41 protein-coding genes are annotated in these 46742 nt (G+C 60.9%); 21 read left to right on the forward strand and 20 right to left on the reverse strand.

Annotated elements, in window-relative coordinates; translation table 11 throughout:
* Window positions 1-217: 217 nt before the first annotated feature.
* On the reverse strand, window positions 218-502 hold the full coding sequence (locus tag M6689_RS13560; RefSeq protein ID WP_298272746.1) for a hypothetical protein: 285 nt from the start codon (window positions 500-502) through the stop codon (window positions 218-220).
* 1142 nt (window positions 503-1644) lie between these two features.
* On the opposite strand from M6689_RS13560, the gene M6689_RS13565 reads away from it, so the two are divergent.
* Window positions 1645-2049: a hypothetical protein gene (locus M6689_RS13565; RefSeq protein WP_298272749.1), complete on the forward strand. Its 405-nt coding sequence runs from the start codon at window positions 1645-1647 to the stop codon at window positions 2047-2049.
* Between the two features lie 476 nt (window positions 2050-2525).
* On the opposite strand, the gene M6689_RS13570 is transcribed toward M6689_RS13565, so the two are convergent.
* The 15 genes from M6689_RS13570 to M6689_RS13640 form a co-directional block, all read right to left on the reverse strand.
* The gene (locus M6689_RS13570; RefSeq protein ID WP_298272752.1) at window positions 2526-3314 is read right to left on the reverse strand and encodes a hypothetical protein; all 789 of its coding nucleotides are present in this window, start codon (window positions 3312-3314) and stop codon (window positions 2526-2528) included.
* A gap of 431 nt (window positions 3315-3745) precedes the next feature.
* Window positions 3746-3970, reverse strand: a complete 225-nt coding sequence (locus M6689_RS13575; RefSeq protein ID WP_298272754.1) for a hypothetical protein — start codon at window positions 3968-3970, stop codon at window positions 3746-3748.
* Between the two features lie 105 nt (window positions 3971-4075).
* The gene (locus M6689_RS13580) at window positions 4076-4372 is read right to left on the reverse strand and encodes a hypothetical protein (protein WP_298272756.1); all 297 of its coding nucleotides are present in this window, start codon (window positions 4370-4372) and stop codon (window positions 4076-4078) included.
* Window positions 4362-4637 carry a hypothetical protein gene (locus tag M6689_RS13585; RefSeq protein ID WP_298272759.1) on the reverse strand — a complete coding sequence of 92 codons (276 nt, stop codon included), beginning with the start codon at window positions 4635-4637 and terminating at the stop codon, window positions 4362-4364. Before M6689_RS13585 ends, M6689_RS13580 begins: the two co-directional genes overlap by 11 nt.
* 60 nt (window positions 4638-4697) lie before the next feature.
* Window positions 4698-4913: a hypothetical protein gene (locus tag M6689_RS13590; RefSeq protein ID WP_298272760.1), complete on the reverse strand. Its 216-nt coding sequence runs from the start codon at window positions 4911-4913 to the stop codon at window positions 4698-4700.
* 259 nt (window positions 4914-5172) lie between these two features.
* Complete coding sequence (locus M6689_RS13595) at window positions 5173-7344, reverse strand: AAA family ATPase (protein WP_298272762.1); 2172 nt, start codon at window positions 7342-7344, stop codon at window positions 5173-5175.
* Window positions 7344-7514 (reverse strand): hypothetical protein, encoded by a 171-nt coding sequence (locus tag M6689_RS13600; protein WP_298272765.1) that lies wholly within the window; start codon window positions 7512-7514, stop codon window positions 7344-7346. Before M6689_RS13600 ends, M6689_RS13595 begins: the two co-directional genes overlap by 1 nt.
* A gap of 51 nt (window positions 7515-7565) precedes the next feature.
* Window positions 7566-7790, reverse strand: coding sequence for a helix-turn-helix domain-containing protein (locus M6689_RS13605; RefSeq protein ID WP_298272766.1), 225 nt, complete (start codon window positions 7788-7790; stop codon window positions 7566-7568).
* 486 nt (window positions 7791-8276) lie between these two features.
* Window positions 8277-9569, reverse strand: coding sequence for a tyrosine-type recombinase/integrase (locus M6689_RS13610; RefSeq protein WP_298272768.1), 1293 nt, complete (start codon window positions 9567-9569; stop codon window positions 8277-8279).
* Window positions 9570-9757: 188 nt separating this feature from the next.
* The gene (locus tag M6689_RS13615) at window positions 9758-12568 is read right to left on the reverse strand and encodes a GPMC system transcriptional regulator (RefSeq protein WP_298272770.1); all 2811 of its coding nucleotides are present in this window, start codon (window positions 12566-12568) and stop codon (window positions 9758-9760) included.
* 146 nt (window positions 12569-12714) lie between these two features.
* Window positions 12715-13221, reverse strand: a complete 507-nt coding sequence (locus M6689_RS13620) for a GNAT family N-acetyltransferase (protein WP_298272772.1) — start codon at window positions 13219-13221, stop codon at window positions 12715-12717.
* Window positions 13209-13490 carry a DUF1778 domain-containing protein gene (locus M6689_RS13625; protein ID WP_298272773.1) on the reverse strand — a complete coding sequence of 94 codons (282 nt, stop codon included), beginning with the start codon at window positions 13488-13490 and terminating at the stop codon, window positions 13209-13211. The genes M6689_RS13620 and M6689_RS13625 overlap by 13 nt, the downstream gene beginning before the upstream one ends.
* A gap of 272 nt (window positions 13491-13762) precedes the next feature.
* A complete protein-coding gene (locus tag M6689_RS13630) occupies window positions 13763-14977 on the reverse strand; it encodes an ATP-binding protein (RefSeq protein WP_298272775.1) in 1215 nt (404 codons plus the stop codon).
* A 454-nt stretch (window positions 14978-15431) separates the two neighbouring features.
* A complete protein-coding gene (locus tag M6689_RS13635) occupies window positions 15432-17276 on the reverse strand; it encodes a TIGR04442 family protein (protein ID WP_298272778.1) in 1845 nt (614 codons plus the stop codon).
* 66 nt (window positions 17277-17342) lie between these two features.
* Window positions 17343-18098 (reverse strand): GPMC system MBL fold metallohydrolase, encoded by a 756-nt coding sequence (locus M6689_RS13640; RefSeq protein ID WP_298272782.1) that lies wholly within the window; start codon window positions 18096-18098, stop codon window positions 17343-17345.
* Between the two features lie 125 nt (window positions 18099-18223).
* Here M6689_RS13640 and M6689_RS13645 point away from each other — a divergent pair, with 125 nt between their 5' ends.
* Window positions 18224-19252 carry a GPMC system family 4 glycosyltransferase gene (locus M6689_RS13645; protein ID WP_298272784.1) on the forward strand — a complete coding sequence of 343 codons (1029 nt, stop codon included), beginning with the start codon at window positions 18224-18226 and terminating at the stop codon, window positions 19250-19252.
* 13 nt (window positions 19253-19265) lie between these two features.
* Here the strand turns inward: M6689_RS13645 and M6689_RS13650 are convergent, their stop codons facing one another.
* Complete coding sequence (locus tag M6689_RS13650; protein WP_298272787.1) at window positions 19266-19658, reverse strand: response regulator; 393 nt, start codon at window positions 19656-19658, stop codon at window positions 19266-19268.
* 188 nt (window positions 19659-19846) lie between these two features.
* On the opposite strand from M6689_RS13650, the gene M6689_RS13655 reads away from it, so the two are divergent.
* Window positions 19847-21871, forward strand: coding sequence for a PAS domain S-box protein (locus M6689_RS13655; protein ID WP_298272790.1), 2025 nt, complete (start codon window positions 19847-19849; stop codon window positions 21869-21871).
* 87 nt (window positions 21872-21958) lie between these two features.
* Here the strand turns inward: M6689_RS13655 and M6689_RS13660 are convergent, their stop codons facing one another.
* Together M6689_RS13660 and M6689_RS13665 are read right to left on the reverse strand one after the other, a co-directional pair.
* Entirely contained in the window at window positions 21959-22849 is an 891-nt protein-coding gene (locus M6689_RS13660; RefSeq protein ID WP_298272793.1) for a phosphoribosylaminoimidazolesuccinocarboxamide synthase, read from the reverse strand.
* A 100-nt stretch (window positions 22850-22949) separates the two neighbouring features.
* Window positions 22950-24536, reverse strand: coding sequence for a peptidylprolyl isomerase (locus M6689_RS13665; RefSeq protein ID WP_298272795.1), 1587 nt, complete (start codon window positions 24534-24536; stop codon window positions 22950-22952).
* Window positions 24537-24736: 200 nt separating this feature from the next.
* Here M6689_RS13665 and M6689_RS13670 point away from each other — a divergent pair, with 200 nt between their 5' ends.
* The 12 genes from M6689_RS13670 (at window position 24737) to rodA (ending at window position 36536) form a co-directional block, all read left to right on the forward strand.
* Window positions 24737-25780, forward strand: coding sequence for a rod shape-determining protein (locus M6689_RS13670; RefSeq protein WP_298272797.1), 1044 nt, complete (start codon window positions 24737-24739; stop codon window positions 25778-25780).
* Window positions 25781-25935: 155 nt separating this feature from the next.
* The gene (locus M6689_RS13675; protein WP_298272800.1) at window positions 25936-27003 is read left to right on the forward strand and encodes a glycosyltransferase; all 1068 of its coding nucleotides are present in this window, start codon (window positions 25936-25938) and stop codon (window positions 27001-27003) included.
* A gap of 68 nt (window positions 27004-27071) precedes the next feature.
* On the forward strand, window positions 27072-27641 hold the full coding sequence (locus M6689_RS13680; protein WP_298272803.1) for a D-sedoheptulose 7-phosphate isomerase: 570 nt from the start codon (window positions 27072-27074) through the stop codon (window positions 27639-27641).
* Window positions 27638-28588: a hypothetical protein gene (locus M6689_RS13685; protein ID WP_298272805.1), complete on the forward strand. Its 951-nt coding sequence runs from the start codon at window positions 27638-27640 to the stop codon at window positions 28586-28588. Before M6689_RS13680 ends, M6689_RS13685 begins: the two co-directional genes overlap by 4 nt.
* An 18-nt stretch (window positions 28589-28606) precedes the next feature.
* On the forward strand, window positions 28607-30073 hold the full coding sequence (rfaE1, locus tag M6689_RS13690) for a D-glycero-beta-D-manno-heptose-7-phosphate kinase (RefSeq protein WP_298272808.1): 1467 nt from the start codon (window positions 28607-28609) through the stop codon (window positions 30071-30073).
* A gap of 11 nt (window positions 30074-30084) precedes the next feature.
* Complete coding sequence (gene gmhB, locus M6689_RS13695) at window positions 30085-30696, forward strand: D-glycero-beta-D-manno-heptose 1,7-bisphosphate 7-phosphatase (protein ID WP_298272810.1); 612 nt, start codon at window positions 30085-30087, stop codon at window positions 30694-30696.
* A gap of 80 nt (window positions 30697-30776) precedes the next feature.
* A complete protein-coding gene (gene rfbA, locus M6689_RS13700; protein WP_298272811.1) occupies window positions 30777-31670 on the forward strand; it encodes a glucose-1-phosphate thymidylyltransferase RfbA in 894 nt (297 codons plus the stop codon).
* Window positions 31670-32158 (forward strand): dTDP-4-dehydrorhamnose 3,5-epimerase family protein, encoded by a 489-nt coding sequence (locus M6689_RS13705; RefSeq protein ID WP_298272812.1) that lies wholly within the window; start codon window positions 31670-31672, stop codon window positions 32156-32158. Before rfbA ends, M6689_RS13705 begins: the two co-directional genes overlap by 1 nt.
* 52 nt (window positions 32159-32210) lie before the next feature.
* The gene (mreC, locus tag M6689_RS13710; RefSeq protein ID WP_298272815.1) at window positions 32211-33035 is read left to right on the forward strand and encodes a rod shape-determining protein MreC; all 825 of its coding nucleotides are present in this window, start codon (window positions 32211-32213) and stop codon (window positions 33033-33035) included.
* Window positions 33028-33513 carry a rod shape-determining protein MreD gene (gene mreD / locus M6689_RS13715; RefSeq protein ID WP_298272818.1) on the forward strand — a complete coding sequence of 162 codons (486 nt, stop codon included), beginning with the start codon at window positions 33028-33030 and terminating at the stop codon, window positions 33511-33513. The genes mreC and mreD overlap by 8 nt, the downstream gene beginning before the upstream one ends.
* Entirely contained in the window at window positions 33510-35432 is a 1923-nt protein-coding gene (mrdA, locus tag M6689_RS13720) for a penicillin-binding protein 2 (protein WP_298272820.1), read from the forward strand. The genes mreD and mrdA overlap by 4 nt, the downstream gene beginning before the upstream one ends.
* A 3-nt stretch (window positions 35433-35435) precedes the next feature.
* A complete protein-coding gene (rodA, locus tag M6689_RS13725) occupies window positions 35436-36536 on the forward strand; it encodes a rod shape-determining protein RodA (RefSeq protein ID WP_298272822.1) in 1101 nt (366 codons plus the stop codon).
* Between the two features lie 117 nt (window positions 36537-36653).
* Here rodA and M6689_RS13730 read toward each other — a convergent pair whose 3' ends face one another.
* Window positions 36654-36806, reverse strand: coding sequence for a hypothetical protein (locus M6689_RS13730; protein ID WP_298272825.1), 153 nt, complete (start codon window positions 36804-36806; stop codon window positions 36654-36656).
* 386 nt (window positions 36807-37192) lie between these two features.
* On the opposite strand from M6689_RS13730, the gene amrS reads away from it, so the two are divergent.
* The 6 genes from amrS to M6689_RS13760 all read left to right on the forward strand — a co-directional run.
* The gene (gene amrS / locus M6689_RS13735; RefSeq protein ID WP_298272828.1) at window positions 37193-38209 is read left to right on the forward strand and encodes an AmmeMemoRadiSam system radical SAM enzyme; all 1017 of its coding nucleotides are present in this window, start codon (window positions 37193-37195) and stop codon (window positions 38207-38209) included.
* Window positions 38210-39013: 804 nt separating this feature from the next.
* On the forward strand, window positions 39014-40483 hold the full coding sequence (locus M6689_RS13740; RefSeq protein WP_298272830.1) for an IPT/TIG domain-containing protein: 1470 nt from the start codon (window positions 39014-39016) through the stop codon (window positions 40481-40483).
* A 91-nt stretch (window positions 40484-40574) separates the two neighbouring features.
* Complete coding sequence (locus M6689_RS13745) at window positions 40575-42086, forward strand: S8 family peptidase (protein ID WP_298272832.1); 1512 nt, start codon at window positions 40575-40577, stop codon at window positions 42084-42086.
* 21 nt (window positions 42087-42107) lie between these two features.
* Window positions 42108-43100, forward strand: a complete 993-nt coding sequence (locus M6689_RS13750) for a peptidylprolyl isomerase (RefSeq protein ID WP_298272834.1) — start codon at window positions 42108-42110, stop codon at window positions 43098-43100.
* Between the two features lie 13 nt (window positions 43101-43113).
* Window positions 43114-44301 (forward strand): cytochrome C, encoded by a 1188-nt coding sequence (locus tag M6689_RS13755; protein WP_298272835.1) that lies wholly within the window; start codon window positions 43114-43116, stop codon window positions 44299-44301.
* Between the two features lie 60 nt (window positions 44302-44361).
* Window positions 44362-46742, forward strand: a 2381-nt coding sequence (locus tag M6689_RS13760) for a putative Ig domain-containing protein (protein WP_298272838.1), incomplete at its 3' end; no start/stop codon positions are given.

The raw sequence follows: 46742 nt of genomic DNA on the forward strand, positions 1-46742 counted from the left end.
GTGTGAGCGATTCTTCTTCCTGAAAAAATTTCCCAAGAAAAATTCTCAAGCAAAAATTTTGCAACAACCGAAGCGGCCGCCGGGACGATGTTCCAGACGACAAGGGCACTTCTCTACCTGCTCAGCCTGGCTCTTGGCATCGGCCAGCCTCTCCTTCTTCAAGGCCTCGATAGTAGTTCCACCCATACCTTCCCTTGTCTTGACCTGAGAAAACGCCTCAGTGGTACCGTTTACGAAGCCTGAGAGTGAAAAGCGAGAGACGCCGCCTTCGCCATGAAGAGGACAGCCAGGGCGCTGACGGTCGCCGCGCCCCCCCCTTGCTCCCCATGATGGCGAACTGTGTGGTCATGGCTGCCTCCCCCGGAGACGAGTATCCGGCGGCGGGCAGGAACGTCGGGCCGAGAGGAGCGCCACGGCACGCGAGCCCGGCGCGGGAGGGGGCCAGGGCCGCCAGCGCCCGCCGGCGCGCCTCGTCCCGCAGCTTTTCGGCCGAGGCCGACATCCTCTCGCCGAGTTGCCGGCAGGACTTCCGGCGGATCTCCCTGAGCCTTGCCGGCGGGATGAGGAGCTGCGGGAAGTCCGGCGACCTAAGCGGCTCGCCGGCAAGAGGGGGCTCTGGGTTACACGGAAGCCCGTCGACTTCACTCGCTCCAGGTGCCGCGTGATGCGGCAGGGGCGGGAGGATACAGCGTGAACCGCGGGGGATCGTGACGAGGTGCTCGTCGAGGACTTATCCGTGCGGCGATGTCGACGCGGCTACACCCTGGCGGGGTGCTGGTAGCGGAAGGTGGCGAATCCCATCACATGCGTGAAAACTGCGACAAATCGAGAAGGTTCCAAGTGGAATGGCAGGCTCTTTTTGCTGGTTTTCTCTGCCATGGGATGCCCGTTTGCTTCGGGAGATTCCCGGGACCCACTGCGCCATCGCGTCCAATAGGGCAACGTCACATGGTACCAGTAGCAACGCGGGTTCATGGAGGATCAGGCAAGGTGAAAGCGATTGCATGGGGAAGAGGAATAGGGAGCGGAGGGGGGGCGCTCGTTTGCAGGCTTCAACGTCGAGTGCAGCCGCATGAAAGGGGGAGGTCTCGCCCGACATGGTCCACTCACTGGGGGCAACCTCAGCTGATCAACTTTCGGAGCTGCTCAGACTGGTGTGCCGTCGGAGACCGTTCTCTTCTCCGAGGCATCGCACACGGAAGAAGGATAACGACACCTCCCCCGGGCCGCCGTCGCGAACAGCCCATATACCTCCACGTCCACCCGGCAAGTAAAGCTGATGGCGCAGACGGCCCTGGCACGATCTCCGACAGGGTGGCAGCGTAAGAACGGTGCCCTCCTGAAGCGCTGCTGCCATTCAGAGTTGCTGAATACCTATACAGTTTAACTGATTGATTTTAAAGGAAAAGTTGTCTTGACTGGTGGTGTCGCTGAGGCTATCTTCGGCATGTCCAAGTTTTCGTCAGGAACTGCCACCCGCGAATCAGAATTGCACAGGAGGGGGGAGCGTTCAGATAGGCTATCGATTGGCCTGAGTGTCTTCGTGTCGTGAGGCATGGAGGTGGCGATCCTGACGAAGCCACGGACAACACTCAGGCCTTTTTCATTGAAATTAAGGTCCAAAATACGTCAGGAGGTTCCAGCATGAAGGATACCGAAGCCACGTTACTGGTGCTGAAAAGCTACGTCAGGAAATGTGAGGAGATAATCGATGAACACAAGCACAAGCGCCCATTCCAGACCGGAGACAACTGGGGTTACGACGATCGATATCGCGTCATTCCCGTCGATCAATGCGCATGGATGGAAAACACTCTGAGCGCTATTCGAGAATGCGTCGAAGATCTTGGCAAGTCACTCTCCCCGGAGGATGCAGATATGACGATTTCAGGTCTTATCGGTTTACTCGAAGATAAGCTGGCGGAACATGGAGACATGAAAGTTTTCTGCGGCGACATGGAAGAGCTCTTTGTGAAGGTTGTAGAGGCTGAGGACAATAAACATTACGGTGACAAGTACCTATATCTCGGCAATGGTTCCGTCGGGTAGCGGCACAGAGGGGGCCGCCCGCTTTCATCCGTGAGGCTGATATGAAGCGCAAAAGGAAACGTGCGGAATGTGGTGATGCGGATTCTGCCAAGCTCCAGGGTGGGGAGAGAGCTCCGGTGACCTTGACATGCAAAGAGGCTGCGAAGCGTCACCAGGGAGTGACAGCCAAGAAGTTCCAAAAGATGTGTCTGCAGGGGGAGTGGTTGCGGAGCCATTACCGCGGAGGTAGGATCCCTGCGCAGGAGATGCAGAAAGCGCTTTTCGCAAAGAAGGTGGGACGCGACTGGCATATTCCGAAGAGCGAGCTCGACAGGATGTTCATGGCGCCGCTTACTTAGTGTCCGTCCGGACACTACTTAACTGTCCCGACATGAGGGGCCCGACGGAAAGCGCGAAAGAGAGAAGGCCGGTTCCAAGTAAGTTCCGGCCTTCTGCTTTTACATGGAAGGTGATTGGCTTCTGGCTGCCGACATCAGTTAGTTCAGAAGGCTGAAGTTCTGCCCGTACCGCTGCACCCCGCCGCCGGTCGGCTTGGCGGATACCCCTCCCGTTGCAGTTCCTCCTCCGCCGGTCTTCCCACCGTAGAGGTAGAGGAGCCCCCCGGCAAGGTTGCTGCCGGCATTGACGTAGCTGGCGCTCCTCGCCTGCTTTGCTTCCCACTCAGCCAGCCGGTTGGCGTTCTTCGCGCTGTAATAACCCAGCGTCCCGGCGTAGTTCTGGGCCGCAGTGCTGGCTGCGCTCTGGTTGATCTGCGCCGTGGTGATTTTGTCGGCACGGGCGCCGCTGTCGATCTGGTCGAGCATCCCCGCCCAGAACTGCCGGTCGTTGTTCGCCAGAGACTCCTTTGCCATGGTTGCCTGGTTGGCGATGTCGGTATCGGTCGCCAGCTTGTCCTTTGCCAGCTCGCTCTTCGTGTCGACGTAAGCCCGGCTGCCGAACATCCCCGTGGCGTTGGCCTGCTCATCGGTCCCGCGCTCAAGCTTCTGGAAACGCGGGTCGACATCGGCGTGCATGGAGTCGGAGAAGCTCTTGGCGTAGGCATCATAGGCCGCAACCCGATCCTCGGGAGTCTTGTTCAGGTTGTCGAGCATCTGGGTGCGGAGCTCGGCCAGCGTTGCCTTGTCGGCGGCGCGCTTCTCCTTGCGTTGTTGCCATGCGGCGAGCTCTTTTTCATAATCGGCCAATTTGCCGAAATCACCATCTCCTTTCTTTATGAGCTCTTGAAGCCGGTCATACGACGTCACCGACTTATTCCACATAGCCATTGTTTCGTCGATCAGCTTTCTATCATTCGGATTGTTATCATAGTCCATCACATACCCATTGATGGCGTTGACATATTTTCCATCTTCATTGCGGGTATAAGGTGCACCAACTGCCACCTGCTTGCCATCAAGACCATATATCGGCGTTTTCCTCGGGTCATTCACAACGAGCAGTTCACCGGTGTCAGGATCTATTGCATCAACCCGCGGCCGCTCCGGTTCCAAGTCTCCGGAATACGTGTCCCATGAATTTGTCTTGGAATTAAACACCTGCCGGCTCATGATGTTGCCGTCCTCGTCATACTGGGTGTAATTCGGAGGCGGGGGCGGGGCCTGATAACTGGGCGCGCCCGGCGCAGTCGCCATGCCGTAGGCGGCGAGCCCTACCCCTGCCACTGCTGCCACAGTTCCTATCACTGCAAGAGACATGATCATGCCCTCCCTTCACATGGATTTTCGTAGTAGTTTTTGTATTGCATTTTCACTGGAAACCCTCCCTGTGCGTGAGCCACGTTCAGGATCTGCCTCAGCGGCTCGAGTAGCTCCATTGGTGTGGAGACTGGTTTGCCGCCGAGACAGACCCCCCCCGGGGAGACCAGAATCAGGTCGAAGCTTTCCCCGCCGTAGTATCTCAGCAGCCACATGCTGTCGTTCATCGTCCCTCCTTTCCCTGGTATAAGAGCCTTGGCCGAGAATCCAGTCCGCCTGCTGGGCCGTCTCCGGGAATCCATAGGGAACATGGGTCGGGAAGTCTCGGGGTACTACTCCGACTCGCGTCGGAACTCATCGAAGGTCTCCATGTGCTTGCTACGGTAGACGGACAACGCCGCTTCGAGGGCCTGTGCGTCTTGGGCGAGATAGGCCCGCTTTGCCTCTTCCACCGTGGCCTTGAGCTCGAGGATTCTTCCGGGGACATTCTCTCGGAGCCAGTCAAGGCACCCGGCGGGGTATGCCTCTTGAACCTGGTCGAGCTCTTTCCTGATTGCGGCCTGCCAGTATGCAGCGTCGAAAGACCCGCCACAACGAGGACAACCTGGACGGGCAGGATCAAGCTGCATTGTCGATCGTCTCTTTGCTGTGCATCTCCTGCCTGAACTTCATGGCCATGGCTTCATGATCGAAGTCGGCTTTCCCGAAGGCGCCGCAGTAGCCGCGGTCAAGAAGTGGTAAGTCACGGTCAAGGCCGCTGCGCTGGCGAAGTCCGCCGTTGTGCTCGACGGCGAGCGGCGGGAGGTGATGCCAGGCCATGCAGTTATCGCCGGCGCAGTCCTCCCGGGTAAGCGGACACTGGTGACGTTTTGCATCCGAGGTGGGAACGATCATCTGCTTTCTCTCCTTTCGATGTGAGCTAGTCAGTTGCCTTTGCCGGTGGGTTCTATGACCTTAACGGTCCATCCACTCATAGCGAGGTTGAGGTGTGATCCTGTACATCTCGGCGCCGACATGGTCCTTGATAATCTCTCGAAGGTAGACACCTGGATCCTGATTCTTGGTAGACGCCAAATGCTGGATGTTGTCGAACGTTTGATTGGAAAGAACAATGTCGATCTTCTGGTCGAGACGTAGGAGTCTTAAAATAACTTTCTCGGCATGGTCCACGGTTCACTCCTTTCCGGTTGGGGCACTCTGTGGCCAAGGTATATGTCCCCCCATTACTGGGGGCATATATCTACCCTTTAGGGTAGTAATGGTCAGTAATGCAGTAATGCCCTATAAAATCAGCTGGTTATCCATTGCTGACCTTGTGTTAGCAACGTTAGTAACGCAGTTTGCAACTTGTTGTTTTTGTTCAGCTTTACCATTGCTGGCCCCGTACCATTACTAACAGTAATCAGTAACGTCAGTAATGCCCCCCCCCTCATTTCCGCACCCCTGACCCTGCCTCAAAGGTGCCGTGACCCAGCGCAAAGGGACCGGTCGGGACATCCAGCCACTTGACTGTTGTGCCGCGCGCAAGACAGGTGACAACCTTTCCGGCGTCAAGGAGGCCTTGCGCCAAGGACTCAAGCCGCTCCCGGCCTATCCCCTGGAGTGCTTCCGGTAACTCATGGCGGCGCTGGCCTACCCCGTTCACCCCTGTTCTGGTGAAGGGGCGACCGTTCACTGCTGCCGTGGCGATGGCCGCGACGAGGATCTCGTCGGCTTCGTCCCGTTTCGTTACGCGAGACTTGATTTCAAGGGTCCGGTCGACCAGTAGCCCGAAGTCATTCCGGACATACTTTGTCACGGTCCTGTCAGCCGGGCCATTTGACTTCACGATTCCGCCATTGACTACGCGGTTGGCCATGTAATCAACCTTGAGGGCTTTGCAGACGGCACGACCGTCCTTTTCGGGTACAGGCCACAAGGCATAGGCAAACCGGCAGCCGTCCACAAGTGCACTCGCTCCGCGGATCGCCTCCCGCGCTTCGGCGAGGTTGTTGATCTCGCCCGTTTTCTTCATGTGATGTGCGCCGATGGTTGCCGCGCCTGTACGTGATGCGAGCCGGCATAAGAGCGTCGCGGCAAACTGCCCGTTCTCGTTTTTGTTCAGGTCAACGGGGAAAAGGGGTTGCACGGGGTCAAGACAGATCAGGGCGGGTTTCAGCTTTTCCAGATCATCGGCCATACGGTGAAAGTTGTCTGTCTCTTGAAGACTGCCGTACCTGTTGGCATCCAGAAAGCGAGGCACCCCGCCGGCGTTGGGGAGTGGAACGACGATCAGGCGCCCGGGATAGTTGAACCGCCTCCCGGCAGGGTCAAGGGCGGCAATACGTCTGTGGATCGTGGCCGCATCGTCCTCGGCGGCGATAATCACGACCGGGCCTTCCAGCTCAACCAATCCGCCGAACGCTTCGCTTTTCAGGATCCCACAACCGTAAGCGACCTTGACGCCAAGATCGAGAAACAGGAAACCTTTCCCTGTATCTCCCATGGCGGCAACAATCCCTGGCTTCCCCATGGGAAAGCGACCTGAGACGATCATTGTTTCAGGCCCTGGCTCGCCTTGCGTGTAGTTCTCAACTGCCCAGTCACCCAGTGCTAACAGCGTGACGCTTTCTGCTTTCTCCTCGGCAAGGGATGGTATGGGAGAGGCCGCACCTAAAATGCAGGCCATGACAGATCCTGGGCCTGCCAAGCGCGCCAGGTCGTTGAAGTCGGTGTCTTTCGCCCCGCGGCCTTCAGGGAATGATGGAACAGCCAAGAAGCCGCCCACTGCCTGAGCCGCTTCGGTGGCCTTCGTTATGCCGGGGTTCCCTTCGGTGGCGTGATCATCATCGGCGCAGATAATCAACGCGGCTTCCGGTCGCATTTCCCGCAAAGCCAGCGCAACAGGCTTCAGGTTGCCGGCGTTGAAGGCGACGGCAACGGGGTAGCCGGTGGCTTCGTGGAGCGTAGCGCCGGTCGCGTATCCCTCGGCGATGAGGATAGGTCCGGCTGTCGGGTCGCCGATCCCGTGGAAGTGTCCAGTTATGACCGTCCCTGTCTTGAACTTCTTGGCGCCAGCCGGGTCGATGAACTGTAAGCCGTGGAGGATTTCAGCGGTGTCGCGTACCGGCACCATCAAAGAGTCATGCATGACCCGGAGACCGTGGGCGTCAACTTCCTTCAACTGGAGATATGGATGTCGTTGGTCGGCCGGCTGCGCCTTCTCCCAAAGCTCCGAGGATCGCCGTCGGCATTCAGCCCGTTCCAGTTCTCTCTTTCGTTCTGCCTCTTCGCGGGCTTTCTTAACCTTCTCAGCGAATGCGCTCCTTTCCTCTGGCGATACTGTCTGCCGCGCCTGCCAAGTTTCGGAAATTCCTTGCCGCCAGCAACCAAAGACGCCGCCTTCGCCATCATCGAAGAGCTTGCACCATCCGGATTCGTCCCCGCGCTTGTCACTTGTGGCGAACCTTACCAGCTTCTCAGCGACTATCTTTCCGGCATCAGGCGCGTGGCCAAGATGCTGCCTGATGTGGTCTGCAAAGGCATATGGGCCGGTTGCAACATCGATGCGTGGAGAATGCGAGGGTTGAACGGCAGCGGCATTGAAGTTGATACCCGCCATTACCGCACCTCCCGCGCCAGGATAATCACGGCGTTGAAGGTGTCGCGGTCGAAGGTTCCAATCAGTTGATTTGCAAGGGGTTCTGTGGTAGGACGATGACAGTTGATAACCTTCCTGCCGTTCCCTCCCACAAAGCCCCGCCCCCAGCGGGGTTTCGTGTTTCCGGTCATTGATTTCCCCCTTGCCCTCTATCCTGGCCTCCAACAGGCGAGGGCTGATTCTTATGCGGCGGCTTTGCTCTCGTTGCCTGGGTCGCTGGTGCTCCGCCGTGACCGTGAGGCAATAAACGCTTCCACGTCTTCGCGCCGATACCTGACAGCGCCGCCCGTGCCGTCTGCAATCTTGATGAAGGGGATGCCTCCACCGGACCACCGTTTGCGCCGCAACCAATGCACGGACAAGCCGATCAGTTGCGCGACTTCTTTTTCTCTCAAGAGTTCGGACATAAAAAGCCCTCCTTTTCTTTCTAAATTCTTGCCGAAAGAATAAAACGGACTCTTTATTGTATCAAGGAAAAAGTCTTGCAAAAACAAGTAGTTGTGTGCGGCGTAAACAAGCTTTTTAAAGTCTGATAGGGTGTTTACTGCTGCCTGTTGTTGGAGAAAAATAATTTAGCAAGAAGGAGTTGATGGCAATGTGCGAGGGTCGGGGCGCGGACATCTATGACCAATGTCCACGCCGAAACCCCAGCTACTCGAAGGAGGGGGGGGAAGAAGGAGCGCGCCGGGTGCCGTTTCTGTCACCGTAAGAATCAGCGTCGCCGAGAGAGGTGTTGACCTGAGAAAGCCTGCGGACGTGATAACGAATGCTGACTAGGCTCTCCACTTGGCGAAAGGATGGGAGGCGTCAGGTGAGATATTGATGGTTTCGATGAGAATAGGACGGGCTGACGGGAATTGCCAGCTCCGCCCATCCTCGGAAGGTGGGGCGAATCAAACGCCGTGAGCTGTTGCCAGTTGAATGACCTTCGCGCCAACTCCCTCGAGCATAAGCCGCTCGATCTCGTTGGCAATAACCTGCAGCGGTCCCCGCAGGTCGTCAACGCCGGTTCCGTCGTAATGACGGCCCGAAATGGAGCTGTCAACGTGGTTGGTGAGTCGGTCGGCGTCCTCGAAGATCTTCAGCCGGCGCGCCGTAGTGATGAAGCTCCGCCGTAGGCCATGAATGGTGATATTCAGGCCGGTCTTGTATCTGAGCTCGGCCGCCATTAAGCGAACGTGGCCGGACTTGTTTGTGCTGTGCCGGCGAAGTGTTGTCAGGGAAGGGAATACAAACGGGTTGCCTTCGGGGGCTTGTTCCTGTCGCCGCCTTAGGACCTCCATGGACTGGCGGGCGAGGGGGGTATGGAGCGGCCGGCGGTTCTTTGTGTCAGGGATGAACAGTTCCCGCTTTTCAAGGTTGACGTGCTCCCACTTGAGCCCGGCGGCTTCCTCGCTCCTCAAACCGTGGTAGAGGCAGATAAGGTAAGCGTCCCGCGTGATCTCATTGAACTTCTGGATACCATCATAGAAGACTTTGAAGTCGTTCCCTTCCAGCCTGTCAGTCCGCGCCTCGATCTTCTTCATGTGCTTGCCCAGGCGGAGCACGTTCAGGGGGTTGGCCGTAATGGCTCCCGGGTGCCGGATGATGGCGTAGTTGATGATCGCCGTCAGCATGACAAAAGCGTTGCGGGCACCATAAGCCCCATGCTCTCCAGCAATCTGCCCATGGCGCGCTATCACCGTCTCCGGTGTCAGCTTGGCAACTTCCGGCAGGTTGAGGGGTAACCATGTCTCGAAGTGTCTGACGATGATTCGGGTGTATCCCTTGACAGTGGCAGGCTTGAAGGGCCTGCCGTCGCTGCGTTTCTTCTCGGAGAAATAGAAGTCCAGCATGTCCTCCAGGGTGACGGTTGCGCCGTTGTCCGCGGAGTGCCCGTTCTTCATCTCCAGCCGGGCGCCAGGAACAAAGACCTTCTCTCCGTTCTGAACCTCGGTCCGCCCCTCAATCATCCGCTTCGCCTGCTCCAGGGTGATGTCACCATACCTGCCGAGGGTCTTCTTCACCGTCCGGTATCCCTTCGGCTTGCTGAGGTCTCGCACGTCGGTCTTGGCGAAAAAGGTCTTCGCCTTCGTACCTACCCGCAAGCCTAGGCCCGGCGTCTCGGTGTCGAAGTAGTCGATTTGCCCCTTGCTGGCGAACGGCAGGCGGTCGATGCTGCGCTTGTCGAACTTCATGGTCGGCATGGCTGCCTCCTTCCGATTTTCGTACCTAACAAGGCCCGGAAGTCGATTAGGTACGATATAGGTACGAAGTAAATTAAAAAACCCGCTCAATCTGTCGCAAAGATTAGCGGGTAAAAGGTACGAAGTCAAGCGATAACTCGTTTATTTTTCAGCCTGTTTCGGAGCATTTAAAAACAATGCTCAATCCTTCATATCTTCACCGTCTTGTAGAGAAAATTCTTGAATCTGAAAAATTTTTTCCGCTCCTCGTCGTTTCCTTCCATATCTCCGCTCACCGCTTTCAGGTGCCGGGCCACCTGGGGCATGCTTCCCCCCGCCGCCGCCTTGCTCCGCTCTATGACAAGCCGCACTGCGTCCCGCGGGATGGCGCTGCGGGAGTACGGCTCGTAGACCGCTTCCCAGAAGTTTTCCCCCGCCTCGATCCTGCGGATGATTTCCGCGGCGAGGCGCTCGTTCAGCTCTTCGGCCGCGGTGGCCGCCGGTGTCTCCCGCATGCCGGCGGCCAGGGCCCGGCGGATGTCGTCGGCGGTCAGCACCTTTCCCGTGCGGAAAAAAAGCGCCCGCAGCAGGATGCTCCGGAGTTCCCGGATGTTCCCCTCGTAGTGATGGTTCATCAGGAGCCGTTTCGCATCGCCGGTGAGGATCGGGGCGTCCTCCTTTGGCTCGTCCCCCCGGTAGGTGCGGTAGAGCTTGCCGAGAAAGTGGGTGGCGAGGTCCGGGATATCCTCGCGCCGCTCGTTGAGCGAGGGGACCCGCACCGAGAGTTCCGAGAGGCGGTGGTAGAGGTCTTCCCGGAAATTCCCCTTGCGGATCTCTTCCATCAGGTCGCGGTTGGTGGCCGCCACCAGGAGGACCCGGCTGTAGCGCTCCTGGTTGTCGCCGAGGCGCACGAAGCCGCCGTTGTCGAGAAAGCGCAGCAGCTGCACCTGGGTCTTGGGGTCGGCGTCGCCGATCTCGTCCAGGAAGACGATCCCCCCCGCCGCCTCCTCGAGGATCCCCTTCCGGTCGTTGTAGGCGCCGGTAAAGGCCCCCTTCTTGTGGCCGAAGAGCTCGGAATAGGTCAGCTCCCCGCTGTAGGCGGCGATGTTGGTCTTTTTCACCGGGAGTTGGCCGCTGGGGTTGATCTTCTCCCGGTACATCTCGTTCAGCTTGTTGTAAAGGTTGTTGAAGAAGAACTCCTTGCCGGCCCCGGTCTGGCCGAGGACGAGGATGGAGGGGAGGCCTATGGTCGCTTCCTGCAGGACGTTCTTGCTCCAGAGGGTGATCCGGTTGAAGATGGGGCCGGAGACGGTCTCGATGAAATCGACGATCTCCTGGGCCTTGCGGCTGTTGCCGATGATGTTGCCGAGCCGGTAGGAGGAGATCTGCGGGTCCTTGTAGGCGACGTCGCTTTTCAGCCGCGTCACCTCGCTCTGGAGCCGTTCGATCCGCTGAAGGTCCGATACGTGGCGGGAGGTGAGCCGGTCGATGATCTGGAGGATCCGGGTATGTTCGTCGGTGAAGTAGGCCGGTTTGAGGGAGTTGAGGCAGATGACGGCGATCACCTCGTCGTCGCAGATGATCGGCACGGCGATCTCGCTCCTGATCAGCTCGTGCATCGAGCGGTGGAACCCCCCGCTCTGCTGCTCATCCTCCACGCGGGCGATGCTTCGCGGCTGTTTCGACCAGGCGACGTAGCCGGTGAGGCTCCGCTCGTCAGGGGCGAGTTCGGGGCCGCCGATCCGGAAGGGGGGGATGTACTTCTTGAGCCACGCCTTGTTCTTGGCCCCGACGATGGTGCCGTTTTCGTCCTCCACCACGAGCCACTTCTCCCCGTCCCGTTCCTGGACGATGGCGATGCTTCCCGTGTCGGCACCGATCAGCTCCGTCGCCTTCGACAGGACCTTGGTGAGGAAGGGGGAAAGCTCTTCGTTGCGTTCCTGGAGCAGTTCGGTGATCTCGGCCAGGACCCGGATCTCCAGGTGCTCGCCCCCGATTTCGTTCATCACCCGCTCGACCATCTCGGCGTGGGTCTGCAGGAGCCCCATTTCGAAGTCGGAGAAGCGGTAGAGCTCGCGGGTGAAGTAGTTGACCAGGCAGATCAGCCTGCGGCTTGACGGATCATACCGGGGGACCATGTAGAGGGAGCGCAGCGCCATCTCTTCGATGATGGCCCGCCTCTGGAGCGACTGCTCGGTCAGGTCCGGGATGAAGAGGGGACGCAGGAACCGCTCGTCGGTTATGACCGCCCTGTCGTCGAGATAGCGGGAGACGAGGGATTTCCCGGGCTGGAGGGCGATCTCTCCCCCCTCCTCGTAGCGCGCCCCGATCTGGGGGTCTTCCGAGTGGCTCGCCAGGACGGTGAGGCGGGCGGTCCCGTCGGCGGAGGTCTGCGGCACCAGCACCGACGCGAGCACAAGCTTGTCGATGAGCCGCACCGCCGACTGGACCATGAAGGAGGCGGCCTCGCGCTTCTTGTACTCTTCGACCCGGCGGGCCAGGAGGAGCTGCTGATGGTAGATGCGGGCGAAATCGAGCCGGTCGGCCACGGAGGTGACGAACTCGCCGAGAAGCGCCTTCTCCTTTCCCGTGAGCAGCTCCCCGGTCTGGAAGCGGTCGATGCAGACCACGCCGATCGATTTCCCCTGGCTGACAATGGGGAGGAGGTAGGAGGTGCCGATGGCGAACCGCTCGGCGAAACCCCGGTCGAAGGTGTTTCCCCGGGCCGGGTCGTGGCGCAGGTCGGTGGCGTACTGGGCGACGAAGACACTGGAGACCGTCGCATCGCGGGAGATGATCGGAAAACTCACCTCGCGGATCTCCCCGGCCAGAGGACCCGAGGCGTAGACGCAGGCAAGCACCCCGCGGGTCAGGTCTTCCAGGTAGATCCTGATCCGGTCCTGTCCGGTAACGAGACGGACCCCCTCCGCCAGCGCATGGAGCATTTCTTCCAGGTTTTCCTTGCCGTATCCGGCGATTCTCTCGGTGCAGGCGACGAGTTGGGGTTGCGGTGTTTCCATTGGGACCTCGGAGTGTAAAAAATGTACTCAGAGGCAGTGTAGGTGATCGGGGAAGGGAAAGTCAAGGGGATGAAAAGTCTAGCAAAGACGTTTTGAATACCTCAGGGAACGTTCTGGAAAGCTTGATTAACACCACTCCCTCTGGTTCAGGTGGGGCTGTTTGCCGCATGAAGCGTTTTCATCGGTAGGAACAGTTGCAAGGAGGCACTCGGCAAAGAAGCAAAGCCGAACTTCTCGTAGAACGAACGTGCACCCTCGTTTTTTGCATCGACGAACAGGCCAACGATGCCGGCTTGTTCCGAGATCAGTACGGTGCGGTGGATCGCTTCGGCAAGAAGGAGCTCGCCGTATCCCTTCCTCTGATGTTTGAGCGAGACTGCGAGGCGAGCAAGCCGGACGGCGGGAAGACCATGCTTCGGATATTTCCTGGCATAGGAGGATGGGAGGCTCTCCGCTTCGATTTCGCAGAGGGTCAGGGTGAAGAATCCCATGATCACGGCAGGACTTTCCTGGTCGGTGAGAACAAAGGTGCGGGAGATACCCTTCTTGACGTGCTGTCGGGCAGTTGACTTGAGAAAGGCGTTCAGTTCGGCAACGCCACAATCAAAACCAGCACGATCGTGGTCGTTGGAGAGGGGGGCTATTTCCGGCACAAGAGATCCTCTCTGCGCTTCAGTGCCTTTTTCAATCGTTCGTTAGGTTCGGGTGGATTCTCGATGAGGTCGAAAACGGTTTTTGCAGCCTTGGTGGAGAGGGCGATGATCCGTTCCTGTTCAAGGATTTCGTTTGCTTTTTCCAGGGCTGCCTGGACAAGGAACTGGTTCAGCGTGGCTCCGACGGCCTGGGCGGCTTCGGAGATCCTCTCGTAGACCGCATGCGGCATCCGGGCCGGGATTCTTTCTTCTGTCTTAGCGAGTGCCATGGTTAGCCTCCTTCGTATGTCAAACGTACCAGCTTGGCGTCAAAATGGCAATCTTTTCCTTGGATTGAAGGGGGAGGGGGTTATGGTGTAGGAAAAGTAAGAAAGGGACCCTGCATCATTTGAAAGCCGCCAGCGCGTCCCGCCAGATCTCGACCATCCGGTTGCCGATGACGGAGAACTCGGGATGCTGTCCGACCTCTGGTCTAGGCCGAGCCGTCCCCCGCGCGAAGCGTTTTCATCGGAAGGAACGGGCTGCAAGGAGACGCCGAGGTTCAGCTCAATGGCTCATATGCACGACCGAGGAGCCACGAAAAAGCAGGAACAACAGCCACCGACGCCGGGATGCCCGGGGCACTGGGAGGCGCAAGGGTGATCAGGATTTGCCGTGCCTCTGGAAATGCGGAAGCGGCGGAGACGAGCGCCCGTACCTCGCGATCACGGGTAATCGGATCATCAAGATCGGTGCAGACTTGTATCAACTCTTCCCGTCCGTCCCCATAACGGGCCAGAAAGTCCACTTCCAGGCCGTCGCCAGTCCGGACATAGGTGATGCCGGCGCCGCGACGTTCCAACTCCAGCATCACCACCGTCTCCAGGGCATGACCCAGATTTGCCCGGCCCGTACGGTCGTACAAGGGGATCAGCCCGGGATCCACCGGGTAGGCCTTCCGTGGGTTCGCCATCCGTTTGCGCTCGGAAGCTGCCTCCACCCAGAGCGGGCGCACCAAAAAGCAATCTTCAAGGTAACCGAGAAGCTGATGGACCGTATCCTTGGCGATGGCTATCCCCTGGGACTTGAGGGCCGCGTAGAACTTCTCGGCGCTGAAACGGGACGCCGGGTTGCCGAGCAGGTGCCGGACCAGCCAGCGGAGGCCGGCTATGTTGCTCACCCCATGCCGCTCCACCACATCCCGCAATATCGCCACATCGACGTAATCCCGAAGCAGGCGCAGGCGAGTCTCTCCGTCCATGCCCTGAACCTCGGGAAAACCACCAACGGAGAGATATTCGAGCAGCGCATGCTCGAGCCGGGAGCGGTCAGGCGCCGACAGAAAATCGAGTGAGGCGGGTAGATCATGGCCGTGATGACGGAGGAACTCCAGAAAGCTGAAGGGATGTATCACCACCTCCCACCCTCGCCCGCGCAGAGCTGTGGCAATCTCACGGGAGAGGAGATCCGCCGAAGAACCGCTGACGAACAATTCGACCTTCTCCGTGTCCAGAAGTCGGCGCACGAAGCGCTCCCAGCCGGGCACCACCTGGATTTCGTCGAAGCACCAGGTGACCGTCTCGGAGCCGCGCAACGCCGGGAACCGGCGGTAATACTCGTCGATCACAAGGTGGAGATGTTCCGCCAAAAGCCCCGTTAGCCGCTCGTCTTCAAAGTTGACGTAGGGCAAGAGCTCGCGGCCGATCCCCTGTGCCAGGCGCTCCCTACGTAACTGGTGGAGAAATGTCGTCTTCCCGGCCCGGCGCATCCCGATCACTGCGGTTACCTTGCCCGGCAGGCTCACGCGCCCATAGATATGGCGTGGGGTCCCCGAGGGGAGAGGCGAGGTAAGCGAGTCAGCAAGCTTTTCGGCCAGTAGTAAGCGAAAAGATGTGTCCATAACAATAAAATTCTATACTTGATTTAAGGAGAGATGCAAGACATTTTCTCCTTATCAGAGGGAGAGAATTTTCGAATCGGGTATTGTGAGGGAATTAGACATCGAGGTGGTCGCGGACCATCTTGGCGATATTGATGGCGGCGCACCGGCCTGTCCAGCCATTCCTTAACAATTGAGGGATCAGCCATAAAGTACCTTCCACTCTTTGAAGACGCTGACAACGAATGGATCGCCAAGTGAGAGTCGTTCGGCAACCTCCGTCGGACGGTAGACGATATAATCAACCGGCAGCAGGAAAGGAACAGGGTGAGCGCGGCAGAATGACGTCCGTTCAGCTGAGCCCCTTGCGGATCTGGTAGAGCTGTTCCAGGTTGAGTTCGTTCAGCTCGAAGTACTCGCGCTCCAGCTCCTCCACATAGAAGCGGTCGAGGCCGGAGTTCTCCAGAAAATCTTCGCGCAGGGCGGCGTCGCGGTCGGCGATGATGCGGGGGAGGAGGCTGTGGAGATAGATCGCCTCTTTCTTGATGGTGAGGATCGTCTCGTCGAAGAGCCGGTCCGGAATTTCGCCGCGGAGCACCTTCCGGTGGCGCAGGTCGTCGCTCACCTCGCGTTTGAGGGCCTCCTGATCGGCCTTGGTGGCGTACTTGGAGTAGAAGTTCCTGATCCGGTCCCGTACCTGCGCCAGCAGGGTGATGGCGAGGTGCTCTTCCCGGTCGATGCCCTGCAACTGCTCCAGGAGGTCCGCGACGGTGAGCCGGTTCTCCTCGATGAGCCGCAGTCCGTTCATGAGGGTTGTCACCTTCTGCCGGCCATATTTCCCCAGGTACTTGTTTTCCAGAAGTCCCGCCAGGAAGAGCTCCCCGAAGAGCCCCGGCCGCAGATCCTCGAAGGCGGCCCGGTTGCCGATGAGGCTCCGCACCATCTCTTCGGTGACCCGCACGGTTTCCATGAAGGCGAGCTGGTTGATTGCCTGGGAGGTGGCATCGTAGCGGTCGAAGTAGGTGATGATCTGGGAAAACCCCTCCAGCAGCGAGATGTCGGCGCCGTCGCGGATCTTCTCGTCGCACGCCTTGCTGGCGTCGAGGAGGATCTCCTCGAAGGTATGGTCACGGTCCTCGGCGGCCCGTTTCTTGGCGAAAAGGAGCTTCACGGCATCCTCGCGGTCGACGACGCTTTCGATCTCCCGCTCCCCCAGGAAAAGCCCTTCCAGCACCTGGCGGGTCTCGGCGATGTAGTCGTGCTCCTCCGGCCCCACCAGCTTCTTGTCTTCCTTGAGCGCTTCGTCGAGGGCATAGAAGAGGGCACCGGGGATCTTGTTGCGGACCGATAGCGTCTTGAGTCTCGTGAGCCGGGCGTTTTCCAGGCTGGAGATTTCCCCCCGGCGCTGGCATTCGATCAGGATGTTGCGGTACTCGTCGACGATCCGGCGGTTCGCAGGGTGCTTGTACATGACGTCGATGCGGATCCTTTCCTGCTGGTAACGGTCGATGCCGTGGCGGGCGGCGATCTCGGTAAGCATGGCGAAATCGCCGTCCGGAATCTTTTTGCTCTTGAAGTAGAGCTGGCGGAAGGTCTCGTAATATTCGCGGTGGGAGGTGTTGATCAGCTTGAAGAGAAAGAAGAGCGCCTTCGGATCGCCGAGAAGTCCGAGCACCTCGCCGATCAGGGTGTTTTCGTCCTGATTCCCCACGGCCGGCGAGCGCTTGAGCGCCTTGCCGATGCAGCGGACGAGGGATTCCTGCTGGGCCGGCAGGGAGCTGGGGAAGCGGGGGGAGGAGAGAAAAAAGAAATAGTTGACGACGGCGTTCCCCTCGAAAAATATCTTCTCGAAGCCGATCTCTCCCCCGGTCCGCTCGCTGAAGTGGAGGGCTGCGCTCTCGTCCCCGGCGTGGGCGCCGTAAACGACGAGGCGGTTGATGACGTCGGCCTTGGCGAGATCGGCCAGGGGTTGGTCGACGCCGAACATGTATTCGCAGAAGGAGCCGCCGTTCCCCCCATGCCGGATTCCCGCCGGGCCGATGACGAATTCGTTCCCCGGGGAGAAAAAACGGAGTTCCGCCCCGGACCCTTCCGCTGCGTTGAAGAAATAGCGCTGGTGGGCATCTTCCCCCGCCACGATGGCGTAGTACTCGAACCGGTCGAAGATCTGGCCATGAAGGCGGATGTCCTTGTGCATGGGGCCCCGGGTGTAAACGAAATTCTGTTCGTTATAGCGGCAACGGGCCGCTTTTTCAAGAAGATGCTACACGCACAGTTCCATCCCGTCGTAGGCGAACTCCACTCCGGCCGGAAGCCGGTCCCCGTCGGCATGGGAGACTTCGTGGGTGAGGTGGGTGAGCACGGCGCGCCGGGGCTGCAGGCGCTCCACCACGCCGAGGGCCCCCTCGATGTTGAAGTGGTTCTCATGGGGGGTGTAGCGCAGCCCGTCGATGATGAGGAGGTCGAGCCCCTCCAGCAGCGCGAAGGACGATTCGGGGATGCGGCTGCAGTCGGTGAGGTAGGCGGCGGCGCCGATGCGGTATCCCGTGGCCGACATCGTCCCGTGGTAGAGGTGGATCGGCATGATCCTGCGGCCGAAGAGCGAAAACGGCTCATGGATCACGTGGGGTTCGAGAAGCGGCGCATAGCCCGGCACCTCGTGCCCCCGGAAGATGTAGGAGAAGTTCCGCCGCACCGCCTTCATGGTTTCGCTGCTGCCGTAGCACGGGACGACCCGGCGGTGGATGAAGTGGAAGCCACGCAGGTCGTCGATGCCGTTGATGTGGTCGGCATGGGGGTGGGTGAGGAGGACTGCGTCGATATGGGGGATGCGGTGGCGAAGCGCCTGGCGGCGCAGGTCCGGGGAGGTGTCGATCAGGAGGTACTTCCCCTCGATCTCGATCAGGAGGGAGGCACGCGTCCGCTTGTCGTGCGGGTCGGTGGACGAGCAGACGGGGCAGTGGCAGCCGACCATCGGGATGCCGGTGGAGGTGCCGCTGCCGAGGATGGTGATCTTCATGGTGGTTCCCCTTGAAATATCGGCAAAAATAGCATGGGAGGAAGCGGCCGTGCAAGGTCTTTGTCCTTGCGCCAGGGCGGCGCTCCGCGTTAGTATCGACGGCGCGAAAGGAGAGTTTCCGACCGATGAACGCAGCCCTGATTACCCCCTTTTACCATCCCCCCGTGCGGGGCAATGCGGTCACGGTCGACCGGATCGCACGGCACCTTGCCGCTGTCGGCTGCACGGCGCGGGTCCACGCCCTCGATGCCACCCTCGCCGAAGAGATCCTGCGGGAGGTGCGACGCTCCCCGCCGGATATCATCCATGCCTTCCATGCCTACCTGGGGGGGCGGGTTGCCCGGGAGGCCGCGCGGGGGGCCGGCGTCCCGTACGTGATCACCCTCACCGGCTCCGATGTCTACGAGGCCCTGGAGGACGGGCGTCGCGCCGATACCCTTGAGGTGCTGCGCGACGCAGCCGCCATCGTCGCCTTTCACAAATGCGTCAGGTGCCGGCTCTCCGACCACCATCCATCCCTCGCCGGCAAGACCGTCGTCATTCCCCAGGGGGTGGAGCCGCCGGGAGAAAAGTTCCAGTGGGGGGGGGAGTGTTTCGATGGCGGTGAGGTCGTCTTCTTCCTCCCGGCGGGGATCCGGCCGGTGAAGAATGTAACGTTTCCGCTCTCCCCCCTGGCGGAACTCCACCGTGAAGCGCCGCAGGTGCGGCTCCTCGTCGCGGGACCGATCCTCGACCTGGCATACAGCGCCCGGGCGTTGTCGGAGATAGAGCGCAACCCCTTCGCCCGCTACCTCGGCGAGGTCGGCCGCGAGGCCATCGGGGCGCTCTACTGCCGGGCCGATGTGGTGCTCAATACCTCGCAGTTCGAGGGGGGGATGGCCAACAGCGTGCTGGAGGCGCTGGCCTTCGGCAAGCCGGTGCTGGCGTCGTTCATCGACGGCAATATCTCGGTGGTCAAGGAGGGGAAGACGGGGCTTCTCTACCGCGGGGAGGCCGAGTTTCTCGAAAAGGCGCGGATGCTGGTGCGGGATGAAAGCCTGCGGTGGCACCTGGGCGCCAACGGCAGGCAGCTCGTTCGCGAACAGTACGCCCCGGGCCGGGAGGCGGCGGCGTACGAAGCGCTCTATCGGACGGTGGTCACGAAAGCCGATTAGTGCCGATTCCCCTCTACTCGCTCCGCAGACCCATGGCGGGGACGAACGCTGCGAGGAGCTCCTCGTACGTGACCGGTTTCGCGATGGCGCCGGCGAAGCCGAACCGCCGGAAGTCGGTCATGCACGGGTCGTCCGGGTAGCCGCTCGATATGAAGGCCCGTACCCGCGGGTCCAGTTCGAGAAGCCGCGCAACGAGTTCCTTCCCGCCGAAGCTCCCGGGAATGTTCAGATCCATGATGACGGCGTCGAAGCGTTGTCCCTCGGCAAGCCCCCGGCGGTAGAGTTCCACCGCCCGCGGGCCGTCGGACGCACAGGTCACGTCGAAGCCGAGGCGTTTGAGAGCGTACTCCACGAGGAACAGGACATCTTCGTCGTCGTCGACGACCAGCACCCTCTGTTTCACCACAGTGTGATCTCCATTCCGGTCATTTCTGTCGATGGGCATCGTCGGCACCGAAAAAATAATTCAATAGATCCCCCGGATTTCCGATGAGTGTATCATATTCGCCGGACGTTCCAAAATTTAACTGTTGCGTTCCCCCATGGCGCGGCGAGGTGGGGCCGTTGCCGGGGATGAAGAGGTTGCGAGGGCCTATGCAGAAATGCTCGGAAAGGGATAGCGCAGGAGGGTGGACCCCGGCCGGTTTCGGCGATCCCGGTTCGTGCCCGAACTATTATCCCGAACTGCAGAAGCGGCTGCGGGAGCTCGAAGAGGCCAGGGAAGCCCTTGCCGTTGCCAACCGGGAGCTGCACGAGAGCAGGGAGCTTCTGAACGCCATCATCGAATCGATTCCGAATCCGATTTTCTTCAAGAACGCCCGGGGGATCTACGAGAACTGCAATCGCGCCTTCAGCGAGTTTCTGGGGATCCCGAAGGAGCGGCTCATCGGTTCCACGGTCTATGATGTCGCCCCCGCCGAACTCGCCGCGGTCTACCACCGGGCCGACCTGGAGCTGATGGCGGAGCACGGCACCCAGGTCTACGAGGCCAAGGTGCGCTACGCCGACGGTATGCTCCACGACGTGATCTTCTACAAGTCGACCATTCTGCAGGAGGAGGGGACGCTTCGGGGGCTCGTGGGGGTGATGCTCGACATCACCGACCGGACCTGCGTCGAGGAGGCCCTCCGGGAGAGCGAGAGGCAGCTCAGGCTCATCTTCGAGACCTCCCAGGCCGGGATCATTCTCGTTGCCGCCGACGGAACCATCCTGTTTGCCAACCGGAAGATGGCGGAGATGTTCGGCTGCCCGTTCGAGGAACTGATCGGCAGCCGTTATCCCGACCGGATCCATCCCGACGAGCGGGAGGCAGGCAACTCCCTGATGAGACGACTCATCGCCGGCGAGGTCGATCACGTCGCCACGGAGCGGCATTATCTGCGGGCCGACGGGAGTAGCTTCTGGGGGTACCTCTCCGGGAAGAGGCTGGAGAATCCCGACGGCAGCTTCCAGTCGCTTCTCGGCATCATTGCGGATATCACCGAGCTGAAGGATGCCCGGGAGGAGCTGTTCCGGGCGCGCAAGCTCGAATCCCTGGGGGTCCTCGCCGGCGGGATCGCCCATGATTTCAATAATATGCTGACAGGTATCCTCGGCAACGTATCCATGGCCCGGATGATCATCCCGGAGAATCATGGGGCACACTCCCTGCTCGAACGGGCACAGAAGGCTTCGGAGCGCGCCCGAGATCTGACCCGGCAGCTGCTCACCTTTTCGCGGGGGGGAGCCCCCGTGAAGAAGGTGACCTCCCTGGCGGAGCTGATCAGGGAGTCGGCTACCTTCGCGCTCAGGGGGTCCAACGTCCGGTGCATGTTTTTTATCTCGGACGACCTCTGGCCGGTGGAGGCCGACCCCGGCCAGTTCAGCCAGGTGGTAAACAACCTGGTCCTGAACGCCGACCAGGCAATGCCCGATGGCGGCGTGGTCGCCATCAGGGCGGAAAATGTCGACAAGACGGCGGGCGAGGGGAGGATGGTCCGGATTTCCTTCGAGGATACGGGCATCGGCATCCCCGGGAAATACCTGTCACGGATCTTCGACCCGTACTTTTCCACCAAGCAGCAGGGGAGCGGCCTTGGCCTCGCCACGGTCTACTCCATCGTCCTCAAGCACGGGGGGACGATCCGCGTCGATTCGCAGCCGGGAAAGGGGACCCTCTTCGTGGTCGAGTTTCCCGCCGCCGATACGGCGCTTTCTCCGCAGGAGCACCCCCCGGCCGGTCGGCCCCACGGCTCGGAACGCATTCTGGTCATGGATGACGACGAATTCATTCTCGATATGGTGGACGTCGCCCTGAGACTCTTCGGCTACCGGGTCGTCACCTGTCGTGAAGGGGGGGAGGCGTTGCGGCTCTACCGCGGGGAGATGGCGAAGGGGACCCCTTTCGACGCCGTCATCATGGACCTCACGATCCCGGGAGGGATGGGGGGGAAGGAGGCCGTGGCGCAGCTGCGGGAGCTCGATCCCGCCGCCAGGGTGATCGTTTCGAGCGGGTACTCCAACGATCCGATCATGGCACACTACGCCGACTACGGCTTCGACGGCTCCGTCAGCAAACCCTATAACGTGGAACAGTTGGGAAGCGTGCTGCGGGAGGTCCTCGGTACGGCGAAGGGTTGACGTCGGACGGGATTCCTTCCCGGCCGCCGCATGCAAAAAAGCCCCGACCGTAAGGCCGGGGCTTTTTTGCGTGGGATGGGGCCGCGGTTACTTTCCTTTTCCGGTCAGCTTGACCAGGGCCTCCATGTACTTCTCGGCGGTCTTGCGGACAATCTCGGCGGGGAGCGGCGGGGCGGGGGCGGTCTTGTTCCAGTCAAGGGTTTCCAGGTAGTCCCGCAGGAACTGCTTGTCGAACGAGGGCTGGGGGCCCCCCGGCCGGTAGCTTTCCTTGGGCCAAAACCGGGAAGAGTCGGGGGTCATGCATTCGTCGATGATGATCAGCTCGCCGTTGTAAATCCCGTACTCGAACTTGGTGTCGGCGATGATGATCCCCTTGGCGTCGGCGATGTCGCGGGCCCGCTTGTAGATGGCGATGGTGATGTCCCGCACCTTTTCGGCGGTCTCCCTTCCCACCAGTTCCACCATCCTGTCGAAGGAGATGTTCTCGTCGTGGGTGCCGAGCTCGGCCTTGGTGGAGGGGGTGAAGATCGGCTCTTCGAGCTTGTCCGACTCCACCAGCCCGGCAGGGAGCCGGATGCCGCAGATGGCGCCGGTCGCCTTGTAATCCTTCCACCCCGAGCCGGAGATGTAGCCGCGGACGATGCACTCCGCCGGCAGCGGGGTCGCCTTTTTCACCAGCATGGAGCGCCCTTCGAGGATGTCGGCGTACTTTTGGCATTCGGCCGGGAACTCCTTCACCTCGGTGGAGATGATGTGGTTCGGGATGATGTCCTCCATCTGACGGAACCAGAAGGCGGAGATCTGGGTCAGGACGTACCCCTTGTCGGGAATCCCCTCGGTCATGATGACGTCGAAGGCGGAGATCCGGTCGGTGGTGACGATGAGCAGTGCGTCGCCCAGGTCGTAGATGTCGCGGACCTTGCCGCGGCCGGCGAGCTTGAGGTCGGGAAAGTCGGTCTGTAGAACAAGTTGTGGCATAAGAAAGACTCCTTTGTAAGGGTGTTCAACGTTCAATGTTCAAGGTTCGAGATTCGAGGTAGACGACTTTGAACCTTGAACATAGAACCTCGAACCGTTGCTAATCCTTTTGAAGGGCGGGGTTGATCTCGATTTTCGCCTTGGCCCGGAGCTCCTTGAGCCATTTCTGGATTTCTTCCTCCTGCTTCTGCGGCAGGATCTGCTGTTTGATCTTCTCCTTCTCGGCGGCGAAGGCGGCGGCGTTACGCTCGGTGCGCTGCTTGAGCCGGAAGGCGACCCAGCGGGACCCGACCTGCAGCGGTGCCGGTGGGGCGGGGGCCTTGTCGGTGAGGGTGAAGGCCGCCTCCATCAGTTCGGCGGAGGGGCCGACGTTCGGCACGTTCCCCTTGGGGTCGAAGGCGAAGCTCCCGGTCTGCTGGAGTTTCAGACCGGTGGTCTCCCCCTTGGCAAGCCTGGCCTGGATCTCCCCGGACCGCTTTTTGGCGAGTTCCACGGCCTTTGCCACCTTTGCCTTCTCTTCCACCCGGGCGCGGATCTGGACGAGGGGGGGGACTTCAGCGGGCTGGCGCTCCTTGAGCTTCAGGACGTAGATTCCCTTCGGCGTCTCCACCGGTCCGCTGAGCTCGTTCTGCTTGAGGAGGAATGCCCGCTTCACCACTTCCGGATCGCCGGCCAGGGCCGGTGCCGGCTGTTGGGCCGTGAAGGCCGTCGTCTCCTCGACCTTGGCGCCGAGGGCTTTGGCTACCGCCGCGAGGTCCCCCGTCGCCCTGTTCCTGTTGATGGCCTCCGCCGCCGTTTCGTACGCCTGCTGCCCCGCCTTGAAGCGCCGCGCCTCTTCCGTGACTCTCTCCTTCACCTCGGCGAGGGGGAGGATGCCGCTTTTCCCCTGGTAGCGGTCGATGTGCTTCTGGTACCACGACTGGATCTCCTCCTCGGAGACACTCACTTTGCCGCTCCATTGGGCGGGGTCCACGTGGACGTAGGCCAGGGCGATCTTTTCGGGGCTCTTGAACTCACCGGCGTTTTTGGCGAGGTAATCGGTCAGTTCCTGGTCGGTGAGCCTGATTTCCCCCTTCACGTCGTCGGGGGAGACGGTGGCCACGAGGAGGTCGACGGTGTCGTTCTTCTTTCTGAAGAGCTTCAGGGCTTCGTCGTCGGTAACCTGGGCCCGCGCCTTGACTTTCTCCCGGGCCTTCCGGACCAGGAGCTCTTCCTTCTGGCTCTCTTCGAAATCCTTCGGGGTGAGGCGGTTGGCGCTCAGGACCTGGAGGTACTGGTTGAAGTCGAAGGAGCCGTTCTTCTGGAAGCTCGGGATGGCGGCGATGGCTTTCTGGACGTCGTCCCTGGAGACGCTGATCCCCATATCCTTCGCGGCCTTGCGGGCAAGCGTGGCATCAACGAGGGTGTCGATCGCCTGCCTCTTGAGGTTGAGCTGTTTCTCCACCTCCGGAGGCATCGATCCCCCGTAGATCTGCGCGTAGATGTCGCGCAGCCGGTAGTAGGTCCGCTGGAACTCCTCGTAGGTGATCTTCGTCCCGTCGACCTTGACGGCGTAGCTCGACGGGGTGAGGGCATGGTCGCCTTTCCCCCACACCAGGAAGATGGTGCCGAGGAAGGAGAGGACGATGATGCCGAAGACGACCTTGATGACGATGGACTGCTTGTACTTCCGCATGATGCCGAGCATTCGCGAGGACTCCTTTTGTGCCGGGTGAATTCGGTGAAAACCCCTGAAAATAACGGGTCAGCATACTACTATAAGTCGGATCGCAAAATCAATCATATACAATATCCCGCCGTTTTCCCCCTTGCATGGTCAGGGCCTTTCTGTTACCATCCAACGCTTCGAAAAAGCTCATGTATCTGCATGAATGAAAGGATTAACCCATGCTTAAAATATTCGATGCGCTGTTCGGGCTCTTCTCCAACGACCTCGCCATCGACCTCGGCACCGCCAATACCCTCGTCTATCTCAAGGGGAAGGGGGTCGTGGTCCGCGAGCCGTCGGTGGTGGCGGTGCAGAAGTTGCACGGCGGCAGCCAGAAGGTGCTGGCCGTCGGTATGGAGGCGAAGAAGATGCTAGGCCGCACGCCGGGAAGCATCACCGCCATCCGCCCCATGAAGGATGGGGTCATCGCCGACTTCGACATCACCGAGGAGATGCTCCGCTACTTCATCCACAAGGTTCACAACCGCAAGACCCTGGTCCGTCCCCGGATCGTCATCTGTGTCCCCTCGGGCATCACCCAGGTGGAGAAGCGGGCGGTGAAGGAGTCCGCCGAGTCGGCCGGTGCCCGGGAGGTCTACCTCATCGAGGAGCCGATGGCGGCGGCCATCGGGGCGGGGCTTCCGATCACCGAGGCGAGCGGCAACATGATCGTCGATATCGGCGGCGGCACCACCGAGGTGGCGGTCATCTCCCTGGCCGGGATCGTCTACACCAAGAGCGTCCGGGTGGGGGGCGACAAGATGGACGAGGCGATCGTCCAGTACATCAAGCGCAAGTACAACCTCCTGATCGGCGACCGGACCGCCGAGCTGATCAAGATCGAGATCGGCGAGGCCTATTCCGGCGGCGACTCACGGCCGATGGAGGTCAAGGGGCGCGACCTCGTCTCCGGCATCCCCAAGACGGTGGAGATCAATTCCGACGAGATCCGCGACGCACTTTCCGAACCGGTGAACGCCATCGTGGAAGCGGTGAAGATCTGCCTTGAGCGGACCCCCCCCGAACTGGCGGCCGACATTGTCGACAAGGGGATAGTGCTTGCCGGCGGCGGCGCCCTGCTCCGCAACCTGGATTCGCTGCTGCGCGAAGAGACGGGGCTGCCGGTGGTGACCGCCGAGGATCCCCTCTCCTGCGTCGTCCTCGGCTCCGGCAAGGTGCTCGACGAGCTGAACCTGCTCCGCCGGGTCGCCGTCTCCTCCTGATACTTCCGCACACGGCCGGGCCCGCCCGGCCGCTTCGACATGGGAACCGCATCGACGCCGCGGTGGAGGGATGATCCTTTCGCCGCGGTTCCGTCCATGCGGTTCATCCGTTTCGTGACGTGGTGACCGTTCCCGTCCCGGACGCAACCCGTACCATGGAACCTTTTGACGTCGACATACTCCTGCCGGTCTGGAACCGCCCGGTGGACACCCGCAACTGTCTGGTCAACCTCATGGCGACGGCACCGGCGGCCCGCATCATCCTCCTCGACAACGGGAGCGACCGGGAGACCGAACGGCTGCTGGAGGAGTTCGCCGAGCTGCTGGGGGAGCGGGCGCTTTTCCTCAAGACCTCAGCCAACCGGGGGCTGGTCAAGGCGGTGAACCGGGGGCTTGAACGGGCCGAGGCGTCCTACGTGGTGATTGTGCGCAATACGACCGTCGTTGCCGAGGGGTGGCTCGATCCGATGGTGGAGCTTGTCGCTTCCCGCCCGGAGGTCGGACTGGTGGTGCCGCGCCTGGAGCAGGCCTCTCCGCAGCGGCGGGAGAAACCGGGGCGCTCCGAGCCGGCGGTCACCGAAGTTTCCCATGGTTCGTTTGCGGCGCTCCTCGTCCGAAAGAAACTCCTGGAGTCGATCGGTGGCTTTGACGAGGAGCTGGACGGCGGCGTCTGGTGCCTCAAGGATTATTCCCGCCGGGCGCTGCGGGCAGGCTTTCTCACCTGTGCGGCCGAAGGGGTGACGGTTACCTGTGAGGACGATGTGCCGCTCGGCTCCGCGGCGAGGCGCGAGGAGACGGTGCGCCGGAGCGCCGCCACCTGCGAGGCCCGCTGGGGGCGCGAGGAGTCGTTCTGTGTTCACTGGCCCGGGGATGCCGACCCCGAGGAGGTGCGCGCGAGGTTCCCGGTGCTCCTGCGGGGGGCCCGGATGGGGCACCGGTTCACCGTCATCGTCCACGGGGAGCTGCACAAGGCGCTGCTCCAGGCGGGGTACGGTTCGCTGCACCGCAGCATCGCCATCGAGCCGCTCCCCCGGTTCTTCGCCGCGGGAGAGCTTCGCAGGATCGTGGCACGGGTGGCGGCCCGGGGGGGAGAGACGACGGTCGTTGCCGGCATCGACGGCCTCGTCGTGCCGGCAGCGGCGGATGCCAGGCCCTTCGGCTGGCTGGCGGAAGCGGTCCGGCGGCGGGAGGAATCCTGCTACCGCAGCGGAGGCGCCGCGTAAATCGGGGTGACACGATCGTCCCGTTCGGTTAGAGTAGGCAAAGTCCAGACAGTTTGCAGGAGGATGCGATGCTCGAAGAAATCACGAACCAGCTCCGTTCCCACCGCGAGGTGATGGAGGCGGTGGAGCGGGAGCTCGCGTCGCCGGTGGCCGTGTTCGCCGGGATGCTCGTTGACGCGTTCCGCGCAGGGAAAAAACTCCTCATCATGGGGAACGGCGGCTCGGCGGCCGATGCCCAGCACTTCGCCGCGGAAATCGTGAGTCGCTTCAGGATGGAACGCCGGGGGCTGCCGGCCATCGCCCTCACCACCGATACCTCGATCCTCACCGCCATCGGCAACGATTACGGGTTCGACGCCGTCTTCCGCCGCCAGGTGGAGGCTCTGGCCGACGAGGGGGACGTGGTGGTCGGGATCTCCACGAGCGGTTCGTCGAGGAACGTGCACCTGGCGCTGGAGCTCGCCAACGAGCGGGGGTGCCTGACCGTCGGGCTCCTGGGGCGCGACGGCGGTACCATCAAGGAGCTGGTCGACCTGGCGCTGACGGTGCCGAGCCCCGATACCCCCCGGGTTCAGGAGGGGCATATCACCATCATCCATATCGTCTGCGACCTGGTGGAGAAGGGGCTCTTCGCATGAAATACCGTCCCGTCGACCTTGCCGGGGTCCGGACGTACCCCATCGCCGAGCGGAAGAACAAGGTGAGCATCGTGCGGGATTTCGCCCGCCCGGTCTCCGCGGGGATGAGCGTTGCCGCCCTGCTGGCCTCCCTGCCGCCCCAGCTGGGCGCCGAGGCCCTGAACGGCGTCATCGGTGCCGTGGTCGGCGCCCGGGAGAAGGGAAAACCGGTGATCTTCGCCATGGGGGCCCACGTCATCAAGTGCGGGCTCCAGCCGGTCCTGAAGAGCCTCATCGAGACGGACGTCATCACCGCCGTCGCCCTCAACGGCGCCGGCTCCGTCCACGACTACGAGCTGTCGCTCATCGGCGAGACGAGCGAGGATGTGGGGGCGGTGCTCCATTGCGGCACCTTCGGCATGGCCGAGGAGACGGGGCGCGACATCAACCGGGCCCTCAGGGCGGGGGTCGCCCGGGGAATGGGGTACGGCGAGGCGGTGGGACGCTTCATCATCGAGAACGGCAACCCCCACCGGGAGTGGAGCCTCCTCGCCACCTGCGTGGAGCGCGACATTCCGGTCACGGTCCACGCGGCTCTCGGCACCGACATCATCCACCAGCACCCCGAGGCCGACGGCGCCGTCATCGGCGAGGCGACCTTCCGGGACTTCCGGCTCCTCACCTCGGTGGTGGCGGATCTGGGGGAGGGCGGGGTCTACCTGAACGTCGGGAGCGCCGTGCTTCTCCCCGAGGTCTTCCTCAAGGCCCTCTCCATCGCCCAGAACCTGGGGCACCACGTGGACCATTTCTCCACCGCCAATTTCGACATGCAGCAGCACTACCGCCCGCTCCAGAACGTGGTGAAGCGCCCCACGTCGGGGAAGGGGCGCGGCTACACCATCACCGGCCACCACGAGATCATGATCCCGCTCCTGGCGGCGGGGATCCTCGACCGGCTCGGCCGGTAGCGCGGAGACGGAGTTACCATGGAACGCAAAGACGTTGAATCGCTTTTCGCCCACGCCCGGGAGATCAGGACCCTGGTCATCGGCGACCTGATGCTCGACGAATACCTCTGGGGGAAGGCGGAACGGATCTCCCCCGAGGCGCCGGTGCAGGTGGTGGATGTCACCCGTGAGGAGATCCGGATCGGCGGCGCGGGGAACGTGGCCAACAACCTCGTGGCCCTCGGCTGCCCGGTGAGCGTGACGAGTGTCATCGGCGGGGACGAGAACGGCACGATCCTGCTCCACGCCTTTTCCGGCAAGGGGGTCGATGTGGCGGGGGTCTTCGAGGATCCCCTCCGGGCCACGAGCCGCAAGACCCGGGTGCTGGCCGCCAACCAGCAGATCGTCCGGATCGACCGGGAGTCGCGGGAAGAGATCGGGGCGGCGTACGAGCGGAAGATCATCGATTTCCTGTGGGCGCGGGGGGACGAGTTCGCCGTCATCCTCATCTCCGACTACCTCAAGGGGGTGCTGACCCCGGCGCTGCTCGCCGCCATCATCGGTTTTGCCCGGGAGCGGGGGATTCCAGTGGTCGTCGATCCGAAGGGAAGCGACTACGGCAAGTATCGCGGCGCCACCCTCCTTACCCCGAACCGCAAGGAGGCCGAGGCCGCATCGGGGATCGCCATCCGGGACGAGGAGAGCCTTCGCCGGGCCGGGGCGCGGCTCCTGGAGACGGCCGACCTGACGGCGCTGGTGATCACCCGGAGCGAGGAGGGGATGTCGCTCTTTCTGCGGGGAGGGGAGGTGGTCCATATCCCGACCTTCGCCCGGGAGGTCTTCGACGTGACCGGCGCCGGCGATACGGTGCTGGCGGTGCTGGGGATGGCCCTTGCCGGGAAGGCGACCTTCGCCGATGCGGCCAGACTGGCCAACGTGGCGGCGGGGGTGGCGGTCGGGAAGGTGGGGACCTCCACGGTCTCCCCGGCGGAGATCGTCGGCTCCCTCGGCTTTCATCACGGCGACAGCGACACGAAGATCAAGAACCTCGACGTTCTCGCGGAGATCGTCGCGGTGGAAAAGGGGCGGGGACGGCGGATCGTCTTTACCAACGGCTGTTTCGACCTCCTCCACGTGGGGCATGTGAAATACCTGCAGAAGGCGAAGGGCTTCGGCGACATCCTGGTGCTGGGGCTCAACAGCGATGCCTCGGTGCGCCGTCTCAAGGGGGAGAAGCGCCCCCTCATCGGCGAGGAGGAACGTGCCCATATCCTGGCGGCGCTGGACTGCATCGACTACGTGGTGATCTTCGACGAGGATACGCCGCTGCGGCTCATCGAGACCCTCCGGCCGGCGGTGCTCGTCAAGGGGGGGGACTACACCCCCGAGGGGGTGGTCGGCAGGGAGGTCGTGGAGTCCTACGGCGGCCGGGTGGAACTGGTGCAGTTCGTCGACGGCCGATCCACCACGAACATCATCGAGAAGATTCTCAACAGCTATGGCTAGAGAGGTAAGGCGTGGGGAATAAGGAGCTGCGGCGTGCCGTATTCCTTGACCGCGACGGCACCATCAACGTGGAGAAGTCGTACCTGCACCGGGCCGCGGAGTTCGAGTTCATTCCCGGCGCGCCGGAGGCGATCCGCCTCCTCAGGGAGGCCGGCTTTCTCGTGATCGTGGTGACGAACCAGTCGGGGGTGGCGCGCGGCTACTACGACGAGGAGGCGGTCCACCGGCTGCACCGCTTCGTGGACGGGGAGCTGGCCAAGGCTGGCACCGCCATCGATGCCTACTATCTCTGTCCGCACCACCCCCGGCACGGCGTCGGCCCCTACCGCGTCGAGTGCGCCTGCCGCAAACCCCTTCCCGGCATGATTCTCGCTGCTGCCGCCGCCCACGGGATCGATCTTCGTCGCTCGTGGCTCGTGGGTGACAAGGTGATCGACGTCGAGGCAGGGACGGCTGCCGGCTGCCGATCGGTCATCGTCCGGACCGGCTACGGCAGCGACGAGGCCCCGCTGGTGCCCCGGCAGGTGCCGGTCTGCGATGACCTCATCGCTGCCGCCCGCCTGATCCTTGCTGAAGAAGGGAGCGGCATTGCCGCGCCGGTGCCGGGGGGAGATACCGTTTGACGTTTTTCAGGCAGCCATGTTATAACTGACCGTTCCAAGGACGTTTTTGGTTCAATCTTACCGATTTTCGGAGATTCTTCATGGCCATCAGGAAAGGCATCATCCTCGCCGGAGGGGCGGGGAGCCGCCTCTATCCCCTCACCCTCGTTGCTAGCAAGCAGCTCCAGCCGGTCTACGACAAGCCGATGATCTATTATCCCCTGGCCACCCTGATGATGGCCGGGATCAACGAAATCCTGATCATCTCCACCCCCCACGATACCCCGCGGTTTCAGGCCCTTCTCGGGGACGGCTCCCGCTGGGGGGTGAGGCTCGACTACCGGGTCCAGCCCGAGCCCAACGGAATCGCCCAGGCGTTCATCGTAGGGGAGGAGTTCATCGCCGGCGATCCCGTCTGTCTCATCCTTGGCGACAACATCTTCTACGGGAAGATGGAGCTCGACCTGGCCATGTCCGGTTTCGACGGCGGGGCGATGATCTTCGGCTACTACGTGAACGACCCCCACCGTTACGGAGTGGTGGAGTTCGACGGGGACGGCCGGGCCGTCGGCATCGAGGAGAAGCCCGCCGAGCCGCGGAGCAACTACGCTGTGCCGGGGCTCTATCTCTACGACGGGAAGGTGAGCGCCATCGCCCGGAGCCTGAAGCCGTCGGCCCGGGGGGAGCTGGAGATCACCGACGTGAACCTTGAGTACCTCCAGCGCGGCGAGCTGAGGGTGCAGAAGCTCGGCCGGGGGATCGCCTGGCTCGATACCGGCACCCACCAGAGCCTCCTGGAAGCTTCGCACTTCATCGGGACCCTGGAGGCGCGCCAGGGGCTCAAGATCGCCTGCCTCGAAGAGATTGCGCTCCGGATGGGGTACATCGACTGCAAGGGGATGGCCGCCGCCATCGCCGCTACCCCGAAGTCTTCGTACCGGGACTACCTCGTCCGGGTCTATAACGAAACCGAACTGTGCGGAGGGAGGAACTGATGTCCGGCTGGCCCGAGTTCACGAAGGGGAAGATTCACGACGTCACCGTCCGTCCCCTCGCCAAGTATCTGGACGAGCGGGGATGGCTCGCCGAGCTCTTCCGCAGCGACGAGACCGATCCCCAGACCATGCCGGTCATGGCGTACCTCTCCATGACCCAGCCGGGTGTGGCTCGCGGCCCCCATGAGCACGTCGACCAGACCGACTGGTTCTGCTTCATCGGCCCCTCCAACTTCAAGGTCTTCCTCTGGGATGCGCGGCGGGATTCCCCTACCTTCGGCGTCCGTCAGACGATCTTCGCCGGCGCCGACGCACCCCTTGCCGTGATCGTTCCGCCGGGGGTCGTGCACGCGTACAAGAATATCGGTACGGCGGACGGCATCGTCTTCAACGCGCCGAACAGGCTCTATGCCGGCGAAGGGAAGAAGTCGCCGGTGGACGAGATTCGCCACGAGGAGGTTGAGGGATCCCCCTTCTGCCTCGACTAAGGCGGCATCGGCGCCGCACCCGCCGCGGTGCCGTGCCGCTCCCTTGAGCCCCATGCTGGAACTGATCAAACGATACCGGTTTCCCATCATCACGGGGGTGGCCCTCTTGGTCGCCCTTGCCTTCTATTCCCTCAACCTCCGGGACAAGGAACACGCCAACGCCTTCGAACGGACCGTCATGGATATCTTTGCCCCTCTTCACAACGTCGGCGAGCGGATCGGCAATTCTGTCGGAGGGCTCTGGAGCGACTACATCGATCTGGTCGATGTCAGGAAAGAGAACAAGCAGCTCCGCCAGTCGGTGAAGATCCTCAATGCCCGGCTTCTCGAAGGGCGGGAAGCGGCCCTGGAGAACGGCCGGCTGCGGGCGTTGCTGAACCTCAAGGGGACCATCAAGACCTCGTCGGTGGCGGCCATGGTCATCGGAGAGGATAATTCCCCCTGGTTCAAGACCCTCGTCATAAACCGGGGGACCGTTGACGGCCTGCAGGAGGGAATGCCGGTTGTTGCCGCCAGCGGGGTGGTGGGACAGGTGGTGAAGGTTGCGTCGGGGAGTTCCCGGGTCCTGCTGCTGACCGACCATGCCAGCGGCATCGCCGCCGTCGTCCAGCGCTCCCGCGCCCGGGGGGTCGTGAAGGGGAAGGGGGGCGGGCTCTGCTCCCTGGAGTTTTCGCTGCGCGAGGAGGATGTGAAGGTGGGCGACATCCTCGTCACCTCCGGGATAGGGGGGATATTCCCCAAGGGGCTGGTCATCGGCGAGGTCTCCATGGTCAAGAAGGGGGAGTACGGCATCTTTCAGTCCATCGACGTAAGACCGGCCGTTAACATGGCAAAGCTCGAAGAAGTCCTTGTTCTGATGCAAAACGGTCATGATTAAATTCACTTGGTATACCATTCTCGTCTTTGCGGCGCTCGTGCTGCAGGTTACGCTCCTCCCCGCCTACGTGGCGGACCCCTTCCAGCCGAACCTCCTGATCATCTTCGTTGTGTACATGGGGTTGCGCGAATCGGCCCTGTGGGGGGTGGCGGCATACTCCCTCGGCCTGGTGCACGACAGTTTCAGCGGCCTCTACCTGGGGCTGAACGGTTTCTCCTATCTCCTCATCTTCCTCGTGCTGCGCACCGTCGCCGACCGTCTCTTCACCGACCGCCGCTCCCTCATGATTCTCGGCGTCTTCTCGGCAAGCATCGGCAACGCCCTGCTGAACCTGCTGCTCCTGGCCCTTTTTTCCGCCGCTCAGGGGATCTATGAAACGCTCCTCCAGAGCATCGTCCCCCAGGGGCTCGTAAACGCTCTCGTCGCTTCCATCGTGTTCACCTTCTCCCCCCTGGCGCGGATGGGGGACGCACGGTGAACGGGCATCGTTTCATCCATGACAATTACGGCTCCAAGAGACAGCTTGTCTTTCTCTCGATCTTCGCCGCGGCCCTCTTCTTCCTTCTGCTGACCCGCCTGTGGTATCTGCAGATCGTCAAATCCGACGAGCTCCAGAGCCAGTCCGAAAGCAACCGTCTCCGGCTCGTTCCCGTGGCCGCATCCCGGGGGACGATTTTCGACCGAAACGGCGCGGTACTCGTCACCAATCGCCCTTCCTTCAGCGTGGCGGTCATTCCCCAGGAGGTCAGGGACCGCGACGCCCTTCTCGAACGGCTGTCGCGTTATCTCGAAATCGACCGCGCCGAGCTCCTCGACAAATGGGAGAAAGGGAAGGGGCGCGCCCGTTATTATCCCATCGTCCTCGCATCGGGAATCACCCGCGACCAGCTCGAAGTGCTGGAGGAGAACCGCCTCTGGCTCCCCGGCATCGAGATCGAGATGAAACCGGTGCGTCAGTACGAGGACGGCACCCTTGCCGCCCACCTCCTCGGCTACATCGGCGAGGTCTCGGAAGAAGACCTGAAGAAGGATGCTGCCAGCGGCTACAACTCCGGTGACTACATCGGCAAGAGCGGCATTGAACGGAGCTGGGAGAAACTGCTGCACGGCCGGGACGGGGGACGCCAGATCGAGGTGGATGCCCGTGGCCGCGTCCTGCGAACCATCTCCGAGACGCCGCCCGCCGTCGGCTCCAGCCTCGTCCTCACCATCGATGCGGCGCTCCAGAAGCAGGCCGAGAAGGCGTTTGGCGAGCAGGCCGGGGCCGCCGTCGCCATGGATGTCAACACGGGGGAGATCCTCGCCTTCGTGAGCAATCCGGGCTTCGACCCGGCTCTCTTCGCCGGCAGAATGCCGCCGGACAAGTGGAAGGAGTACCTGGAGGACAAGCGCCATCCGCTGGAGAACAAGGCGCTCAAGGGACAGTATCCACCCGGCTCCACCTTCAAGATCATCACCGCCCTGGCCGGCCTGGAAGAGGGAGTCGTCGACGAGCGGAGTTCCTCGTACTGCAAGGGGGCCTATGTGCTCGGCCACAATACCTTCCGCTGCTGGGAGAAGAAGGGGCACGGGACGGTCGACCTGAAACGGGCCCTCAAGGAATCGTGCGATGTGTACTTCTATCAGTTGGGGGAAAAGCTCGGGATTAACCGTATTGCTGCCTACGCCCGCAAATTCGCCCTCGGGGCGCCGCTGGGGGTCGGGCTCGAAAACGAGAAGGGGGGGCTGATCCCCGACAGTGCCTGGAAGGAGAAGCGGTACGGCAAAAAATGGTTTCAGGGTGACACCCTCCCGGCCGCCATCGGGCAAGGGTACGTGCTGATGACCCCGATTCAGCTCGCGGCCATGATCGGGGCTGTTGCCAACGACGGGACGGTCTATCGGCCCCATCTCGTGAAACGGGTCATCGACCAGGAGGGGAGGGTAGTCCGGGAGTTCAAGCCGGAGGTCGTGACCCGCACGAGTATCAGCCCGCGCAGTTTCCGCCTCGTGAAGGAAGGACTGCTCGCCGTGGTGAACGAAGGGGGGGGGACCGGCGGCCAGGCCCGGCTCTATGACGTGCGCGTGGCGGGAAAGACCGGCACGTCGCAGGTGGTGAAACAGCGGGACAAGAGAGGAGCAATCCCTTACCAGTACCGCGATCACGCCCTCTTCGTCGCCTTCGCTCCCTACGACAGGCCGGAAATTGCCGTGGCGGTGGTGGTTGAGCACGGCGAGCACGGCGGTGCTGCCGCCGCCCCCATCGCGGGGAGTATTCTGCGGGCCTACTTCGAGAGAAAGAGTCCCGTCGGAAAGCCGGCCAACGCGGACAGTGCCCCGCCCGGCGGTGAAGAAAAAGGCGGAACTGGCGAAAGCGGCCAGGAAATGACGAAACCTGCGCCGCAAGGGGAAGAATGAGCAATGATCGACAGGAGACTGATAACCAACTTTGACTGGACCCTTTTTGGGATCGTGCTCGTCATCTGCGTCGTCGGGGTCGTCAACATCTACAGCGCCTCGGCATCATACACCATTGTCGGCACCCCCTTCTTCGTGAAGCAGTTGTACTGGATCGTAGCTGGCCTGTTGCTGGTGGTGGTGGTCTGCAGTATCGATTATCACCTGCTGGAGGATGTCTCGTACTGGTTCTACGGAATGCTCTGCTTCCTGCTGCTGGTCGTCCTGGTGGTGGGAAAAACCTCCATGGGGGCCACGCGGTGGCTTCATCTCGGGTTTTTCAGCATACAGCCTTCGGAGCCGATGAAAATCGTCGCCATCATGATCCTTGCCCGCTTCTTCTCGAACTATTCGACCGTCGGAGGACTGACGTTGAAGGACCTTGCGTATCCGGCCCTTTTCATAGGGGTGCCCGCGGCGCTGATCATGAAGCAGCCGGACCTCGGCACGGCGATCCTCGTCATTCTCATCGCCTGCTCGATGTTCGCCTATGTGGGGGTCAGGCTCTCGGCGTTTGTCACCTGCCTGTTTGCGGCCATACCTGCCGTCTACCTGGCGTGGCACTACTACCTGCGGGATTATCAGAAGAACCGGATCCTCAACTTTCTCGATCCCGAGCGCGACCCGCTGAGCAGCGGGTACCACATCATCCAGAGCAAGATAGCAATCGGTTCAGGAGGGGTACTGGGGAAGGGATTCATGCAGGGGACCCAGGCGCAGCTCCGTTTTCTCCCCGAACAGCATACCGATTTTGCCTTTTCGGTATTCGGCGAAGAATGGGGATTCGTCGGGTGCCTTGTGCTGCTGCTGCTCTACCTGTTCCTAATCTTCTGGGGGCTCCACATCGCAAGCCGCTGCAACGATCGCTTCGGGAGCTTGATGGCGGTCGGGGTCACCGCCATGCTCTTCTGGCACATCGTCATCAACATCGGAATGGTGATAGGGATATTCCCGGTGGTAGGCGTTCCGCTTCCGCTCTTTTCGTACGGCGGAACCTCCATGATAACGTCGATGGTGGGGGTGGCAATCCTGCTCAACATCAGCATGCGCAGGTTCATGTTCTAACTGGTTTTAACAGGCCTCGTCCCGCTCTTCCGCATCCTCCATGCCCGGTCCGGCGGTACTCCCGTCCGCTGCTCCCCGTGCGGCCCGCATCCGGGAGTCCTCCCATTTTCATCAGCCTCAGGCAACCTTGTTGTTCAGCAGGATTTTCTCCTCGAACGATTCAATCCACATCGTGCCGCAACGCGTGCATTCGAGCAGATTGTCGGCATAGCCGTCAGCGTGCATGTCGATTTCGATTCCCGTGCTGGTGCTGCAGATAGGACACTTCATAGCGTATCCTCCTTTCTTTGTGCTGTAATTCAACTATAGAGAAAGGCGCCTGGGCGTTGCAAGGGGTTTTATTGTAAAAAGTCATATAAAACAGTAGATTATGCGCTAAGAGGTGGCGGATGCCAGATCGATATTTTAGAACTCGGGGGTGAGGGAAGAATATTTCCGCCGCCTGCCGAGGTCCGAACGCCGGAAAACAGGCATGCTCTGACGATTAGAACGAAATTATGCCGACACGGGATTCAAGTTGCTGATCTGGCCCTGTTTTTCAGTTGGCGCAGCAATATTTTTTCCATTGAATAATCCCCAACCATGGTTTTGCACCTTGAGCTCTTGTCATAACTCCCTGCCTTGATATACTTAACAAGTTCTTATGGGAGCGGGTTATGAGAGAGGCGAGCTTCTACTCCAAAGACGAAGGGGGTACGGTCAACTGTGCCCTGTGCCGTTTCCGCTGCACGATTCCGGATGGCGGACGCGGTATCTGCGGGGTGAGGGAAAATCGGGGAGGCGTACTCTATTCCCTGGTCTACGGAAAGGCGGTGGCGGAACATGTCGATCCAATTGAAAAGAAGCCCTTTTTCCACTTCATGCCTGGAAGCCGCACCTACTCCATCGCCACCGTCGGGTGCAACTTTCGCTGTCTTCACTGCCAGAACTATTCAATTTCCCAGGCGCCGCGAGGCGAGATTTTCCTCGCCGGTCACGACCTCCCCCCCGAACTGATCGTCAGCAGGGCGTTGGCATCCGGATGCCGGTCGATCTCATACACCTACACCGAACCTACCATTTTCTTCGAATACGCCTACGATACCGCCGTGTTGGCCCATCGCAACGGCCTGAAGAACGTCTTTGTGACCAATGGCTACATAACTCCCGAGGCCCTTGCCCGGATCGCCCCCTACCTCGATGCGGCCAACATCGACCTTAAAGGGTTTTCCGAGCGCTTTTACCGTGAAGTCGTGCACGCGATGCTCGACGAGGTGCTTGCTTCTATTCTTGAATATAAGAAGCTCGGCATCTGGATCGAACTCACCACCCTGATCATTCCCAACCTCAACGACTCCGATGAGGAACTGCAGGCAATGGCCGGATTCATTGCCGATAAGGTCGGCATCGAGACTCCCTGGCATGTTACCCAGTTTTATCCAACGTATCGATTGCTCGATCAGCCGAGAACCCCGCCCGAAACTTTAGAAAGGGCCCGCCGGTTCGGTCTGGAGGCGGGTTTGCGCTATGTCTACGAAGGGAATGTCCCCGGCCTGCAGGGCGAAAGCACCTTCTGCTCCGCCTGTGGCGAACTGCTTGTTTCGCGCACCGGATTTCGCGTTGAAGCCATCGTTGTCAAGAATGGCCGTTGTCCCCGATGCTCGGCAGTGCTCAATGGTGTCGGCATACCCTGACGTCTCCATTTCACGCACCCGGCTATTCAGCTTCGGGTTTGCGCTTATTGGGCTCGATAGTTGCAAGTTAATGCGTGTTAATAAAATACAGTCAACAGGAAAACCTGTAAAGACATACGTTTTTATTGGACCTTACTTATTTTGGCTGGTGACACATTCGCTATTTTCGTCGCGCAGAAGGTGGTGATTTGGCGGTTGTTGTCGCCAAAAGACAGAATTATGACAGGGCTCGATTTGATTTGCCCGTGGCCGCTTGGGAAAGGAGAATACAAAATTCAACGAAATCGGAGTGTTGGAGAGGATAATTTGGTCGTGTGTCAAGGAATCGACATTGCGGTGTAAATTTTGTATTGATAATTTGGATGCCGGGTTTAAAATGCGGCTGTTTTCGTGAAATGTGATGCCGATCATTGATCAGGGCCTCCTGAGATGATTCCTAACCGTTTTTCTCTCCATTGATTTTAATCTTATATCGTATTAATGCTTGTTTTTTCGTTTGTTTGAGTCTCATGTCTGGACCTGTTGATTTCCAGTTTGCCCGGCCTGTCGACATGCATGAAGAGGTCTCTGCAGGCAGCACACTCACAGGTGCATTTCCGGAGCGATGCGGCCTCGGTTTGGGAGGGGGTGGCATTCCATGTCGCGCGGCTGCCTTCCGCAAAAGGATGCAATGACGTACTTGATATCTATGACGCGGCTGAACGTCAATCCAAGGCAAGGGAGGTGATAGTCGGCATCGATGCCCGAAAGGGAAGAAGTAAGTTTGTACTGGTTTGCAGCACATTAACGAAAGGAGCAGAAAGGATGAAGAAAAAGATTCTGTTGAGCGCTTCGCTTGCGGCCACGCTCGTTCTCGGCGCTGCCGCTGTCAACTGGGCGGTGGTGCCACCGCCGCCAGTGAACCAGAATGGGGGTATCTATGATACCACCTTCTCGGCCCTGACCCGCTCGGACTGCTTGCAGGCAGCCCCGTGTCACATCAGTGATGCCGTTGTCGTTCCGCGGCACCACAACCTGACGCTTCCCCCGCGGCAGCTGAGCTGCTACGGCGATCCCACCGCCACCCCGGTTACCGGGTGCCACCAGCTGGTTCCCGACGGTTCCGGCGGGTTCACCTTCGCCGACTTCAGGGATTGTCTCCGCTGCCACTCCAGGACCCCGCACCACATCACGACGGCCGCCCAGCAACAGGACTGCAAGTTCTGTCACGGCAGCTTCATCGACAACCCGCTTGACGGCCATTTCATCCCGACCTACGCCAAGTCCTCCGTGACCCCCGAGACCAAGTGGCGCGGCAATGACCCTGCCGTACCGCGTAACTACGGCGGGTGTATGGCGTGTCACCAGGCTGCTGCTGCGTCCCCCACCGTCGGGCCGAAGGACATCAAGAGCAACGCCGACAACCACCACGGGACCGGCCTTGGGGCTCCGACCTCGGTTACCGGTCAGCCGATCATGGTCGGCGATTGCACCTGGTGCCACGGCGGTGCTCCCGGCGATGCCAACTTCCTCGACATCCGAACCTGCGAGCGCTGCCATGGCGTCAAGTCGCTCCACAACATCCAGAATCCCTCCGGAGCCGGCCCCTCCGGCAGCCCGACCGGCCCGAACGTTGTTCCGGGCGCCATGCCGCTCGGCTATGGCCACGTCGGTGCCGACTTCGACTGCTGGGGCTGCCACGGTACGTTCCAGAAGTACGCGACCGATGCGTCCCCGGCCGGCGCCATCGTACCGTTCGTCTCTGACGTGAGCACCAGGGCTCTCATCGCCAACCAGGAAAACGCCATCACCATCACCGGTGGCAGCTTCACCAACCAGAGCAACGGGACTGACTTCACCTCGGCCGTCAAACTGACGAACGGCTCCACCACCGTCACCGTCCAGCCGACCTCGATCACCGTGAGCGAGATCCAGGCCACCATCCCGGCTCTTCCGGTCGGTACCTACGATCTGCTCGTCGTCAAGGGAGACAAGCAGAGCAACCTGACGAGAGTCGCCGTTCTTCCGCCGCTCGCCATCAAGTCTGCTTCGATCAGTGGCAGCACTGTCACCATCACCGGCAATGGCTTCGGCCAGCAACCGCCGGTCGACGTGAACACCGGCCTCGGCGTCTTTGCCGCCGATGGCAGCCAGTGCGCGATCACGTACTGGAGTAACACGAAGATCGTTGTCACCAACACTGCCCTCAAGGCTGGCAGCACGGTCACCGTGAAGACCCTTTACGGACCGGTCAGCAGGCTCATTACCGGAGCCGCGAAGAAGACCAAGCGGTAGTATCTGATGTCCCGGGGATAGGGAGGGTTCCTCCCTATCCCCCTCTTTTCGCATGATTGATGGAAGCTTCCACTTTTCATGAGGTACGCACATGAATGCCTTACGCACCCTGCTCGTCGCTGTGACGGGCGCGCTGCTTCTCATGCCGCTTGACACGTTTGCCGCCACGAAGAAAGTGATCGTCGGCTTCCGCCATGCCCCCGCCGATCATGAAGAAAACCTGGTTTACGGTGCCAGGGGACGCATCAAGCGTATCCACCGGCACATTCCCGCCATTGCCGCGGAACTTCCCGAGGAGGAGATTGCCCGCCTCAAGAAGGACCCCTCGGTTGCCTATGTCGTCGACAATATAAAGTTTACCTTGATCCGCCCGGTCGAGCCCCTCAGCGTTCCGTCCCCCGAATATGTCGATTCGTGGGGAGTTCAGCGGATCGGTTCGGAAACCGCCGCTTCGCGGGGGTTCAAAGGGGCGGGGGTCAAGGTCGCCATTGTCGACTCCGGAATTGACTACAACCATCCCGACCTCAAGGACAACTATCGGGGTGGATACAACTTTGTTGCAGATAACGCCGATCCCTATGACGACGATTCCCAGAGCCACGGGACCCACGTGGCCGGGGTCATCGCGGCGCGGGACAACGGCACCGGTGTCGTTGGCGTGGCACCGGAAGCATCGCTTTACGCGGTGAAGGTCTTCGGCGCCAACAACACCGGCGGAGACATGGATACGGTGGTCGCGGGGATCGAGTGGGCCATCGACAATAAGATGGACGTGATCAACCTCAGTATCGGTTACTCCGGCGACATCTATTCCGTTTATCCCGATTATTTCAAGCCCCTCAAGGATGCATGCGACAGGGCCTATCAGGCCGGCATCGTCCTGGTGGCCGCAGCGGGAAACGACGACAGGGAAATCGTCTCGGTTCCGGCTGCGTTTGATTCCGTCATCGCCGTCGCCGCAACCGACCAGAATGACCAGCGCGCCATATTCACCTCCCCGTACGCTTCCAGCTATGGCACGAAAGTGGAGCTGGCCGCCCCGGGGACCTTCATCAAGTCTACGGTCAGCGGCGGGGGATACGCGCTCCTGAGCGGGACTTCCCAGGCGGCTCCTCACGTGGCGGGGGCGGCGGCCGTGCTTCTGTCCTCCGGCATTGCGGACGCCAACGGCACCGGCGGCCGCGCCGACGAGGTACGGGCAAGGCTTGACGGCACGGCAAAGGACGTGGGAGACCCCGGACGCGACAAGTACTTTGGCTGGGGACTGGTCGATCTTTCGGCCGCTACGGTTCCCCAGGAAACTCACAAGCTGCACCTCGAGCGAAAGGGGAGGTCGCCGAAGCGCGATGCGCAATCGCTTTCCCTTGGTCAAGGGAGCTATTCGCTCAGCTTGAAGAACAACGGACTGGAGGGAGTTGTCGCCTTCGCCAACAAAGGGAAGAGGTTCAGATATTTGCGCCCCTACTCGTTTCCTTTTACATCCCCCTCGCAGGAAGTGACCTTTGCCGTGACCCTCGACAGTCCTCAAACGACGCTTGCGTTCACTCCCCGCGGCGATACCGGAACATCGGCCGATATCACCATTACGAAACTCAACCCGTAACCCGGACGTGAAGGGCGAGTGATGCACACGGCACGCACGATAGTTCTCGGTTTCCTGATGGTGTGGTTGGCGCTTTTTTCCCACCTTTCTCCCTCTACTGCCCGGGCCGGCGAGGTGAAGGAGACGAAGAAGGTCGTTGCCATCGTCAATGGGACGCCGATTTACCAAGAGGCGCTGGATGCCCACCTGATCGCCCTGGCTAACAAGGGGAAGGCGACGGGTATGGGGCGGGACCCCGGAAAATTCGATGACTACCAGCGGAGAAAGGCCCTCGACGCCCTCATCGATGCAGAGCTTCTCCGGCAGGCAAGCAGCCGGTATCCTGTCGCCGATCTCGAAGCCAAGGTGGACAAAAGGCTGCAGGAGATCAAGGGAAGGTTCCCCAACGAAGAAGCGTTCCTCAAAAGCCTCCAGATGAGGGGGAAGTCCCTCGATGCCTTCATGGCGGAGTTGCGCGAAGGTGTGCGCTACGAGGAATACCTGAGGGGGAACAAGGTCACCGGCATTGCGGTACCGGCTGAAGAGGTCGAGAGGTTTTACCGCGACAACCCGAAAAGTTTTTACGTGCCGGAGCAGATCAAGGTCCGGCACATCCTGATCGAACCGGCCGGCAGCGGTGCGGATGCCGTCGCAAAGGCCGAGAAAAAAGCCCGCGAAATCCGCAGTCGGCTTGTGGCCGGGGAGGATTTTGCCGCGGTCGCCAAGGAGGCATCAGCGTGCGCCTCCGCTTCTGCCGGGGGAGAGCTGGGCTATATTGCCCGCGGTTACATGCCCCCCGAGTTTGACAGTGTTGCCTTTTCTCTCAAGATCGGCGAGGTGAGCGAGCCGGTCAGGAGCAACTACGGTTTTCACATCATCGAGGTGCTGGACAGAAAGCCGGGGGCGCCGCGCCCCCTCACCGAGGTGCGAGAGTTTATCGCCCGGTACCTTCAGCGTTTCGCCGATGAAAGGCGTTTGGACGCTCATACTATGGAACTGCGGAAGAAGGCATCCATCCAGATCTTGCTAGATTAAGCAAGGAGGCGGTATGAAGGCAAATCTGCTACAGAGGGCAAGTGCGTCGGTCGGTCTAGGTCTTATGATCGTAGCGTTGTTTGGTCTGTTTGGGAGCGGGGGGGCCCAGGCACTCACCTTCAATGACTGCAGCAAGTGCCACCCTTCGACGAACAACGTGGAGCGGCACCATAACCTCACCCTTCCTCCCCGGCAGTTGAGCTGTTACGGCGACCCGAGCGCCCAGCCCGTTACCGGCTGTCACCAGCAGGTGCTCGATCCGGTCACCAACACGTACGTCTTCGCCCCCTTCAGGGATTGTCTGAACTGCCACAAGACCACCGTCCACTACGACAGGCACGGTTCCTACCTCGCCAACTGGATGATGCTTACCGGTGTCGAGCCCGGCACCGCGCCCCTCTGGACCCAGATCACGACGTTTTCGCTGGTGACTCCTGCGGCCAAGCAGTATCAGGCATGCTACCGGTGCCACTCCTACAACGCCTTTGGAGCCGCGCCGACCGGAGTCAGCACTATCATCAGCATGTCGGGGGTCCCTCTTACGGACCAGCCGATGGAATTCAATCCGAATAACCTCTCGGCCCACCCGGTTCAGGTCCCCCTCAATAACCAGACCGGTTCCTACGCTCCGAAGAAGCTGACGATCCAGCAGATGACCGCACAGTGGAGCAACGTGGGTAGCCAGACCATGGCCTGCGGCGCTTGTCATGCGGCTCCGACGACGGCGGGGGCGACGCCGACCAAATATCTCCTCAATGGCCCCCGCGTCTACTGGCCCTACGACCGCAACGGCAAGCTCTGGTCCCTCGGCGACCTGAGGAGCAGCACAAGTAACTGGTCCGCCGACCTCTTCTGCGTGAACTGCCACCCCATCTATTCGGGGGGATCGTGGAAAAACAACGTTCACCGCGAGGGTGACCATCAGGAATCCTTTACGGTTGACGGCAAAAGGTATTCGGGTGTTCCCTGTGTCTCCTGCCATTCGGTCGTTCCCCATGGCAACAAGAGGTCTCGGCTCATCGTCTACGGTTACGGCGCCACGACCCCGGACCCCTATCCCTACATCATCAACACCAATACTGCGCTGCTCAAGGGATTCAGGAAGGCAAGCACCCCCTTCAGCTACGATGAGGGGAACTGCTGGTCCTCCGCCGGCCAGTGCGATGATCACAGCTCACGCAGAATGACTTACGACTGGTAAATATTTCGCACAGAATTGAAACATAACGCAGTGGAATTGAAAGGAAGAAGGTACGAGATCATGGACTTTGCACAGAGATTTAAAGTGTTGTTGTGGGCACTCTGCCTCTTTGTGGTGGCAGCATTCGTCCCGCAGGCAAATGCTGCCAACTGGACTCTCACCAGTGGTAATTCGACGGTGGCCTTCAACGATTCCGGTAGCGCCGGAAAGAGTCCTGGCGTTTATTCTTGGATATTTGACAGTGTCGAACATGTCAGCCAGCAGGCCTTCTACTACCGGATCGGGACGACGTCGCCCGAGCTGCCTGTGAGCGGCGATGCTCTCGACTCCACGGCTCCCTTCACGGTGGCCGCTACCGGCCAGACAGCCTCTTCCGTCACCCTGACCTTTACCGAAAAGGCCGGCAGATTCACGATGGCCGTGACCTACGAGCTCATCGGTGGGACGACGGGGCGGTCGACACTCAACAAAAAGGTTGTCATCACCAACCTCACGGCAGCCCCCCTCGACCTCCATCTCTTCAGTTACTCCGATTATGATCTCAAGACCGGTCCCGACCTTTTTGAGAACACAGCGATTGTCAACGGCAAGGCTTACCAGTCCAATTTCGCCACGGCGAGCGACACCGTCGGTTCCGGCACGACCCTCGTGGAGCGTGCCACCGTACCGCCCAGCCGCTACGGCATCGACAACAGCCAGTTCCTGGGAAACTTGGCCAACGGAGCCACCCCGTACGACCTCGACAATTTTGCCGGACCCTACACCATCCCGGGCGGCATCTTCGACAATGGCGACAAGCAGTTCGCTCTCCAATGGGACCTGACGGTTGATCCCGCTACTCCGACCTCGTTCACAATCACGGACGCGTTCTATCCGACCAAGGCGCTTTACCTTTCCAAGAGTACTCCCGGGACCTGCGTCAACTACGGTCAGACCTTCACCAACACCTATACGTTCGACAATACCCGTAACACGTCTTCTCCGGTGAATAACATTCAGATATCCGAGCAGCTGGCCCGTGACATATCGCTCGCCTCTGCGACGAACGGCGGGACTTACGATGCCACGACCGGTACCGTAAACTGGAACGTTCCGCAGCTGGCTGCCGGGGCGGTGCAGCAGACGGTGCAGGGGACTTTCACCGTCAACTCCGCCGTGGATTTCACGATGGCGTCACAGCTTGCCAGTGACGAGGCGTTCCCGTCGAGCTACAGTGCAAAACTGACACTCTGCAACCACCCCCCTGCCATTACCTCGTCTCCGGTCAAGAGCGGCACCGAGGGGCAGCCTTACAGCTACCAGGTGACCGCCTCAGATTCCGATGCCGGCACGACGCTGACCTACTCCCTCGATGCGGCTCCCACCAGCATGCAGATCGATCCGACAACCGGCCTCATTACCTGGACCCCCACATCGGCTCAGACCGGCAACAACACCGTCACCGTCCGGGTGAGCGACGGTTCGCTCAGTGCAACCCAGACCTATACGCTGTTCATCGCATACATCAATGCGCCGCCGGCGTTCACTTCCACGCCGGCCACAACTGCCACGGTCGGTCAGGTGTATACCTATATGGCCGTTGCGGCTGATCCGAACAAGGGGGACAAGGTTACCTACGGCCTTCCGACCGCCCCTGCGGGGATGACCATCGATCCGAATCTCGGGGTTATCACCTGGACTCCGGACGCCACCCAGGTCGGAGTTAACCATGTAGTTGTGCAGGCTACCGATTCGGGCTACCTCTACGTTACCCAAGCTTTTGACATCACCGTATCAAGCGGTGTTACCAACAGCCCTCCAACCATAACCAGTGCTCCGGTTGCCAGTGCAACTGATAATGTGGCGTATTCGTACACCGTTGTTGCCACGGATCCGAACAATGATTCCCTGACGTATAGCCTGGCGGGCGCTCCGGCCGGCATGACAATCAGCGGCAACGTCATTAGCTGGCCTTCTCCGGTGGCGGGAAGCTACTCGCTTACGGTTACCGTTAATGACGGTAAGGGAGGAACCGTTTCGCAGAACTGGCTGCTGACCGTCACCCATGTCAACCGTCCACCGGTGATAAATACTACGGCTCTTCCCGCGGGGACCGATGCGGCCTCCTACAGTTCCCAGGTTGACGCGACCGATCCCGACAAAGATGCGCTGAGCTACAGCCTTCTCTATCAGCCTGTCGGCCTCACGATTAGTTCAACAGGCCTGTTGAGCTGGGCAAGCCCCGTTGCCGGTACCTATACTTTCAATGTTACGGTCACCGATTCCAATCAGGCAAGTACCACCAAGTCGTTTACGTTCACCATCACCAAAGTAACCAAAACCACCCCGACCATCACCTGGGCGACCCCTGCGGCGATCACCTACGGCACGACGCTCTCCAGCACGCAACTGAACGCCAGCGTAAGCGGCGGCATAGCGGGGAGCTTCACCTACAGCCCGGC

The organism is Geobacter sp., assembly GCF_027327745.1.
Classification (GTDB): Bacteria; Desulfobacterota; Desulfuromonadia; order Geobacterales; family Geobacteraceae; genus Geobacter.

Excerpts from the sequence above, each read along its gene's own strand:
- M6689_RS13560 (WP_298272746.1), bottom strand. The coding sequence starts at position 502 with ATGTCGGCCTCGGCCGAAAAGCTGCGGGACGAGGCGCGCCGGCGGGCG.
- M6689_RS13565 (WP_298272749.1), top strand. The coding sequence starts at position 1,645 with ATGAAGGATACCGAAGCCACGTTACTGGTGCTGAAAAGCTACGTCAGG.
- M6689_RS13570 (WP_298272752.1), bottom strand. The coding sequence starts at position 3,314 with ATGGCTATGTGGAATAAGTCGGTGACGTCGTATGACCGGCTTCAAGAG.
- M6689_RS13575 (WP_298272754.1), bottom strand. The coding sequence starts at position 3,970 with ATGAACGACAGCATGTGGCTGCTGAGATACTACGGCGGGGAAAGCTTC.
- M6689_RS13580 (WP_298272756.1), bottom strand. The coding sequence starts at position 4,372 with ATGCAGCTTGATCCTGCCCGTCCAGGTTGTCCTCGTTGTGGCGGGTCT.
- M6689_RS13585 (WP_298272759.1), bottom strand. The coding sequence starts at position 4,637 with ATGATCGTTCCCACCTCGGATGCAAAACGTCACCAGTGTCCGCTTACC.
- M6689_RS13595 (WP_298272762.1), bottom strand. The coding sequence starts at position 7,344 with ATGGCGGGTATCAACTTCAATGCCGCTGCCGTTCAACCCTCGCATTCT.
- M6689_RS13600 (WP_298272765.1), bottom strand. The coding sequence starts at position 7,514 with ATGACCGGAAACACGAAACCCCGCTGGGGGCGGGGCTTTGTGGGAGGG.
- M6689_RS13605 (WP_298272766.1), bottom strand. The coding sequence starts at position 7,790 with ATGTCCGAACTCTTGAGAGAAAAAGAAGTCGCGCAACTGATCGGCTTG.
- M6689_RS13610 (WP_298272768.1), bottom strand. The coding sequence starts at position 9,569 with ATGCCGACCATGAAGTTCGACAAGCGCAGCATCGACCGCCTGCCGTTC.
- M6689_RS13615 (WP_298272770.1), bottom strand. The coding sequence starts at position 12,568 with ATGGAAACACCGCAACCCCAACTCGTCGCCTGCACCGAGAGAATCGCC.
- M6689_RS13625 (WP_298272773.1), bottom strand. The coding sequence starts at position 13,490 with ATGGCACTCGCTAAGACAGAAGAAAGAATCCCGGCCCGGATGCCGCAT.
- M6689_RS13635 (WP_298272778.1), bottom strand. The coding sequence starts at position 17,276 with ATGCACAAGGACATCCGCCTTCATGGCCAGATCTTCGACCGGTTCGAG.
- M6689_RS13640 (WP_298272782.1), bottom strand. The coding sequence starts at position 18,098 with ATGAAGATCACCATCCTCGGCAGCGGCACCTCCACCGGCATCCCGATG.
- M6689_RS13645 (WP_298272784.1), top strand. The coding sequence starts at position 18,224 with ATGAACGCAGCCCTGATTACCCCCTTTTACCATCCCCCCGTGCGGGGC.
- M6689_RS13655 (WP_298272790.1), top strand. The coding sequence starts at position 19,847 with ATGCAGAAATGCTCGGAAAGGGATAGCGCAGGAGGGTGGACCCCGGCC.
- M6689_RS13660 (WP_298272793.1), bottom strand. The coding sequence starts at position 22,849 with ATGCCACAACTTGTTCTACAGACCGACTTTCCCGACCTCAAGCTCGCC.
- M6689_RS13665 (WP_298272795.1), bottom strand. The coding sequence starts at position 24,536 with ATGCTCGGCATCATGCGGAAGTACAAGCAGTCCATCGTCATCAAGGTC.
- M6689_RS13670 (WP_298272797.1), top strand. The coding sequence starts at position 24,737 with ATGCTTAAAATATTCGATGCGCTGTTCGGGCTCTTCTCCAACGACCTC.
- M6689_RS13675 (WP_298272800.1), top strand. The coding sequence starts at position 25,936 with ATGGAACCTTTTGACGTCGACATACTCCTGCCGGTCTGGAACCGCCCG.
- M6689_RS13680 (WP_298272803.1), top strand. The coding sequence starts at position 27,072 with ATGCTCGAAGAAATCACGAACCAGCTCCGTTCCCACCGCGAGGTGATG.
- M6689_RS13685 (WP_298272805.1), top strand. The coding sequence starts at position 27,638 with ATGAAATACCGTCCCGTCGACCTTGCCGGGGTCCGGACGTACCCCATC.
- rfaE1 (WP_298272808.1), top strand. The coding sequence starts at position 28,607 with ATGGAACGCAAAGACGTTGAATCGCTTTTCGCCCACGCCCGGGAGATC.
- rfbA (WP_298272811.1), top strand. The coding sequence starts at position 30,777 with ATGGCCATCAGGAAAGGCATCATCCTCGCCGGAGGGGCGGGGAGCCGC.
- M6689_RS13705 (WP_298272812.1), top strand. The coding sequence starts at position 31,670 with ATGTCCGGCTGGCCCGAGTTCACGAAGGGGAAGATTCACGACGTCACC.
- mreC (WP_298272815.1), top strand. The coding sequence starts at position 32,211 with ATGCTGGAACTGATCAAACGATACCGGTTTCCCATCATCACGGGGGTG.
- mreD (WP_298272818.1), top strand. The coding sequence starts at position 33,028 with ATGATTAAATTCACTTGGTATACCATTCTCGTCTTTGCGGCGCTCGTG.
- rodA (WP_298272822.1), top strand. The coding sequence starts at position 35,436 with ATGATCGACAGGAGACTGATAACCAACTTTGACTGGACCCTTTTTGGG.
- M6689_RS13730 (WP_298272825.1), bottom strand. The coding sequence starts at position 36,806 with ATGAAGTGTCCTATCTGCAGCACCAGCACGGGAATCGAAATCGACATG.
- amrS (WP_298272828.1), top strand. The coding sequence starts at position 37,193 with ATGAGAGAGGCGAGCTTCTACTCCAAAGACGAAGGGGGTACGGTCAAC.
- M6689_RS13740 (WP_298272830.1), top strand. The coding sequence starts at position 39,014 with ATGAAGAAAAAGATTCTGTTGAGCGCTTCGCTTGCGGCCACGCTCGTT.
- M6689_RS13745 (WP_298272832.1), top strand. The coding sequence starts at position 40,575 with ATGAATGCCTTACGCACCCTGCTCGTCGCTGTGACGGGCGCGCTGCTT.
- M6689_RS13750 (WP_298272834.1), top strand. The coding sequence starts at position 42,108 with ATGCACACGGCACGCACGATAGTTCTCGGTTTCCTGATGGTGTGGTTG.
- M6689_RS13755 (WP_298272835.1), top strand. The coding sequence starts at position 43,114 with ATGAAGGCAAATCTGCTACAGAGGGCAAGTGCGTCGGTCGGTCTAGGT.